This is a genomic window from Pseudoleptotrichia sp., assembly GCF_057270515.1.
On record NZ_DBHIXS010000001.1, the window covers coordinates 285,706 to 343,376 of the forward strand.

Annotated in this window: 60 protein-coding genes (2 of these 60 only partly in view); 8 read left to right on the top strand and 52 right to left on the bottom strand. The window is 30.5% G+C overall.

Annotated features, from left to right (window positions below; all coding sequences use genetic code 11):
* The 25 genes from ACO5J6_RS01460 to ACO5J6_RS01580 all read right to left on the bottom strand — a co-directional run.
* On the bottom strand, positions 1–270 hold the 5' portion of the coding sequence (locus tag ACO5J6_RS01460; protein ID WP_485641581.1) for a ribosomal-processing cysteine protease Prp. The gene continues 66 nt to the left of window position 1, outside the view; only the first 270 of its 336 coding nucleotides appear in the window; it begins with the start codon at positions 268–270; its stop codon lies beyond the left edge, outside the window.
* Positions 271–295: 25 nt separating this feature from the next.
* A complete protein-coding gene (gene rplU / locus ACO5J6_RS01465) occupies positions 296–604 on the bottom strand; it encodes a 50S ribosomal protein L21 (protein ID WP_485641582.1) in 309 nt (102 codons plus the stop codon).
* 198 nt (positions 605–802) lie between these two features.
* Positions 803–1,522: a tRNA (guanosine(46)-N7)-methyltransferase TrmB gene (trmB, locus tag ACO5J6_RS01470; protein ID WP_485641656.1), complete on the bottom strand. Its 720-nt coding sequence runs from the start codon at positions 1,520–1,522 to the stop codon at positions 803–805.
* A gap of 109 nt (positions 1,523–1,631) precedes the next feature.
* Entirely contained in the window at positions 1,632–2,897 is a 1,266-nt protein-coding gene (locus ACO5J6_RS01475; RefSeq protein WP_485641583.1) for a 3-deoxy-D-manno-octulosonic acid transferase, read from the bottom strand.
* Positions 2,898–3,018: 121 nt separating this feature from the next.
* The gene (locus ACO5J6_RS01480; RefSeq protein ID WP_485641584.1) at positions 3,019–3,294 is read right to left on the bottom strand and encodes an HU family DNA-binding protein; all 276 of its coding nucleotides are present in this window, start codon (positions 3,292–3,294) and stop codon (positions 3,019–3,021) included.
* Positions 3,295–3,447: 153 nt separating this feature from the next.
* Positions 3,448–4,110, bottom strand: a complete 663-nt coding sequence (gene cmk / locus ACO5J6_RS01485) for a (d)CMP kinase (protein WP_485641585.1) — start codon at positions 4,108–4,110, stop codon at positions 3,448–3,450.
* A 2-nt stretch (positions 4,111–4,112) separates the two neighbouring features.
* Positions 4,113–5,039 (bottom strand): 50S ribosomal protein L11 methyltransferase, encoded by a 927-nt coding sequence (gene prmA / locus ACO5J6_RS01490; protein ID WP_485641586.1) that lies wholly within the window; start codon positions 5,037–5,039, stop codon positions 4,113–4,115.
* A gap of 2 nt (positions 5,040–5,041) precedes the next feature.
* A complete protein-coding gene (locus ACO5J6_RS01495; RefSeq protein WP_485641587.1) occupies positions 5,042–5,821 on the bottom strand; it encodes a TIGR00282 family metallophosphoesterase in 780 nt (259 codons plus the stop codon).
* Positions 5,818–6,942 (bottom strand): YARHG domain-containing protein, encoded by a 1,125-nt coding sequence (locus ACO5J6_RS01500; RefSeq protein ID WP_485641588.1) that lies wholly within the window; start codon positions 6,940–6,942, stop codon positions 5,818–5,820. Before ACO5J6_RS01500 ends, ACO5J6_RS01495 begins: the two co-directional genes overlap by 4 nt.
* A 296-nt stretch (positions 6,943–7,238) precedes the next feature.
* Positions 7,239–8,813 (bottom strand): ribonuclease Y, encoded by a 1,575-nt coding sequence (gene rny / locus ACO5J6_RS01505; protein ID WP_485641589.1) that lies wholly within the window; start codon positions 8,811–8,813, stop codon positions 7,239–7,241.
* A gap of 12 nt (positions 8,814–8,825) precedes the next feature.
* Positions 8,826–9,215, bottom strand: coding sequence for a hypothetical protein (locus tag ACO5J6_RS01510; RefSeq protein ID WP_485641590.1), 390 nt, complete (start codon positions 9,213–9,215; stop codon positions 8,826–8,828).
* A 97-nt stretch (positions 9,216–9,312) separates the two neighbouring features.
* A complete protein-coding gene (locus tag ACO5J6_RS01515; protein WP_485641591.1) occupies positions 9,313–10,167 on the bottom strand; it encodes a lysophospholipid acyltransferase family protein in 855 nt (284 codons plus the stop codon).
* 172 nt (positions 10,168–10,339) lie between these two features.
* Positions 10,340–10,603 (bottom strand): 30S ribosomal protein S15, encoded by a 264-nt coding sequence (gene rpsO / locus ACO5J6_RS01520; RefSeq protein ID WP_485641592.1) that lies wholly within the window; start codon positions 10,601–10,603, stop codon positions 10,340–10,342.
* 139 nt (positions 10,604–10,742) lie between these two features.
* Positions 10,743–11,231 carry a TlpA family protein disulfide reductase gene (locus tag ACO5J6_RS01525; RefSeq protein WP_485641593.1) on the bottom strand — a complete coding sequence of 163 codons (489 nt, stop codon included), beginning with the start codon at positions 11,229–11,231 and terminating at the stop codon, positions 10,743–10,745.
* A gap of 70 nt (positions 11,232–11,301) precedes the next feature.
* Positions 11,302–12,693, bottom strand: coding sequence for a tetratricopeptide repeat protein (locus ACO5J6_RS01530; RefSeq protein WP_485641594.1), 1,392 nt, complete (start codon positions 12,691–12,693; stop codon positions 11,302–11,304).
* Positions 12,694–12,731: 38 nt separating this feature from the next.
* Entirely contained in the window at positions 12,732–14,633 is a 1,902-nt protein-coding gene (gene metG, locus ACO5J6_RS01535; protein ID WP_485641595.1) for a methionine--tRNA ligase, read from the bottom strand.
* Positions 14,634–14,658: 25 nt separating this feature from the next.
* Complete coding sequence (locus ACO5J6_RS01540) at positions 14,659–15,321, bottom strand: lysophospholipid acyltransferase family protein (protein WP_485641596.1); 663 nt, start codon at positions 15,319–15,321, stop codon at positions 14,659–14,661.
* A gap of 109 nt (positions 15,322–15,430) precedes the next feature.
* Positions 15,431–16,003 (bottom strand): TetR/AcrR family transcriptional regulator, encoded by a 573-nt coding sequence (locus ACO5J6_RS01545; RefSeq protein ID WP_485641597.1) that lies wholly within the window; start codon positions 16,001–16,003, stop codon positions 15,431–15,433.
* A 41-nt stretch (positions 16,004–16,044) separates the two neighbouring features.
* The gene (locus tag ACO5J6_RS01550) at positions 16,045–16,524 is read right to left on the bottom strand and encodes a dihydrofolate reductase (protein WP_485641598.1); all 480 of its coding nucleotides are present in this window, start codon (positions 16,522–16,524) and stop codon (positions 16,045–16,047) included.
* Between the two features lie 39 nt (positions 16,525–16,563).
* Positions 16,564–17,433 (bottom strand): thymidylate synthase, encoded by an 870-nt coding sequence (gene thyA, locus ACO5J6_RS01555; protein WP_485641599.1) that lies wholly within the window; start codon positions 17,431–17,433, stop codon positions 16,564–16,566.
* Between the two features lie 130 nt (positions 17,434–17,563).
* Entirely contained in the window at positions 17,564–18,025 is a 462-nt protein-coding gene (locus ACO5J6_RS01560; RefSeq protein WP_485641600.1) for a tRNA (cytidine(34)-2'-O)-methyltransferase, read from the bottom strand.
* Positions 18,026–18,063: 38 nt separating this feature from the next.
* Positions 18,064–18,633 carry a crossover junction endodeoxyribonuclease RuvC gene (ruvC, locus tag ACO5J6_RS01565; RefSeq protein ID WP_485641601.1) on the bottom strand — a complete coding sequence of 190 codons (570 nt, stop codon included), beginning with the start codon at positions 18,631–18,633 and terminating at the stop codon, positions 18,064–18,066.
* 177 nt (positions 18,634–18,810) lie between these two features.
* The gene (gene truB / locus ACO5J6_RS01570; protein ID WP_485641602.1) at positions 18,811–19,800 is read right to left on the bottom strand and encodes a tRNA pseudouridine(55) synthase TruB; all 990 of its coding nucleotides are present in this window, start codon (positions 19,798–19,800) and stop codon (positions 18,811–18,813) included.
* An 87-nt stretch (positions 19,801–19,887) separates the two neighbouring features.
* Positions 19,888–21,411, bottom strand: a complete 1,524-nt coding sequence (gene cls / locus ACO5J6_RS01575) for a cardiolipin synthase (RefSeq protein ID WP_485641603.1) — start codon at positions 21,409–21,411, stop codon at positions 19,888–19,890.
* Positions 21,412–21,814: 403 nt separating this feature from the next.
* Positions 21,815–22,177, bottom strand: a complete 363-nt coding sequence (locus tag ACO5J6_RS01580; protein ID WP_485641604.1) for a RidA family protein — start codon at positions 22,175–22,177, stop codon at positions 21,815–21,817.
* 274 nt (positions 22,178–22,451) lie between these two features.
* On the opposite strand from ACO5J6_RS01580, the gene hpf reads away from it, so the two are divergent.
* Complete coding sequence (gene hpf / locus ACO5J6_RS01585) at positions 22,452–22,775, top strand: ribosome hibernation-promoting factor, HPF/YfiA family (protein ID WP_485641605.1); 324 nt, start codon at positions 22,452–22,454, stop codon at positions 22,773–22,775.
* A gap of 197 nt (positions 22,776–22,972) precedes the next feature.
* Here hpf and ACO5J6_RS01590 read toward each other — a convergent pair whose 3' ends face one another.
* The gene (locus ACO5J6_RS01590; protein ID WP_485641606.1) at positions 22,973–23,773 is read right to left on the bottom strand and encodes a class I SAM-dependent methyltransferase; all 801 of its coding nucleotides are present in this window, start codon (positions 23,771–23,773) and stop codon (positions 22,973–22,975) included.
* 234 nt (positions 23,774–24,007) lie between these two features.
* Here ACO5J6_RS01590 and ACO5J6_RS01595 point away from each other — a divergent pair, with 234 nt between their 5' ends.
* The 5 genes from ACO5J6_RS01595 to ACO5J6_RS01615 all read left to right on the top strand — a co-directional run bounded on the left by ACO5J6_RS01595 (position 24,008) and on the right by ACO5J6_RS01615 (position 28,758).
* Complete coding sequence (locus ACO5J6_RS01595; protein WP_485641607.1) at positions 24,008–25,138, top strand: ABC transporter substrate-binding protein; 1,131 nt, start codon at positions 24,008–24,010, stop codon at positions 25,136–25,138.
* 105 nt (positions 25,139–25,243) lie between these two features.
* Positions 25,244–26,140, top strand: a complete 897-nt coding sequence (locus tag ACO5J6_RS01600) for a branched-chain amino acid ABC transporter permease (protein ID WP_485641608.1) — start codon at positions 25,244–25,246, stop codon at positions 26,138–26,140.
* Between the two features lie 14 nt (positions 26,141–26,154).
* Positions 26,155–27,204 (top strand): branched-chain amino acid ABC transporter permease, encoded by a 1,050-nt coding sequence (locus ACO5J6_RS01605; RefSeq protein WP_485641609.1) that lies wholly within the window; start codon positions 26,155–26,157, stop codon positions 27,202–27,204.
* Between the two features lie 33 nt (positions 27,205–27,237).
* Positions 27,238–27,996, top strand: coding sequence for an ABC transporter ATP-binding protein (locus tag ACO5J6_RS01610; RefSeq protein ID WP_485641610.1), 759 nt, complete (start codon positions 27,238–27,240; stop codon positions 27,994–27,996).
* Positions 27,997–28,044: 48 nt separating this feature from the next.
* Positions 28,045–28,758: an ABC transporter ATP-binding protein gene (locus tag ACO5J6_RS01615; RefSeq protein WP_485641611.1), complete on the top strand. Its 714-nt coding sequence runs from the start codon at positions 28,045–28,047 to the stop codon at positions 28,756–28,758.
* A 115-nt stretch (positions 28,759–28,873) separates the two neighbouring features.
* Here the strand turns inward: ACO5J6_RS01615 and pgeF are convergent, their stop codons facing one another.
* The 9 genes from pgeF to prfA all read right to left on the bottom strand — a co-directional run bounded on the left by pgeF (position 28,874) and on the right by prfA (position 36,592).
* Positions 28,874–29,641 carry a peptidoglycan editing factor PgeF gene (pgeF, locus tag ACO5J6_RS01620; protein ID WP_485641657.1) on the bottom strand — a complete coding sequence of 256 codons (768 nt, stop codon included), beginning with the start codon at positions 29,639–29,641 and terminating at the stop codon, positions 28,874–28,876.
* A 1-nt stretch (position 29,642) separates the two neighbouring features.
* On the bottom strand, positions 29,643–30,578 hold the full coding sequence (locus ACO5J6_RS01625; RefSeq protein ID WP_485641612.1) for a polyprenyl synthetase family protein: 936 nt from the start codon (positions 30,576–30,578) through the stop codon (positions 29,643–29,645).
* A complete protein-coding gene (xseB, locus tag ACO5J6_RS01630) occupies positions 30,579–30,800 on the bottom strand; it encodes an exodeoxyribonuclease VII small subunit (protein ID WP_485641613.1) in 222 nt (73 codons plus the stop codon).
* A gap of 29 nt (positions 30,801–30,829) precedes the next feature.
* Positions 30,830–31,387, bottom strand: a complete 558-nt coding sequence (gene rsmD / locus ACO5J6_RS01635; RefSeq protein WP_485641614.1) for a 16S rRNA (guanine(966)-N(2))-methyltransferase RsmD — start codon at positions 31,385–31,387, stop codon at positions 30,830–30,832.
* A gap of 15 nt (positions 31,388–31,402) precedes the next feature.
* Positions 31,403–32,128, bottom strand: a complete 726-nt coding sequence (locus ACO5J6_RS01640) for a hypothetical protein (protein WP_485641615.1) — start codon at positions 32,126–32,128, stop codon at positions 31,403–31,405.
* 82 nt (positions 32,129–32,210) lie between these two features.
* Entirely contained in the window at positions 32,211–33,233 is a 1,023-nt protein-coding gene (gene queA / locus ACO5J6_RS01645; RefSeq protein ID WP_485641616.1) for a tRNA preQ1(34) S-adenosylmethionine ribosyltransferase-isomerase QueA, read from the bottom strand.
* Positions 33,234–33,385: 152 nt separating this feature from the next.
* Entirely contained in the window at positions 33,386–34,360 is a 975-nt protein-coding gene (locus ACO5J6_RS01650) for a hypothetical protein (RefSeq protein WP_485641617.1), read from the bottom strand.
* Positions 34,357–35,520 (bottom strand): peptide chain release factor N(5)-glutamine methyltransferase, encoded by a 1,164-nt coding sequence (prmC, locus tag ACO5J6_RS01655; protein ID WP_485641618.1) that lies wholly within the window; start codon positions 35,518–35,520, stop codon positions 34,357–34,359. The genes ACO5J6_RS01650 and prmC overlap by 4 nt, the downstream gene beginning before the upstream one ends.
* Complete coding sequence (prfA, locus tag ACO5J6_RS01660) at positions 35,513–36,592, bottom strand: peptide chain release factor 1 (protein WP_485641619.1); 1,080 nt, start codon at positions 36,590–36,592, stop codon at positions 35,513–35,515. Before prfA ends, prmC begins: the two co-directional genes overlap by 8 nt.
* 264 nt (positions 36,593–36,856) lie before the next feature.
* Between prfA and ACO5J6_RS01665 the strand changes: the two genes are divergently transcribed.
* Positions 36,857–38,158 carry a bifunctional folylpolyglutamate synthase/dihydrofolate synthase gene (locus ACO5J6_RS01665; RefSeq protein ID WP_485641620.1) on the top strand — a complete coding sequence of 434 codons (1,302 nt, stop codon included), beginning with the start codon at positions 36,857–36,859 and terminating at the stop codon, positions 38,156–38,158.
* Positions 38,159–38,173: 15 nt separating this feature from the next.
* On the opposite strand, the gene ACO5J6_RS01670 is transcribed toward ACO5J6_RS01665, so the two are convergent.
* The 3 genes from ACO5J6_RS01670 to era form a co-directional block, all read right to left on the bottom strand.
* Complete coding sequence (locus ACO5J6_RS01670) at positions 38,174–38,803, bottom strand: hypothetical protein (protein ID WP_485641621.1); 630 nt, start codon at positions 38,801–38,803, stop codon at positions 38,174–38,176.
* A 215-nt stretch (positions 38,804–39,018) separates the two neighbouring features.
* On the bottom strand, positions 39,019–39,615 hold the full coding sequence (locus ACO5J6_RS01675; RefSeq protein ID WP_485641622.1) for a DUF4240 domain-containing protein: 597 nt from the start codon (positions 39,613–39,615) through the stop codon (positions 39,019–39,021).
* A 217-nt stretch (positions 39,616–39,832) separates the two neighbouring features.
* Positions 39,833–40,723, bottom strand: a complete 891-nt coding sequence (era, locus tag ACO5J6_RS01680) for a GTPase Era (RefSeq protein WP_485641623.1) — start codon at positions 40,721–40,723, stop codon at positions 39,833–39,835.
* A 185-nt stretch (positions 40,724–40,908) separates the two neighbouring features.
* Between era and gltS the strand changes: the two genes are divergently transcribed.
* Positions 40,909–42,129 (top strand): sodium/glutamate symporter, encoded by a 1,221-nt coding sequence (gltS, locus tag ACO5J6_RS01685; RefSeq protein WP_485641658.1) that lies wholly within the window; start codon positions 40,909–40,911, stop codon positions 42,127–42,129.
* A gap of 309 nt (positions 42,130–42,438) precedes the next feature.
* On the opposite strand, the gene lplA is transcribed toward gltS, so the two are convergent.
* The 14 genes from lplA to ACO5J6_RS01755 all read right to left on the bottom strand — a co-directional run.
* Positions 42,439–43,434 (bottom strand): lipoate--protein ligase, encoded by a 996-nt coding sequence (gene lplA, locus ACO5J6_RS01690; protein ID WP_485641624.1) that lies wholly within the window; start codon positions 43,432–43,434, stop codon positions 42,439–42,441.
* Between the two features lie 36 nt (positions 43,435–43,470).
* Complete coding sequence (gene lpdA, locus ACO5J6_RS01695; protein WP_485641625.1) at positions 43,471–45,228, bottom strand: dihydrolipoyl dehydrogenase; 1,758 nt, start codon at positions 45,226–45,228, stop codon at positions 43,471–43,473.
* 20 nt (positions 45,229–45,248) lie between these two features.
* A complete protein-coding gene (locus tag ACO5J6_RS01700) occupies positions 45,249–46,280 on the bottom strand; it encodes a dihydrolipoamide acetyltransferase (RefSeq protein ID WP_485641626.1) in 1,032 nt (343 codons plus the stop codon).
* Between the two features lie 14 nt (positions 46,281–46,294).
* Positions 46,295–47,293 (bottom strand): alpha-ketoacid dehydrogenase subunit beta, encoded by a 999-nt coding sequence (locus ACO5J6_RS01705; protein WP_485641627.1) that lies wholly within the window; start codon positions 47,291–47,293, stop codon positions 46,295–46,297.
* A 283-nt stretch (positions 47,294–47,576) separates the two neighbouring features.
* Entirely contained in the window at positions 47,577–48,542 is a 966-nt protein-coding gene (locus ACO5J6_RS01710) for a thiamine pyrophosphate-dependent dehydrogenase E1 component subunit alpha (protein ID WP_485641628.1), read from the bottom strand.
* Positions 48,543–48,795: 253 nt separating this feature from the next.
* A complete protein-coding gene (gene rpsP / locus ACO5J6_RS01715) occupies positions 48,796–49,065 on the bottom strand; it encodes a 30S ribosomal protein S16 (RefSeq protein WP_485641629.1) in 270 nt (89 codons plus the stop codon).
* Positions 49,066–49,262: 197 nt separating this feature from the next.
* Positions 49,263–50,099 (bottom strand): hypothetical protein, encoded by an 837-nt coding sequence (locus ACO5J6_RS01720; RefSeq protein ID WP_485641630.1) that lies wholly within the window; start codon positions 50,097–50,099, stop codon positions 49,263–49,265.
* Positions 50,100–50,131: 32 nt separating this feature from the next.
* Positions 50,132–52,714, bottom strand: a complete 2,583-nt coding sequence (locus ACO5J6_RS01725) for a DUF2339 domain-containing protein (RefSeq protein ID WP_485641631.1) — start codon at positions 52,712–52,714, stop codon at positions 50,132–50,134.
* Between the two features lie 35 nt (positions 52,715–52,749).
* Positions 52,750–53,298: a hypothetical protein gene (locus ACO5J6_RS01730; protein ID WP_485641632.1), complete on the bottom strand. Its 549-nt coding sequence runs from the start codon at positions 53,296–53,298 to the stop codon at positions 52,750–52,752.
* 325 nt (positions 53,299–53,623) lie between these two features.
* Positions 53,624–54,130 (bottom strand): flavodoxin family protein, encoded by a 507-nt coding sequence (locus ACO5J6_RS01735; protein ID WP_485641633.1) that lies wholly within the window; start codon positions 54,128–54,130, stop codon positions 53,624–53,626.
* A gap of 4 nt (positions 54,131–54,134) precedes the next feature.
* On the bottom strand, positions 54,135–55,379 hold the full coding sequence (locus ACO5J6_RS01740) for a radical SAM protein (protein ID WP_485641634.1): 1,245 nt from the start codon (positions 55,377–55,379) through the stop codon (positions 54,135–54,137).
* Positions 55,380–55,389: 10 nt separating this feature from the next.
* Complete coding sequence (locus tag ACO5J6_RS01745) at positions 55,390–56,172, bottom strand: HugZ family heme oxygenase (protein ID WP_485641635.1); 783 nt, start codon at positions 56,170–56,172, stop codon at positions 55,390–55,392.
* A gap of 46 nt (positions 56,173–56,218) precedes the next feature.
* A complete protein-coding gene (locus ACO5J6_RS01750) occupies positions 56,219–57,034 on the bottom strand; it encodes an energy transducer TonB (RefSeq protein WP_485641637.1) in 816 nt (271 codons plus the stop codon).
* A gap of 51 nt (positions 57,035–57,085) precedes the next feature.
* Positions 57,086–57,671 carry the 3' portion of an ABC transporter substrate-binding protein gene (locus ACO5J6_RS01755; RefSeq protein WP_485641638.1) on the bottom strand. It continues 299 nt past the right edge of the window, so 586 of the gene's 885 nt are visible here — the last part of the coding sequence; its start codon lies beyond the right edge, outside the window; the stop codon is at positions 57,086–57,088.

Here is a 57,671-nt window from a genome sequence, read left to right on the forward strand (position 1 = left end):
AAACATTGCTTCAGTCAGAATATCGGCTTTATCATATTCTTCATTACTTAATTCGGACTTTTCCAAATCACAGAAAATGTATCCTTCTTTTTCAGTATATTTAAGATTTTTCAGCTTCAATACTTCAAGCAATCCGTTCAACGTCATTTGAGCTACTGCCGATACTGCCGAACAGATTATATCCTGCCCATATTCTTTAAAATCCGCATGACCTTTAATTTCAAAATATACAATTCTTTTACTTTTTTTTCTGATTTCTATTCTTATCATTGAAATTCAGCTTTCCGACTTAATATTAAGCATTGATTGATTTGATTTCAATAGTTGTATATTGTTGTCTGTGTCCTTTTTTTCTGTAATAAGTTTTTTTATTGTATTTGAAATTAATCTTCTTTTTACCTTTTCCGTGTTCTTTAACTGTAGCAACAACAGAAGCGGAATTTACTAATGGAGTTCCGACAGTTACGTTATCTCCTTCTCCGATTAATAAAACTTCTTTAATTTCTACATCTGAATCTACTTCAGCGGCTAATTTTTCAACTTTTAATACAGTTCCAACTTCAACTTTATACTGTTTTCCACCTGTTTTTATTACTGCAAACATTATGTTCACCTCCAAAATTTCAAAATCGCTAAATTATAGGTATTAGCCACCCAATTTATGCGTATACTGTAATAATATAGCATATTTTATTATTTTTGTCAATTTTGAATTTTTTAAAATTCTATATATTTTTAGATATTTTTTTCAAATTTTTATAAAAATTTTTTCTTACCCTGTAGTTAATATAATAATTACTTTTTATTTTTTCTTTTCTATCTCCACATATTTTATATTCATCTTATGCTTACTTAGAAACATCTGCTCAAACTCAGTTTTTATATTTTCTTTAGCTTTTTCAGTATTATGTAAATCATCAGTATGATAGACAATATTATATCCGCTAATGTTATTTACCAGCTCAAGCACATCTTCATAATACTTCTTATGGTCTGTTTTGAAATACAGTTTCCCGCCTGTTTTTAAGATTGTATCCAGTTTTTCAAACAATTCTCTGCTTATAATTCTTTTATGTTCTTCTCCTTCCCAAGGGTCAGGAAAATTAATGTATATTCCTGATATTTCATTTTCATCTATAAAATCAAGTATTGTTTCTCCTCTTTTTCTTATAAATAATATATTTTTCAAGTTTCTTTTCTTTGATTTTCTTGCTCCCATTACAAGTCTTTTAAATCTCAACTCGAGAGCTATATAATTTCTGTCCTGAAATTTTTCTGCATTCCCCACTGTAAAATTTCCACTTCCGCAACCTATTTCAAGATATATATCATTCTCATTTTTAAAATATTTTTGCCATTTCCCTCTATGACTGTTCACTTCTTCATTATCATATATAAGATATTCAGGATATTCAGTCATTTCATACATATATTTATTATAGTTTTTTTTAGGTTTTTCAAAAAAATATTGCCATATTTCCTTCCTGTTTTCTTCCGATTTTTCATTTACTTTTTCATCCATTTTTTCGCCAATTTCTTTTATTTCCAATTTTTATTTCCTTTCATTATTTTATATAAAATTCAGAATCTATACAAAATTTATTATTTTATACAGTATTCATATAATTTTTCTATTTATACAGTTCTTTTAAAATTTTATCTATTTCATTATTTTTTCTAAAAAATTCCGAAGTATCTATGATTTCCGATTTCTTTAAATATTCTATTATCTCATCCTTATTTTTTACTATTTTTATAAAATTCATTTTTTCCGCTTCTTTCACAATTTCCTCTATATTCTGATAATACTGACCTATTATGGGCATTTTTCCATAATAAAGAGGCTCCAGAACAGAATGACCTCCTATATTTACAAGAGTTCCTCCTACAAACACAAAATCCGCAAGCTGATAAAAATCTCTCAATATTCCTATTTTATCAACTATGATAATATCACTTTTTTCTTTTTCCGAAAATAATGAATAGCTTTTCTTATTATTGTCAGAAATTTGACTTATTCCAAATTGTCCTGTATCTGACTGTTTTATATCGGTTTCTTTTATGTCGTTAATAATTTCATGTATTCTTTCCAAATGTCTCGGTACAAATATTAACTGGTATTCATTATCCCTGTTTATTTCCCTGAATACTTCAAGCCAGATTTTTTCTTCTCCCGGACGTGTACTTCCGCACACTATTATTTTTCTGTTGTCAATTATATAGTTTTCCTTATAATTTTTCCTCTTATCTTCGGAAAGTATTTCATATTTTATGGAATATTTTAAATTTTTAAATACATATATTTTTTCTTTTTCCACTCCTAAATTTAAATATCTTGTTTTATCTTCTTCACTTTGTACCATTATTTTTTTTGCCTTATTCAGTATCTTTTTTATTAAAAATTTTATTTTGAGGTATGTTTTTAAATTCTTTTCCGTGAGTCTGCCGTTTAATATATAAAGTTCCGAATATTTTTTGGAAACTGAATATAGATTCGGCCAGATTTCAGTTTCAATTATGATTGTCTTTTTTATTTGGAATGTCATATATAATTTTTTCAATAAAAAATAATCATCTAACGGAAAATATATTATCTTTATATTTTCATTATTTTCATAAGTCTTTTTTATTGCTTCTTTTCCTGTATCAGTCATAACGGATATTATTATTTTCTCATTTTTTTTCAGCAGCTGCTCTATCAGTTCTTTTGACAGGTTAAATTCCCCTACGGAAGACATATGTATAAATACTGCTTTTTCATCTTCTTTCAGAAAATCCTGATTTTTCAGATTTTGAGATAATCTTTTGCAAAAAAATTTTCTTATTTTCCTGTTAAATATGGAAACTATAAAAATTATCATATATAAAAAATATCTCAGTATATTGTATATTATCATTTTTTCTCCGATTTATAACAATGTTTTTACATAATTATATCATATTTCAATCTTTAAAAAAAGAAAAGACTGCCTTAACAGGTTTAATCCTGTTAAAACAGCCCGATAATTTTTAAATTTACTATTTAGCTACTTTATCAGCTAATTTTTTACCAACTTTAAATTTAACTACTTTTTTAGCAGCTATTTTGATTTCTTTTCCTGTTTGAGGATTTCTTCCTGTTCTTGCAGCTCTTTTTTGTACTCCGAATGTTCCCCATCCGACAAATTGAACAGTTTCTCCTTTAACTAAAGCTTTTTCAACAGTTCCTAAGAATTCGTTTACTAATTCTTCAGCTCTTTTTTTAGTTTCTCCAGTTGATTTTGCGTAAGCCTCTACAAATTCTTTTTTTGACATATTATTGACCTCCATATATTTCTTTTTATTTTATTTTCATAGATATTATACACTATTTTTTTTATTTGTCCAGCTTTTTTTTGACTTAGATAGTTATTTGAAGGTTCAAATGCAGTATTTATAACGTATTTTTTAAATATAATTTTTAATTTTTCATATTTTTTTATTAACTTGTTGAATTTTATATATATTTAAAATTTCTTTTTTTACTTCCTCTATACTTTTAGCGGTAGTATCGACTTCAACTGCATCGGCTGCCTTTTTTAAAGGAGTAATCTCCCTTGTGGAATCCAGTTTATCCCTATCCGCTATGTTTTTATAGATTTCTTCAAAAGAAACTTTTTGACCTTTTTCGAGCATTTCTCTGTATCTTCTTTCGGCTCTTTCTTTGAGGTCTGCCACTAAATATATTTTTATATCCGCATTTGGAAAAACAACAGTTCCTATGTCCCTTCCGTCAAGTATGACATCTTTCGATTGGGAAAATTTTCTTTGCAAATCCACCATTTTTTCTCTTACTTCTTTAATAGCTGCGACTTTCGAGACATTTTTCGACACATCCGATTTTCTTATTTCTTCGCTGACATCTTTTCCGTCAAGGAAGAAACTTTCCTTATCTATATTAATATTTAGATTTTGAAGTAATTTTTCTATTTTTTTCTTGTCTTCAAAAGAAACTTTTTCATTCAGCAGTTTCAATGTAAACATACGATACATTGCTCCCGTATCAAGATATATCAGGTTTAAATCTTTGGCAACCAATTTTGAAATAGTGCTTTTTCCACTTCCTGCAGGGCCGTCAATGGCAATTATCATTTTTATTCTCCTTCATATTTAAAAACTAAAGATACCCAGTTGTTTTTTTCATTTCTGTCAATATTTTTTAATTTGTATAATTCTGTTTTTTCAACAAATTCTTCTTCTTTTTCTTTTAAAATTCCCGAAAATATTACAATAGCATTCTTTTCCAGTACTTTTTCAATATTTTCAAGCAATTCAATCAATACATCTACTAATATATTTGATACAACTATATCATATTTGTCGTTTATATTGTCGACAAGATTTCCTATAACAATTTCAAAATTTTCAAAAATATCATTTTTTCTAAAATTTTCTTTTACTACTTCCTCGACTTTGTTATCAATGTCTATTCCTGTTACATTGTCTATTCCGATTTTTTTTCCGATTAGCATTAGAATTCCTGAACCGCAGCCAATATCAAGTAACTTTTTTCTTCCGTTCGAATATTTTTCGAGAAATTCCACACATAGACTTGTAGTTTCGTGAGTTCCCGTTCCGAAAGCCATTCCCGGGTCTATTTCGATGATTTTTTCATTTCCTGTCGCTTCATAGCTGTCCCAGCTTGGTTTTATAATTATATTATCAGTTATTTTTACAGTATGAAAATATTTTTTCCATTCATCTTTCCAGTCGTCGTCAGAACATCGGGAAGTATATATTTCATATCCAAAATCTTCATTTTCATCAGCATATTTTTCAAGATTTTCATTTATTATTTTGAGTTTTGAGCCTGAAAATCTGTTGTCGATTATATATCCTGCAATACTCCATATTTTATTTTCATTTTTAAAATTTCTGTTATAATCCAGTGAATTATCTGAAAAATAATCTATAGCTTCAGTTTCTTTTATTCCTATTTCTTCAAAAATATTTATAATTTTCCCTTTAGAAATCGCTGAATTATCTGAAAAATAATCTACTTTGACTTTTATCCATTTCATTATCAGACCTCATTATAATGCATATTAATTCTTTTTATAGATTCGGCTTTTCCTGTATTTTCATTGATTTCGACTTCTATACCGTTTATCTTTACATTTTCATCACAGACCGAATATCTCGAGGGCATACCGTCTTTAAATTTCTGTAGGCTTTCCTTTTTATTCATCCCAAGTACTCCGTCATGACCTCCTGTCATTCCTATGTCGGTTATATAAGCTGTTCCTCCTGGCAATATTCTTTCATCAGCGGTTTGGACGTGGGTATGTGTTCCGTATACTAATGAAGCTTTTCCGTTTAAATTCCAGCCCATTGCCTGTTTTTCCGATGTTGCTTCTCCATGAAAATCAAGGATGACAATGTTGGTCTCTTTTAATATTTCGGGAATTATTTCATCCAGTGCCAGAAAAGGACAGGCAATAGGAGGCATAAACACTTTTGCTTGGGCATTTATGACGGCTATCTTTTTACCTTTTTTTTCAACTATTGTATAACCTTTTCCGGGAGCTTCCTTTGCAAAGTTTATAGGTCTTATCATTCTTTTCTCTTCGTTTATGTACGTGTATATTTCCTTTTTATCCCAACTATGATTTCCTAAAGTAATTACATCGGCTCCACGGGCAAACATCTGGTCTGCTATCTTTCCTGTTATCCCGAATCCACCGGCAGAATTTTCCCCGTTTACTATAATAAAATCATAATCCTGCTTTCTTTTCTCTAAATATTTGAAAAGGATATTTCTTCCCGGTTCTCCGACTATGTCTCCTATTACTAAAAATTTCATTTTTTCCCTCTTTCTTTTAACACTTTATCGGCGTTTTCCCTCATTTTCATAAAATCATCAATTTTTACTTCCTTACTTATCGGATAATACCATATAAACTGGGAAAAATAATCTTTTATTTCCTTTTTTGAAAAATCATATCCTGCCTCGGCATAAGGATAATTTCTTACGATTTCCAGTTCTTTATCTGTGAGTTTCTTCAAATCTTCTTCAGAATTCATAAAAGAATATTTATCAGCTATTTTATATCCTTTTGATGTTTTATCCGCTTCTCCGTAATATTGAACTCTGAAATTTTTTATTTCCTTCATTCTAAATTCCTCATCAGGAGAAAAATTTAATGTCTTATATCTGATATATCCATTTTTCAGTCTTGCATATACAATTTCAGGAATTTTTTCTTTCGATTTAGTATAATTAGCCTTTATATAGTCCATTTTTCCTTCTCCTACAAGCTCCCAATTTATTTTTTTATTATTTTTCCAGAAACTATAAGGTAAAGTGATAAATCTGTTTCCCGGCTCGATAATTAATTCAAAGTCATCCACTTTTTTATTTTTCCATTTGGAAATAGTTGTCCATACATATTCATAATCGACTCTTCCCACTCCTCCGGAACCTGAATAGTGATAACTGTGTTCTACAATATTTTCACCTTTTTTTAAATTTGCTTCAAAAAAATAGATGTAACTGTCTTTATATTTTTTTACATTATATTTTTTAATTTCTTCTTTACTTAAAGGATTTTTCTTATAAAATGCACTCATCTTTTCGACATTGGATTTTATAGTTTTTCCATTTACTACAGTTGCAAAATCTTTAAAGTGCATTTTTCCGTCCCAGTTATAATTATCATACTCTTCATCAAATCCTCCCTCGGGAGTGATAAATCCTATAATTTTCTTTTTAGCTTCGGGACTGTTAAAAACAAAACTCACGTTGACAATCATTCCATCATCAGTTATTTTCATTCTGATTACTTCTTTTTTTATAGAAACCTCTGAAATTTCAATAGGTATAATATGCTCTCCCCGAGATTGAAATTCCCAGTCATTTGCGAAAGCTGTAAACGCTAATAATAAAAATAGAAAGCATGACAATACTTTAATTCCTTTTTCCATATTTCTACATCTCCTTTAAATTTTAACTGTAATATTTATTATATTTATTTCATTATATCATCTTTTTTTATGTTTTTTATTCATATATCACAAATAATATATCATATAAACATTAAAGAAAAATGAGAAATTTCATTTTAATATTTTTATAAAATTGATTTTCAACCTTTGGAACGGTTTTATGTAAATAAAACAGGGATTATCTTAAATTAGAATTATCTTCAGAATTAGAGATATTTGTAATTTTTAAGTAATCCCTTTGATTTATTATTTCATTTTATTATTTTCCATATTAATTATTTTGCGTATTCTACCGCTCTTGTTTCTCTTATAACTGTTACTTTTATTTGTCCCGGATACTGCATTTTTTCTTCTATCTCTTTTGCGACTTCCCTTGACAGAATAACTGCCTTATCATCATTTATCTGGTCAGGATGGACAATCAGTCTTAATTCTCTTCCTGCCTGAATTGCATAAGAACTTTCAATTCCTTCATGACTATTCGCTATTTCTTCGAGCTGCTCCAGTCTTTTCAGATAATTTGATAATGTTTCCCTTCTTGCTCCCGGCCTTGAAGCGGAAATAGAATCCGCTGCCTGAACGAGTACAGCTTCCACACTTAACTGTTCTACTTCATCATGGTGAGCTTCAACTGCGTTTATTACTATTTCATTTTCCTTGGAGAATTTTCTCAAAAATTCTCCTCCATTTATTGCGTGTGAACCCTCCTGTTCATGGGAAAAAGCTTTTCCTATGTCATGGAGCAGTCCTGCCCTTTTTGCTACATCTACATTGGCTCCCACTTCTGCCGCCAATGCCGCTGCAATATGTGCTACTTCTATAGAATGCTGCAATATATTTTGTCCAAATGATGTTCTGAATTTCAGTCTTCCGAATACTTTCAATACCTCCCTTGGGAGTGTCGGTATTCCTACTTCGAGTATTGCCTGCTCGGCTGCTTCCAGCACACTTTCCTCAACTTCATCCTGAGCTTTCTGAACTACTTCCTCTATTTTTGTAGGGTGTATTCTTCCGTCAGAAATCAATTTTTCAAGGGCTATCCTTGCCACTTCCCTTCTGACACCGTCAAAGGATGAGAGAACTACCGCTTCTGGAGTATCGTCTATTATCAAATCTACACCTGTTGCTGCTTCTATTGCTCTTATATTTCTTCCTTCCCGTCCAATTATTCTTCCTTTCATTTCTTCACTTGGAAGCTGTATAACGGAGATTGTCGAATCTACTACATAATCGGCAGAAGCCTTTCCTATTGCAGTTGAGATAATTCTTTTGGATATTCTGTCTTTTTCCCTGTCAAGATTATACTCAAAATCCCTTATGAGAAGAGCTTTATCATGGTCAAGTTCATTCTCAAGTCTTGTTAATATTATTTTTGAAGCGTCTTCTTTTGTTAATCCTGAAATTCTTTCAAGTTCTCTCGATTCTTTCTGAATAAGTTCATTTAATTCAATTTCTTTTCTTGAGATTTTTTCCCGCTGTCTCTCAACTTTTGTTTCTTTTTCTTCAAGTTTTTCCATTTTAGTTTCAAGAGTTTCTTCTTTTTTAGCAAGTCTTTCTTCTTTTGAAACTATTTCAGATTTCATTTTCTTTATTTCTTCATCTGCTATTTTTTTTTCATTCAGCAGTGTTTCTTTTACTTTTAGTGTTTCTTCTTTTTTAAATGATTCTATTTCTCTTTCAACTTCTTTTTTAGATGATTCCAATCTTCTTTTTGCATCAACTATTCTTAATTCTAACTCACTGAGTTCCCCATATTTTTTTTTGAAAACGGAGCTTCCAAAAAAATAGGCTATAGAAAAAGCTAAAAAAGAAAAAATGACAATCAATAATATTACTATTGATAACGGCATACTTCTCCTTTCTTATTTTTTTTCCGCTACATCTGAAATTTTCCATTGTCCATCTTCATTTGTCATTTTCCATTTTACTATATAATAATTGCTTTCCGAGCCGTAATTTATAACCATTACGCTGGTAGCCCTGTTTTTTGAAATAGCTTTTACCTCTGAAAATATAAATGTCAATTTTGAAAGGTCATATTTCTTAATATTATTTAAAATAATATTATTTTTAAATGTAGGTAAAAAAAATTCTTCTAATTTATCATATTTATTAAAATTTGCAGCTTCTTTTAATTCTACAACAGTATCTGTAATCTCTGTATTGATTTTATCAGTCTCAATACGAGTTAAATTAACAGTAGTGCAATTTATAAAAATCAACAAAATTGGTAGAAATAAATATTTTTTCATATTTTCCTCCAAAAATTTCGCTATTCTAATTTTATCATACTTTTTTTTGTTATTCAAGACTATAAAATAATTAAATTGTTTTTTTTGAGTTTGTTTTTCAATTTCTCCATCTATTATGTTGCCACATATACTGCCCTGGATACTCCCTTATTATTTCCTCAAATTTATAAAATATTTTCTGCATATTAAAATTTACCGTTTCTTTCAAATTTTCTTTTTTTTCTATTTCTATAATTTCCTTATTTATAATTTTTATTTTATTTCCTTCAAATACTGAATAAGCAAGCACAATAGGAACTTTATATTTCAATCCCAACAGGACAGGTCCTGACACTGCCGTAGTTTTTCTTCCGAAATATTCTACCTGAATATCGGAAGCAAAATGGTCTGAAGCCAGAGCAATTATAGTCTTATTTCTAAGTGCATTATTCAAGTTTTCCGTATCTCTTAGAGCTATTGGATTTAGCCCGCCTTCTTCACGCCATTTATTCATTAAATCGTTTAATTTTCTGTTTTTTTGCTTTCTGAATACCGCATAGAACTTTCTTATATTTCTCATTACACTTCCCGCTTCAAATCCTCCTAAATGCAATGAAACTATTATCACAGCTTTATCATTATTTTTAGTCGCTTCGAGCATAAGCTCCCCATTTTCCACATAAGTATTTCCATTTGAAGTAATTTCTTTCAAATAAATGGAAGTCATTATCATCTTTCCCATTGTACGATAAGATTCTTTTGCTATATTTATTATTTCTTTTTCTTCTTTCTCGGGAAAAGCCTGTTTTATATTATTTATTGTGAGTTCTCTTCTCCTTTTTATCAAATAATATCCTAACATTCCCATATTTTCAAAAAATTTATATCTAAATTTCAACGGAAAAATGGACATAATATTCTTAAAAAGAATAACTATCCCACCTGTAATATTCTCTCTTAAGTTATACTTCATAAATTTATCTCCTTCAATTTATATTAAAAATATATATGGTAAAAAATATATTTTATTATTTTATTAAATATTATTTATCAAAATTTTATATTTCTGGGACAGTTTCTTTAGATAAAAGAGAGCATATTACCTACGCTCTCTTTTCTTTTGAAAATATATCAATATTTATTAACTATTTTCTTATTCCTAATTTTTCAATTAACTCTCTGTAGTTGTCCACGTTTTTATTTTTAACATAGTTTAACAGTCTTCTTCTTTTACCTACCATTTTTAGCAAACCTACCCTTGAGTGGACATCTTTAGGATGTATTCTCAAATGTTCCGTCAGATGATTAATTCTCTCAGTAAGCAGAGCTATCTGAACGTCTGATGAACCTGTATCCTGTGCATTTTTACCGAATTGGTTGATGATTTCCTGTTTTGATTTCATTGCCATTTATATTTCCTCCTATTTTTTATTATTTAATCCAAGAACATAGTGGCAAACTTATGTTCATAGAAAAAATTCAAGTTATGATACCATATTTAGCATTATTTGTAAAGCTATTTATTATCTTATAATTAGTTTATTATAATTATTTTGTAAATTCTTCTACGAGTAAATCATAGCTTACTTCACCCTTGTATACTTTTCCTATTTTATCTCCGTCTATTTTCAAATTAAAAGGAAATGCTTGCACCTTAAAACCTGAAAGTATTTCATTCTGACTGTCATAAAACGCAGGAAATGTATATTCATTATTCTTTATATATTCCTTTACTGCTTCAAGACTTGAATTTACTTTTGAATACACCACTACTACATTTACTTTGTCTTTATATTCATCATAAAATTTCTGAACTTCCGGTGCTTCGGACCTACAATGAGGACACCACTCCGCTGCTACTATAAATAACGTTTTTTTACCGTCTTTTAAAAATTCAGAACTTTCATGTTTTTTACCATTTAAATCTTCCAGCTGAAAATTAGGCACCTTTTCATTAGGTTCAACTTTTGCTGAAAATTCTTTGCTACATCCTACTGCAAAAATCATTATCATTATTAAAAATAATATTTTTTTCATTGTACACCTCTTATTTTAATTTTTTATAATTTTACTTTATTTTTCTTTTATTTCTTTTTGAATTTTACTTTTATATACTTATAAATGCTTCGTATTCAGGTTCCAGCTGGTAACCATACTCTTTTGCCATTTTAAAATACAGTTTTGCCTTGTTTTTATCTTTTTTATTATAATAATATACACCTAAATTATGAAAAGCTGTTTCATTCAGTCTGACTGCCGCTTTCAAGTTCCATATTCTGACATTTTTATCATTTTCGGGATAATATAGGCTCAAATCTACCATTGAATAATCATTTCCATTTTCTGCCAGTCTTTCCAAAATCTTTTTTGCATTTTTATTATTCTTAGGAGCTTTGTTTTTCTTATTTTTTTCAGTTTTCTCCTTTTCGGTTCTTTCAATCAGATTTGCAAGACTGTATCCTGATGAAATGGAGCCTAATGAATAAGCCTTTGCGTATATTTCTTTAGCTTTTTTAGTCTTTTTCTCTTCTTCGTAAAGTCTTCCTAAATAGAGCATTACGTCAATATCATTTTTATGTACGGCTTTCAGGTAGTTTTCTTCGGCTTTGTCAAACTTTTTAAGATTTTCATAGATAAAACCTTTATATCCTGTAATTAAACTGTCATCAGAGTTAGTATCTTCGAGGACTCTGATAGCAAGGTCATAATTTTTATTGTTATTTACAAGTTTATATGCCAGCTCAAATGATGCCAAATAATATCTGTTTTTGGCAAAAAGCTGATTATATATCTGGATAGCCTCTTCGTCTTTATTTTCCATTTCAAGCTTTTTTGCTTTGGAATATAATGCCGGAGGATATTTTTCAGCCACAAATTCTTTTAATATGTTATAGGACATATCATAATTGGAAAACTTTTCCAGAACCAAAGTTCCCAATTCTTTTTTCTCATCCGGATTTATTGTCCCATTTTTCAGCTTTTTATTCAGTTCTTCTATTTTCTTATATATTCCTGTCAAATTTTTATTATAATCATAGGAATACAATGAATACATCTCTCCCTGTTCTTTTCCCTTTTTCAGATACTCCTGTGCCTTTGTAAACTCAAGTTTATCCTGAAACATATTTCCCAATATATAATAAGCTCTATAATTCCCCTGTTTTGCAGCACTTTCAAGCATACTGATAATTTCCTTTTCATCGCCGCTTTTTTCCTGCATTATGAGAGCCTTATAATATTCGGCATTCCCTTTACTGTTATTTAAAAATTTATCGAAAAACTGTTCTCCCGAATTTTGCCAGTAAATATAAGCAAGTCCGAAAGCATCTGCATTACCCTCTTTTGCAGATTTTTCGAGATGTTTCGATATATATTCTTCATCTTTTTTTTCAAGAATTCCCAATAATCCTTTTTCCAGTGCATCATATCCTTTTTCAGACTTTGTACACGCTATAAATATTAGAGGAAATAAAATTATGCTCACTATAAATTTTTTCATAGTTATATTTTCATCATCCTTCACATTTTAAAATATTTTTACTTAATAGAAGTCCCTATTTTTACCTCATCAGGAATTTCAATCAGACGTATTTTTTTCTTTTCTGCTGCTGTCAGAAGCATTCCCTGAGAAATTTCTCCTTTCAAAGTTACAGGCTCCAAATTCAAAACAGCCATTACTTTTTTACCCACAAGTTCCTTCTCATCGGGATACCATTTGGCGATCCCTGATATTATCTGTCTTTTTTCAGTTCCCGTATTCACTATAAATTTCAATAATTTATCGGCATTTTTCACTTTATCCGCTTTCAGTATCTCTACAACTTTGATATCAACTTTTCCAAAATCATTAATCGTTATAGGATTTTCTATATGCAGATTTTCATTATATTCTTTTTTTTCTTCAGTTTCAATCTCTATTCTCGGAAACAGAGGTACTGCTTCATTCAGCTTATTTCCTACAGGATAGCTGCCCCATTTTTCGATATCTTTTAATTTTAATGTGCCAAAATCCACTTTTAATCCCAACTGTTCGACCATTTTTTCAGCAGTATCGGGCATAAATGGAGAAATCAGCAATGAAATTTTATATAACGAATCTACAAGATTATACATTACTGTTGACAATCTGTCCACATTTTTTTCATCTTTTGCCAAATTCCAAGGTTCACATTCATCGATATATTTGTTCATCTTTCCTATAAATTTCCATATATCTTTCAGAACTTCCGAAAACTGGAACTCATTCATATGAATATCCACATCAGTTAGTGTTTTTTTCCACAGTTCTTTTACTTCAATATCGTATTTATCTTCCACTTCGTTTAAAATTACTTCCGAATTAAAATATTTCTTTTGCATTCCTATTGTTCTGTTTAAAAGATTTCCCAAATCATTGGCTAAATCGGAGTTAATTCTCTGTATCATAGCTTTTTTGGAATAATCTGCATCCTGTCCGAAAGTAGCTTCCCTCATCAGGTAGTACCTGAATGCGTCCAATCCGTATTTTTCGATTTCTTCTTCAGGATTTACAACATTTCCCAAAGATTTGGACATTTTTTCTCCTTCCACAGTCCACCAGCCATGTGCTGCTACAGTGTCAGGTAATTTTATCCCTGCCGACATAAGCATTGCGGGCCATATTATAGCGTGAAATCTCAATATATCCTTTCCTATAACATGAGTTACCTTGCCATTTGACCATATTTCCTCAAATTTATTTTCATCTTTCTGAAATTCTGCACCTGTCAGATAAACAGTCAGTGCATCAAACCATACATATATTATATGTCCTTCTTCAATTTCAAGGGGTATACCCCAGTCAAAAGTAGTCCTCGATATTGATAAATCCTGTAATCCCTGTTTTATAAATGAAACGACTTCATTTTTTTTGCTTTCAGGCTTTATAAAATCAGGATTTTCTTCTATATATTTTAAAAGAGCATCCTGATATTTTGATAATCTGAAAAAATAAGAAACTTCCTTTACGTCTATTACTTCTTTCCCCATATATTTTCCGTCTACAAGTTGACTTTCAGGAACGAATGTTTCTTCGGAAACACTGTATTTTCCTATATATTCTCCTCTATATATATCACCTTTTTCATTTACTCTTTTTACTATTTCTTTTACACTGTTTATATGTCTTTCCTGAGTTGTTCTCAGGTAATCAGTATTGGATATATTCAGTTTTTTCCACAATGTAGTAAAATTTAGCGACATCCTGTCTACCCATTGCTGAGGCGTATATCCGTTTTTTTCAGCTGCTTCCTGTATTTTTTGACCATGCTCGTCTACTCCTGTCATAAACGAAACATCATATCCCTTTATTCTCTTATATCTTGCAATTACATCACATATAATTGTCGTATATGCCGTACCTACATGAGGAGCTGCATTGGGATAATATATCGGTGTCGTTATATAAAATGAATTGGACATTTTTTCTTCCTCCTGAGTTATTATTCTAAGTTATATTTTCATGTTTATTTTTTGTTATATACTTATTTCTGTATATTTCGTAAGCTCTTCTTCCTGCTTTATGAATATTGTTTTTAACAATTTCCGTTGCTTCTTTCATATTCATTTCTTTTGATATATAAAAAGGCTCTCCTATATAATGAATGTTTTTTGAAAAAGGCTTGGGAATTTCAAGTCTATCCCATATATTTCTAAATATCCATTTTTTATTACAGTAAGAACTTACCGGAAGCAAAGGCAATCCCGTTTTTTGAGCAATATATATCGCTCCCGCCTTAGGTTCAAATATTGGACCTTTAGGTCCGTCTATAGCTATTCCCAATGTATAACAGTCTTTTGCATATCTTACTGCTTCTTTCAGGCTTTTTATATTATCTTTATTGGAAGAACCTCTAATAAGTTCATTTCCCTCTCTCCTGAGCAGTTCTGCCAAAATCTCTCCGTCTTTTGAAGAACTTACTATAGAAGCTTTCTTTTTTATTATTCTTGTTGCGTTACATACTGTAAATATTTTTCTGTGCCAGAATACTACTATATTTTGTTTATCAATATCTACATTTTCTCCATAATAGTATTCTTTTTTAGTCATAAAACTTAGCATTCTGTAAATTCCATGAAAAATTATTCCCATAAGTTTATATTTATTCATAATTTCTCCGAATTTCATATTTTTTCAAATTTAATTATTTCGCAATCCGCTGTCTTTTTTCTATTTCTTAAATTAAATCTATTTTTTTCAAATCAGCTAACCATTTGAATTAGTCCAGTCCATGAAGCTGCCTAAAGTGTTTGGCTATATCAAGTATTCTGTTTTCAATAACTTCATTTGTCTGATCCATAATAGCATTTGTACATACTAAAGTTGCATATCCGTAAAGAAAATACCATAATCTGAGAACTGACAGTTTTGCTTCTTCTTCAGGTAATTGAGGAAAACTTTTCAGCAATTCTTCTTTTGTCAAAAGCTTTGTAATAGTTTCCTCAAATAAAGCTTTGAATCCTTTGGAACCGTCGAGAAAAATAGCTCTGTAAAGTTCTTTTTCCTCTCTTGCAAATACTACAAATCCTATAGCATTATTAAGTATTTTTCTTTCAACTTCCGTTTTATCAGTATAAATCGCATTTAGATATTCATTCAATTTTTCTTCAGCCAATCTTATAATCTCATCTTTCAGTTCTTCTATTGTAGAAAAATTTGCGTAGATTGGAGCTGTTGACCCCTTGAACTTACTGGCGATTTTCCTTGCACTTATATTTTTTATTCCTTCCTGTTTCATTATTTCATAAGTAGCTTTGATTATGTCCTTTTTGGTAAATTTTATTTTCGGCATAATTTCTCTCCCATTTATTTAAATATTTTATTTCTAATATTTTATTTCCTTCTGTACATACAAAATTTCCAATTTTCAAACTTTTTCTCTTCCATTTTTTCCCATTCATTATAATTTATTTCAGGAAAATAAGCATCTGCTTCACTATCTGAATATTCCATATAACTTATATACAATCTGTCCGCATAATTCAAAGCTGATTTATATATTTCTTCTCCTCCTATTATAAACACTTCTTCTTTCAAATTTTGAAAATCTTTTATTATTTTTCCAAAATCATCATATACTTCAATTTCTAATTTTTTCTCCCCCGCTTTTTTCTTCAAAGTTCTTGATACAACTATGTTTCTTCTGTCAGGCAGAGGTTTTCCTATGCTTTCAAAAGTTTTTCTTCCCATTATGACTGTTTTACCTGTAGTTATCTTTTTAAAATTTTTCAAATCTTCGGGAATATGCCATAACAGTTTATTCTTTTTACCTATTTCCCCATTTTTACCTATAGCTACTATTATACTAAACATATTACCCTTTCCTGTATTATTATAAAAAATTCAAATGTATCAGACTGCGACTTCAAACTTTATTAGAGGATGACTTTCATACTCTTCCAATGTTATATCTTCAAAAGTCAGTTCATTAAAAGGCTTATCAGCTATCTTAATTTTTGAAAGTTTCATAGGCTTTCTTTTCAGCTGCTCTTTCAGTCCTTCAATATGATTTTCATAAATATGAGCGTCTATTATCGTATGGGAAAACTCCCCAAGTTCATATCCGCATTCCTTGGCTATCATCATCGTAAGCAAAGAATAACAGGCAAGATTAAAAGGTATTCCCAAAGCTATATCCCCACTTCTCTGGGTCAAATGACAATTCAGTTTATTTCCCAATACATTAAATGCAAATGTATAATGGCACGGAGGTAATTTACTTATTACGGCATTTCCTGGATTCCATGCAAGAACTATCAGTCTTCTGCCATTTTTATGGTTAGGATTGGTTTTCATTTCTTTCAATGTATCTATAATGTACTGTATCTGGTCAAATACAAGTTGCCCGTTTTTTTCCCTCGTTGTCCATTTATTATTTTCATCCGCAAATACTTCACCGTCCAAAGAGATTTCAGGAACAGGATATCTTCTCCAAAATCTGCCGTACGCAGTTTCAAGTCTACCCTCTTCATCTGCCCATGCGTCCCATATCTTTGTCTTTGTTCTCAAATTTTTTATATGTTCCTCACCTGTCAGATACCAAAAAAGTTCATGGAGCATAGAGTTAAAATACATTTTTTTTGTCGTAAGCAACGGAAATCCCTCGCTTAAATCAACTTTATAAGTATACGCAAAAGTAGAAATTGTATCCACTCCGGTTCTGTTTTCCTTTTTGACTCCATTATCCAACACATATTTTACAAGGTCTAAATATTGTTTCATTCTACTTTAATATTGAATTTTTATAATATCTGTATTATTTAAATATCTATACCAATAATTAAATATTCTATGTTATTTAAAAACTATATTATTTAATTATTTAAAAAAATTCAACTTCCTCCTTAATATATTAATATTCAAAATTATTCTGTCTTAATGCTTCGTATAGTATAATTGCCGCTGAATTTGAAAGATTTATGGAACGTCCTAACGGCAGCATAGGTATTGTAATATTATTTTCACTGTATTTATTCAGTATATCTTCAGGAATTCCCCTTGATTCCGGTCCGAACATAATATAATCATTCTTGCTGTATCGCACATCGGAATATTTTCTTTCCGTCTTTGTAGTTGCGAAGTATAAATTTACATTTTTATTTTCAATATTTTCTTTCATAAAATGCTCAAAATCTTCCCAGATATAAAGCTGTACATCTTTCCAATAATCAAGTCCTGACCTTTTTACAGCCTTTTCATCTAAGGAAAAGCCCAGAGGTTTTATCAGATGAAGCTTTGTATTTGTCAAAACACATGTTCTTCCTATATTTCCTGTATTGTAGGGAATCTCAGGATTGAACAGAACAATATTCATTTAATCTCATTACCTTTCAAATTTTTCTCTTCATTTTTCTACCCCATCAGTTTTTTATAATCTGACAGTTTTATTTTTCCTGTATTTAATTTCTCAAGTTTTTTAGTAATATTATCTCCTCTGGAAAATCCTCCAAACCCGTTTTTTGAATTAATATGAGTTATTGCAATTGCCAGAGCATCCGCAGCATCATCGGGCTTAGGTATCTCATCCAATTTCAGTATAATTTTCACCATTTCCTGTATCTGTTTTTTTTCTGCCCGACCATAACTTGCTATTCCCATTTTTACCTGTAATGGTGTATAGCTATAAATATTCATTCCATTTTTCTGCCCGACCAGAGTTATCACTCCCCTTGCCTGGCCTACTTTTACTATTGTTTTCTGATTTTTAAAAAAATACAGTTCTTCTATTGCCATATCGGAAGGATTCCATAATTTTATTATATTATCCAGTCCGTCATAGATTTTTTCGAGTCTGACAGGCATATCTTCATCTTTATCAGTATAAATACAGCCGTAATCAAGAACTTTGTATTTCCCTTTTTCAAAGTCGATAACCGAATAACCTACTATGGCAGTCCCCGGGTCGATACCTAATATTCTCATACTTCACCTGTTTCCAATATTTTTTAACGTTTTTAATTATAACATACAATTGTTATCTTTTCAATGTACAAATAGTTTGAAAACTTTATGTAATGTAATAATTTATTAATGATAGAATATATTATTTTTATGTATTTAAAAAAAGGCTTTTTTTAAATAAAAAATGTTATTTTAGTTTTAGAGAAAATATTTTTCTCTTTTTATATAAATCATATCCGTTCCTATTTTCATGACTTTTGCTATCCCTTTAAATTCAGATTTTTCATCCGTTTTATTTTTTAGATATATTTTATATCTTTTATTTTCAGTTATTTTTTCTATTTTTTTAAATTTATTTTTTTTAAACAGAACGGTCATTCCATTTTTCAATTTTTTATATTTTTCTTCATTTACAGCCATTCTGTCGTAGTTAAAAATATGCTCAATATTCTTAAAATTAATTATTTTCTTTGTTTTTTCAACGTCGGAACTTTCGGCATTTTTTTTAACTTCACTTATTGTAACGGCATCTTTTATATCAAATTTATCTATTTTAGTCCTTACAAGTTTTGTCATAGTCGCATAAAATCCCAATTTGTTTCCTATATCCCTCACAAGAGTTCTTATGTAAGTTCCACTGCTTACATTTGTGAAAAAAGATATTTTTTTAGGATTTTTTTCATCAATTTTTATTTCGGAAATCGTATTTATTCTTATCTTTCTTGATTTCCTGTCTGTTTCTATTCCTTTTCTCGCAAGCTCGTATAATTTTTCGCCATTTACTTTTATTGCCGAATACATAGGAGGTATCTGTTCTATTTCACCTATAAAACTGTTAATTACTTCAACAGCCTTTTCTTCGGAAATTTTGATTTCTCCGTTATATTTACTGACTGTTATTCCTTCGGCGTCATAAGTATCAGTTTCATAGCCCAATTCCAATTCTACATAATATTCCTTATCCTTTTTCATCAAGTCATCTGAAAATTTTGTAGCTCCGTTAATCATTACGATTAAAAGTCCTTCAGCCATGGGGTCAAGAGTTCCCGCATGACCCGTTTTTATAGCATTTATTTCTTTTTTCAGCTTATTGATTGCCGCAAAAGAGCTTATGCCCCTATCTTTATTCAGTAAAACTATTCCATCTTCAACAAATTTATTTTCTTCTTTCATATTTTTTTCTTTCATAGTATTTTCCTTTTTATAATATTTATCTAAATATTTAATTATGACAGATATCTAAAGTATAATATTAGCCCGTATTTTTATTATGTTTTACATTATAGGTGATATTACTTTAAACAATGAATTTCTTATTTTTCTCCAGAATACAGTTTTCTTGAGATTTTTCTCTTTTATTTGCTCGCATTTTTTCAAATCTTCATAAAACTGATCCCTTATATTCCTGCTTATCTCTTCATTATAAAAAACCGAGTTTATTTCATAATTTATTTCAAAACTTCTCATATCAAAATTACATGTCCCCATTGTGGAGATTTTCCCGTCCGTTACAATATTTTTGCAGTGCATAAATCCTGCTTTATATCTGTATATCTTTACTCCTGCTTTCAATAATTCCTCAAAGTATGTTTCAGCAATCCAGTAAGGAATTTTTTTATCAGGAACGCCTGTTATCATGAGTTTTATTTTGACTCCTGAAAGAGATGCAATCTGTAATTGGGACATAAGAGAAGTGTCAGGTATAAAATACGGGCTCTGGATAAGTACTTCTTTTTCCGCAATGCTTATCATTTTTGAGTACATATACTTCAATGAAGTCCAAACCGTATCAGGACCGCTTGATGAAACCTGCATCAAATACGGCTCTGTATTTTCCATTTTGTTTTCCTTAATTATATTTTCCATTTCCTCTTTTTCAAAATCCTGTTTTCCTCCGCTATTCAACCAGTCCGTAAAAAATATCACAAGATAATCTATTATTTGCTCTCCTGTAATTCTTATATTTGTATCTCTCCATGTCTCAAATCTTTTTCCGCCTGTTATATACTCTTCTCCAAGGTTCATTCCGCCTGTATGTAATATTTTATTATCAATGATTGTCATTTTTCTGTGATTTCTATAATTGGATTTCAGTATTGTATACTTTATATCCAGAAAATATCTGAATTCTACTCCCACTTCTGCAAGTTCTTTTCTGTATTTTCCGGAAATAGTTCCCATAGAGCCTAATCCGTCAAACAAAAGCTTTATTTCCAAGCCTTCTTTTGCTTTTTTTACTAACAGATTTTTTATTCTTTCCCCAAGTTCATCGGAACGCCATATGAAATATTCCATATAAATAGTTTTCTTGGCTTCTTCCAAATCTTTAATAATCGAATCAAAAGCTTCTTTCCCTTCATAAAATAATTTATACGAATTGTTTTTTGTCAGAAATGTCCTTTCCGACTCATAGAGAAGTTTTACTATTTCTTTTTCCTGATTACCGATATTTATTTCTTTCATTTTTGTATCAAGATTTTTTATCCTCAACTCTTTTGAATTAAAGATCTCTGTCGGATCATACTTCATAAACAGTCCTGAAAAACCGCCCAGTATACTGTCTCTCTTTTTTTTATTTTTAAGATTGGATATTTTCCTTTTTCTCCAATTTATTCCAAAAATAATATATAGAAAAAAACCGAAAATAGGGAATACGGTAATTGTAAATATCCACGCCACCATGCTTTCAGGCGTTTTCTCGGAAACCAGTATCGCGATAAGAAATCCTATATATATTGCCATATGAATATGTTCTATGGAAATAATCCATATCAGCAAATTTCCTATATGCTCAAACATAAAAACCTCCCTATTTCTTATTTTAATTTTTTTAAAATTTCAGCTATTTAATATTTTTAACTATTTACTATCTTGTATTCTATCCTGATATTCCATTATTTTATTATTTTGTTGTTTTGTCGTTTTGTCGTTTTGTCGTTTTGTCGTTTTTAGTATCTATTATATTTAATATATTACCATTTTTGAAAAAAGTTATCAATGACAAATGATTGATTATATTATATAAAATAAATAAAAATCACTTAAAACACACTTCTGCTCTAAATGATTTTCATTTTTTCAATTTTATTTTTCTAATTCTTTCTTATTTCATTTTTTATTCCACTTTTTTCATTTTATTTCTTACTTTTTTCTTGATTTATTTTTTACTTTTTCAATTTTTATTTTATTTCTTATTTCAAATTTACTTTAGATAAGCGATGGCCTCTATTTCAACAAGAGCTTCTTTAGGCAATTTACCTACTTCAAAAGCTGACCTTGTCGGATAAGGCTCTTCAAAATATTCGGCATAGATTTTATTTACTGAAACAAAATCAGATATTTTATCAAGAAAAACTGTCGTTTTTACTACATTTTTCATTGAATAGCCGTTATTTTCCAATATGGCTTTCATATTTTCCAACGCCTGTTTTGCCTGTCCTTCAACTGTACTTTCTTCTATATTCTGTGTTTCGGGATTTATTCCCAGCTGTCCGGAGATATACAGAAAATCTCCTACAATTCTGAATGCCGAATACGGCCCTACTGCTTCAGGTATTTTTTTCATTTTGTTACCTCCTTGAAATATAAATTTAGATATAATTTTCTCTAATTATATTTTAGCACATTTTTACAATATGACAATATTTTTTTCTGAAATATTTTTATAAAATCATATTTATATAAAATTATATTTAAAAAAATGATATAAAAACATCTCTGAAAAATACGGATGATTTTTATAAAAAGAAAAAACTAAGTATTAAATAACGAAGATATATTGACTTTTTCTTAATATGAGATATAATATTAATGACAATTAAGAGAGGATGTGATTTTATATGAAAATCATTATTAGCGGAAAACAATTGAAAATTACTGATGCAATTAAAAATTATACTGAAGAGAAAATCAACAAAATTTCCAAGTATACTGATGCTATAACTGAAGTCGATATTGTCTTAACAGTTGAGAAAAAGAAAACTGAGGGGGATGTCCATAAAGCTGACGGACTGGTTTATGCAAGCGGAACCAAAATAAAAGTCGAATCAAGAAATAATGACCTGTATGCTGCTATTGACGAATTATCTGAAAGATTGGAAAGACAGGTCAGAAAATACAAAGAAAAACAGAAAGATTATAACAAAAAAGGAAGTCATCAATAAAAAACGGAAAAATATTATAAAAATGCTATAATACTATTAAATAAAATATTATAAAAAATATAAAAAATTTTATTGGATTTTCAAAAATAAAAGAGGCTACGCCTCTTTTTAAATTTATCAAATATTTTAGTTAGTCAACATACACTTTAAAAAACATAAATTTACTAAAAAAATAAATTTACTTTTCTTATATATTCTTACTTTTCTTTCTTATAACTGTACATTCCCAGTCTGTTATTATACAAATACATAAAAGGGATTATCCATTTTTTTGTAAAAGGGAGAATTTTTTTCATTTCAACAGTAAAATTAATAAGTCCTGTCTGCTTCATTACAGGATTTAATTTTACGACTTCGCTTCCGTCTTTTACTCCCCATTTGAATGTAGCATTCATTTTTTTCAGCACATCGTGTTCTTTCTGCATTTTCAAAGCTCCTACAGAAATTAAGTCAAACTGTGCTTCAAATTCATCAAAATTATCTGTCAGTATTTTCAGGAAACTCTTTATTTCTTCTTCACTAAAGTACATAAGCACGCCTTCAGAAATAATAAGAAGTTTTTTTTCGCCAATTTTTATATCTTTTGTCCATTCAGGATTTAATGCGGACTTTGAAATATTTTTTACTCTTTCATTTTCAGAAAAAAATAATTTCCTTTTTTCAATCACTTCAGGAAAATCGACATTATACCATTCGACTTTGCCATTATCCACTCTTTCAAACCTTGTATCCAGACCACAACCTATCGAAACTACAATACTCTCAGGATTTTCAGAAATAAATTTTTTTACTTGCTCATCCATTATTTTAGCCCTTGAAAGAATACCGTAATAAGAAAGCCAACCTTTAGAAAATTTTGAAAAATCATAATCTATCTGAGACAATATTTCAGCAGATTTTTTATCTTTCAATACAGATTTTTCTTTTTTATAATCTTCTGCTCTCGCATATAAAGTTATAAGTGATGTTTCCATTACTCCGTCAAATTTTACTTTCATATAGATCACTCCATTTCTTTAAATTCATTTAACCACAAATTACTTTGATTGTCAAACTTTTTTCGGCTTTATTTATTATTTTGAATTCAGATTTTTATCGTATAGATTTATTAGACTAATCTTATCATAAATAATACATATTTTATTTATATAATTTATTATGCTATACTTCCTATACAAATAAATTATTTTCAATATATTTTAATAAATTTTAATATAGAAGGAGACAAAAAGATGAAAAAAATGTTGTTAATGATGTCATTACTGATGTTATTTGTTCTCAGCTGCGGTACAAAAAATGAAGCAAAAGGAGCAAATGCAAATGGAGATGTAATTAAAATAGGGGTTATAGGACCGCTTACAGGGGAAGTAGCCCAATATGGAATAGCCACTATTGACGGATTTAAACTCAAAATTGATGAAATCAATGCTGCCGGAGGAATAAACGGCAAAAAAATAGAACTTATCATTCAGGACAGTAAAGGAGATGCACAGGAAGCAGTAAATATATTCAAAAAAATGGTTTCCCAAGATAAAGTAAATCTTGTAGTCGGAGAAATTATCTCATCTGCTTCACTTGCAGTTTCGGACTTGGCACAAAGTGCTAAAGTACCTATGATTACACCTACAGGTACTAACTTTGATATTACTAAAGGCAAAGATTATGTATTCAGAACTACATTTACTGACCCTTATCAGGGAGTTGTCATTGCCAAATATGCAAAAACAAAAGGAATAAAATCCGTTGCAATGCTTTCCAATACTTCAAGTGACTATGCTGTAGGATTGGCAGCAGCATTCAAAGAACAGGCTGCAAAAGAAGGTATAACAGTTATCGAAGAAAAATATACTAAAGATGATAAAGATTTCAAATCTATCCTCACAAAAATAAAAGCTCAAAACCCTGAAGCTATATTTATTCCTGATTATTATAATGTAATCGGTTTAATTCTTACTCAGGCTAATGAACTTGGATTGAAAACTCAATACTTGGGAGGAGACGGCTGGGACGGAATTCAGGAAAATTTTGCCGCTGCTGCTGAAGGTGCTGTTTTTGCAAGTCAGTATGCTCCTGATGATTCTTCCGATCTCGTACGTAATTTTATATCTGCATTTAAAACTAAATACAATAGAGAGCCTATCGTCTTTTCAGCTTTAGGATATGATACAGGTACAATACTTGAAGAAGCATTAAAAACTTCAAAAGACTTATCTCCTGCTTCAATAAGAGATGCTATTGCTGCAACGAATGCTTCCAACCTTATAACAGGAGCATTAAAATTTGATGCTGAAAGAAATCCTGAAAAAAAGGTTACATTCATAGAGGTTAAAGGCGGAAAATTAGTATTAAAAGAAAAACTTTAGTATCACACTATAATATCAGTCAGTATTTAAAAACACAGCTTGTAAAGAAGATAGTAATACTATCTTCTTTGCATTTTACTATTATTTATATAACAAGGAGTTCAAATGTTTAAAAATTTTATAGAACAGACAATTAACGGACTGCAAACCGGAAGTATTTATGCTCTGATAGCTTTAGGATATACAATGGTTTATGGTATCGTTAAGCTTATTAACTTTGCCCATGGAGATATATTAATGGTTGGAGCTTATGCAGTATTGGTGGCTATCTCAAACGGTATGCCTTTTTCAATTGCTCTCATACTATCAATTATTTTCTGTTCGATTTTAGGTGTTGTGATAGATTACTTTGCATACAGACCTATAAGAAATGCTCCCAGAATATCAGCTTTGATAACTGCCATAGGAGTCAGCTTTCTTCTTGAGAGTCTTGCACTTATAATATTTGGAGCTACTCCCAAAATTATTGATACTAATTTAATTCCTGTATTTTTATCACCTAAAATAAAAATAAATTTGGGCTTTGTAAATGTAAGTATGCTTACCATATTTGTAATCGTCATTACTATGATTTGTATGTTTATACTTAATTTATTCATCAGAAAGACTAAATTAGGAAAAGCTACAAGAGCGGTTTCCCAAGACACAGGTGCTGCAAAACTTATGGGAATAAATGTAAACCTTACTATTGCGATTACTTTTGCTATCGGTTCAGGATTGGGAGCTTTGGGAGGAGTGCTTTATGCTATTATGTATCCTACTATTGAACCATATATGGGAATGTTGCCGGGTTTAAAGGCTTTCATCGCTGCAGTATTTGGAGGAATTGGAAGTATTCCAGGAGCAATGGTCGGAGGTTATGTATTGGGCATTATCGAATCCTATACAAAAGGATATATTTCCTCTACATGGGCTAATCCTATCGTTTTCGGTGTATTAATTCTGATATTGATATTCAAGCCGAACGGATTATTCGGTAAAAATATGAAAGAGAAAGTTTAATTTAGGAGGAAAAAATGCAAGATACTAAACAAATCACTGAAAATGAAAACAGATGGAAAGATTTAAATTATTTCAATAAACTCAATGTTAGAAATTATTCCCTGACATTTATATTTTTGATAGCCTTGTATTTCGTACTGTATTTCAGTTTTGACAGTAGCGACCCTTTCAATTATACAGGCGGAATATATATAAGCGTACTTATTTCAATTATTTTTTCTGTCAGTCTTAATATCGCAGTCGGTCTTATGGGACAGTTAAGTCTGGGACATGCAGGATTTATTGCGATAGGAGGATATACAGGAGCTATTGTTTCCAAAGCATTAAGCACGTACAGTCTTCCTTCTGTTCTACAGCTGCTCATTGCCACAGCTGCCGGGGGTATTTTAGCAGGAATATTTGGATTTTTAGTAGGCGGAAGCACACTAAGGCTAAGAGGGGATTATTTAGCAATTATTACTTTAGCTTTCGGAGAAATTATTAAATATGTTATTCAGAACATGGACTTTTTAGGAGGAGCAACAGGACTTAAAAGCATTCCTTCCATTAATACTTTTTCCAATGTTTATTTTATAACGGTTATTTCAGTAGTAATTATGACAATGATTATGACTTCGAGAAAAGGACGACAAGTCCTTTCAATCAGGGAAAATGAAATAGCTGCTGAAAATATAGGTATCAATATAAACAAGGTTAAGCTTTACGGATTTACACTGTCTGCATTTTTTGCAGGCGTAGGAGGTTCATTATTTGCACATAATATAGGTACACTCACTCCTGACAAGTTTGGATTTATATTTTCAATAGAAATATTGGTTATGGTCGTGTTTGGAGGCTTGGGAAGTATTACAGGCGCAGTCCTGTCGGCAATCCTGCTTACTCTTCTAAATGAACAGCTAAGACAGGTTTCTCAATACAGATATTTAGTTTACGCGATAATACTTATAGTACTTATGATTTTCAGACCTGACGGCGTATTTGGAAAAAAAGAGCTTACTATACCGAGATTTATAAATAAATATAAGAAAATTAAAAATAATTTAAGCAAAAAAAATAATATTTAAAATAATAATAATAATAAAAATAGGAGTAATAAAATGTCATTATTAAAAACGGCTAATTTAGGTATATCTTTTGGAGGTCTTAGGGCTGTAGATGATGTAAATATTGATATAAACGACGGTGAGCTGATAGGACTGATAGGCCCTAACGGTGCCGGTAAAACTACTATATTCAATTTACTGACAGGTGTCTATAAACCTACCGACGGAGATATATCCATTAATGGAACAAGTATAAATAAAAAATCTACTCCTCAGATAGTTTCTTTAGGAGTGGCAAGAACATTTCAGAACATCCGATTGTTTAAAAATCTGTCTGTTCTGGATAATGTAAAACTTGCTTTGAACAACAGTATGACTTATTCGACTTTAGACGCTATTTTCAGACTTCCTAAATATTGGAAAGAGGAAAAAAAAGTTACTGATAAGGCTCTTGATTTACTTGATATATTTGAAATGACGGAAATGGAAAATATAACTGCGGGAAATCTGTCTTACGGACAGCAGCGTAAATTAGAAATTGCGAGAGCATTGGCTACGTCTCCTAAACTTCTTCTGCTTGATGAACCTGCCGCAGGTATGAATCCTAATGAAACTAAAGATTTGATGAATACCATAGGTTTTATAAGGGAAAAATTTAAAATTTCCATACTTTTGATAGAACATGATATGGATTTAGTTATGGGAATTTGTGAAAGATTGTATGTCCTTAATTTCGGAAAAATTATTGCTAAAGGATTGCCCGAAGAAATTCAGAATAACAAAGAAGTTATCACAGCTTATTTGGGAGAATAACAGGATAATACAATAAATAATGAATTAGAGTAAATTAGGAGGACATTTGTGAATATTTTAAATGTAAATGATTTGAATATATATTATGGAGGAATTCACGCAATAAAAGGTATTTCTTTCAATATAAAAAAAGGAGAAATAGTCTCTCTTATCGGTGCAAACGGTGCGGGAAAAACTTCAACATTACATGCGGTTTCAGGATTAATACCTATAAAATCAGGGGAAATTTCTCTGAATGGTATAAATGTAACAAATATTGAGGCCCATAAACTTGTAAAACAGGGAATGGCCCATGTTCCTGAAGGAAGAAGAATATTTACGGAACTGACTGTTACTGAAAATCTTGAAATGGGTGCATATACAAGAAATGACAAAGACAGCGTAAAAAAAGATATGGAAAATCAGTTCAAACTTTTTCCGAGACTTGCCGAAAGGAAAAAACAGCTCGCAGGTACTATGAGCGGAGGGGAACAACAGATGCTCGCAATGGCGAGGGCTTTGATGTCAAGGCCCGCACTTCTTTTACTTGATGAGCCTTCAATGGGTCTGGCTCCCTTGCTTGTACAGGAAATTTTTAAAATTATAGAAAAAATTAATAAAGAACACGGAGTTACAATACTTCTTGTAGAACAGAATGCAAATATGGCTCTTTCTATTGCCAATAGAGGTTATGTCCTTGAAACAGGGCAGATTATCCTTGAGGGAACAGGAAAAGAGCTTATAACTAATCCTGAAATCAAAAAAGCTTATTTGGGCGGATAAAATTTTATAGTACAAAAAAAATATATTTATTTATTTAGTAAAATTTTGAATAAATTCATAAATATATTTTTTTGTGTTTTTATTTAAATATTTATTTTTTCTGATTATCTTTTTATTATATAAAACTTATCATTGCCGTTGCTCTTCCTGCCTGCTTTCCCTCTCTCCTATGGGAATAAAATTTTTCATCCCACGTATTTTCTTTGGAAATAATTATATTTTCTTCTTTTATTCCGAGAGATAAAGCCATAACCCTATTAAACTCTATATTATCAAAATGATATTTTTCAGTTTCCTTATTAAGTTTAAAAGACTTTATAATCAATTCATTATCTTTTCCGAATTTTTCTATGAACTTATCATAAAAATCCATTCCTACTTCGTAATTTTTCTGCTGAATGCCTATTCCCAATCCCACGATTACATTTTCAGTTTTCGTATTATAAGCCTTTTTCATTGCTTCCAAACCTGACTTCATTATTTCTTTATATGTTCCCGGCCAGCCTGAGTGCCATACTCCGATAACTTTATTTTCAATATCATACACAAATATAGGTAGACAATCAGCATAAAAAGTAAAAAGTGCTACATCTTTTCTATCTGTTATAAATCCGTCAATATCCTTAAAAGTATAGCTTTCAGTATTTTTATCTATTATTTGGACATTGTTCGTGTGTGTCTGATAAGACATTACGATTTTTCTATTTTCAATATTCAGCTCTTTTAAAAGCCTTTTCCTGTTTTTTTCCTGCGTTCCCTCTTTCTGTCCTTCCATATTACAATAATCGGACATATTTCCTGCGTTTTTTTTAGAATAAACGGCTTTTATTCCATATTTTTCAAATTCTTCTATAAAAAAATAATTTTCTTTTTCCTTAAACATTTTAAACACCACGATTTCCTATATAATCTGTCAATTCTAATAATAATAAATTATTTTTAAAATTATCTTTCAGTATTTTTTTTGCCTCCAAGATATGTTCATTTAACAGTTCTTTGGACTTTTCAAGCCCAAATAAACTCGGATAGGTACTTTTTTCAGATTTTTCATCACTGGACTGCTTACCTATTTCCTCGAAAGAACCTTCAATATCAAGAATATCATCTTTTATCTGAAAAGCTGTCCCTATTATTTTTGAATATTCTATCAGTTTTTCTTTTTCATCTTTTCCTATATTTAACGCGATTAGAGGTAACTCAACGGCAGCAGTGATTAATTTACCAGTCTTATTGGAATGGATATATTTCAATGTGTCATAAGAAATTTTTTTATGTTCCGATTCCGTATCTACAAACTGCCCTCCTACCATTCCATAAAAACCTGCATATTCTGAAAGTTTTCTTATCACTTCCACTTTGATTTTATCGCTTATATATTCAGATTCTGCTATAACGTTGAAAGCTTCTGTCAGAAGAACATCACCTGTGAGTATTCCTGTTGCTTCTCCATATTTTATATGGGTCGTCAGCTTTCCTCTCCTATACATATCATCATCCATAGCGGGTAAATCATCATGTACTAAAGAATAGCAATGTATAAATTCCAAGGCTGTAGCTATATCTTTTATATTATTGTACTTTCCTTTATCAGAGCCTTTTTTGGATACCGATATATTTTTATTCATTTCGTTATATCTGTTATTTTCCGAAAACAAATCACAAATCATATACATAATTATTGGTCTTATTCTCTTTCCTCCGTTCATAACGGCATAAGTCATAGCTTCGGAAAGAGTTTCAGGATATTTATATTTTTCCAATTTTTTTATCAGTTCTTTTTCGACTGTCTCTTTTTTTTCTGACAGATACTCTTTTAACATTTATTCTACCTCTTCTGTTTCAAGTTTGCCGTTTTTTTCAAGAACCTTTAATACTTTCCCTTCTCCAATTTCAAGCAGTTTTTCCGACTCTTTTATTAGTTTTATTGCCTTTTCATATTCTTCAATGGACTCATCAAGGGAAAGCTCCTGATTTTCCAATTTTTCTAATATTCTGTCAATTTCTTCGATATTTTCCTCATAAGTCTGCTTTTTCGCTGCCATTTTTATGACCTCCATTTTCATTTTTAATATCATTTGTCTTCATATCTATAGAAAGATATAATTTTTTTATTATAATCCCTCTCATCATATTTTACAAATTTCCCTATTTTATTTCCGAGTTTTTCATAAATACTATGCTCTGAAATAATTATTCCGTCTTTATTTAAAATATTGCTTTCCGATATTTTAATTATTGTTTCTTCGGTTATATTCTCTTTATAAGGAGGGTCCATAAAAATTATATCAAATTTCTCATTTTTTCTGTCCAATATTTCTATAGCTCGTAAGACGTCATTTTTGTAAGCCCTACATTGATTGTCTAATTTTAAATTATTTATATTTTCTATAATTATTCTGAGTGCCTCTTTATCCTGTTCAATCATAATGGCTCTTTCAGCCCCACGGCTCAAAGCTTCTATTGCCATATTACCTGTTCCCGAATATAAGTCAAGAAACTTCGTTTTTATAATTTTATCCCCGATTATACTAAAAATTGCTTCCTTTATCCTTTCAAGAGTCGGTCTTGTCTCTCTGCCCTCCCTTGATTTTATTTTTCTGTTTTTCAGTGTTCCGGCAGTAATTCTCATCTCATACCTCTTAAATTATTTAAAATTTATAGTCATTATTCCGTCTAAGCTGACATTCCCCGCCAACAGCTCATAATGTTCTTTTTCAGAATTTTTTGATACATTTTTGAATATATAATTTTTATAAGTTATTTTATCTATTTTTATATCTGATTTATTATAAATATTTACATAAAATATTTCAGCTCTATTTTTCTGATGAAAGTTATCCACAAGAGCAAAACTGAAATTTATCTTTTTATTTTTTTCAAATCCCGTATTCATAAGATTATATTTAACAACAAGTTTTCCCTCTTTTTCAGGTTCTACTGTTTTTGATATGGCAAACCATTCCCTCTGAATATTATCCGAGAACTGTTTATCATATATATTTTCAGAGAAATTTATAACTGCTCTTAAATTCTGAGATTTTTTAAAATCCGAAAAAAATCTAATATTTTCAATATATTTTTTTGCTTCTTTATTTACAGTATTCTGGTCAAGCCAAAACATAAATGTCGACTTTATATTAAATTCTCCTATATTTTCAAATGTGTAAAAACTTTCAACTTTTATCTTTCTATTTTTTTCGATTGTAATATTCAAATCTTCCCTTTTTATTATTAATGGTTCGGGTCTTACAATTTTTATATTCCCTATTGCCAAAAATTCAGGTTTTACAGTATTTTCAGAAAATAAAAATGTATTGAATATTAAAAATAGAATTACCGAAATCATTAATTTAAAGTTCTTTTTTGACATATAAACTCCTGACTATAACTATGATTATTAATAACTACTTATTTAACAGTAACTTTTTCCAATAGCAAATTTTTAATTTATATCAGTATATAAACATAGAATCTCCAAAGCTGTAAAATCTGTATTTCTCTTTTACGGCTTCTTTATAGGCTCCAAATACAAAGTCTTTTCCTCCGAAAGCTGATATAAGCATTATAAGAGTAGACTTTGGCAAATGAAAGTTTGTAATAATCGCATCGACTATTTTAAACTTGTAGTTTCCATATATAAATATACTCGTTTCGGATGTGTTTTTTATAAGTTCGTCTTTTTCATTTACTGATGATTCGAGCGTCCTTACGGATGTAGTTCCTACAGCAATTACACGATTGCCATTTCTTTTGGCATTGTTCACAATTTCCGCCGTCTCTTTTGGAACCCAATATTTTTCACTGTGCATTATATGGTCATTTACATTTTCTGTCTGTACAGGTCTGAATGTGCCAAGACCCACATCAAGAAATACTTCGGCTATTATTACCCCTTTTTCTCTTATTCTTTCAATAAGTTCCTCAGTAAAATGAAGTCCCGCAGTAGGTGCAGCAACAGACTCACCTTCTTTTGCATAGACTGTCTGATATCTGTTTCTATCTTCAAGTTTTTCTGTAATATAAGGAGGTAAGGGCATTTCTCCAAGCTTATCAAGTATTTCTTCAAAATTTCCTTTATAGTTAAATTTCAGGACTCTATTTCCATCTTCTTTTATTTCAATAAGCTCCGCTTCCAGAAGATTTTCGGAAAATACAACTTTCTGACCTATTTTCAAACGCTTTGCGGGCTTTAACAGTACTTCCCATGTATACAAGTCATATCTTTTTAAGAGAAAGCACTCAAGCACAGTTCCGGTATCTTTTCTGCCATAAAGCCTTGCAGGTATTACTTTTGTCCTGTTTATTACGAGTACATCGTCTTTTTTGAGATAATCTATTATATTATAAAATCTTTTATGTTCTATTTCTTTTTTTTCTTTATTTAGTACAAGTAACTTTGAGTGGTCTCTCGGATTAACAGCATGTTGGGCTATCAATTCTTCGGGCAAATCAAAGTCAAATTCTGAAATATTCATTTTATTTTCCTTTTTTATATAGCTTATTTACAATATTACTTAATAGTGCAATGAATGTCGATTTAATAAATCAAACATAATTTTCCTATTTAGTTATTTTTCAATCAGTTTATTCTGCTTATTGAGTGTTTAGTCATTAAATTATTCATAAATTATCTAATCTGAAAAGTTTTATATGTTTCCACTCTCTTAAACCAGCCGGGCAGCCATCTTCTCTCATTTTTTCTGGAATTATTCACTCTTCTTTCGAGGACATATTTGGCAGATTCACTAAATTCTATTAAGGCACTTCTTCCCATTTCAGTTCCTCTCATATTCTCCAGCACCTGTCTCAATCCCCAACCATTACTATACGAACCTCCTGAAATTCCCTCACCTTTAAAATTTACATAATCGATTAAGGCATAAAGTCCGTTAGGCGAATTTGCAACCCTGTAAAACTGTCTACGAAGATTTTCCCTGTCTCCCGTAACATTCAGCATTTTATCAAAAGAATTTTGAAGCCTGTCATATATGAACAGAACCTGAGTTTCCCTCGTTCTGTCAAAAAAATCTATAAGCTCCATGACATCTCTATCGCCGTTCTGTTTTTTTGACAACAATTCTGACCTGCTTCTCCATGGAGAGCCTATATTTTCTTCAAGTATTTTGGGTAGTTTTATTCCCTGAGACCTGTAAAAAGAAACCATTTGCGGTAAACTTTCTCCTCCGTTACTCGATTTGTACCATATAAAATGTCCTATCCCGAGTGAAGGAAAATTTTCTCCTGCATTCCAGTCTACAAGATTATCAATATGTCCTCCCGTTTCATTTTTAAATATCTGATTTGCAATTATCATAAGTTCTCTTTTGCTTATATTTAATCCCAATTTTCCTTTCAGATCTGTATTTGAATGTACATTTGACTTTGTATTTACGGGTCTGTTTTTATTTCTTGTATCTCTTTTTATCATTAAATCATGTTCTATATTGTTATAATAATCGTTTATAATATTTTCCAGTTCCTTTGATGAATTTGATGAATTTTTGGACGAACTGAATGCAAAATTGGATAAAGTTAAAATCGCAGCAAACAAACATATTTTTTTCAGTTTGTCTTTTCCGATATTAATTTTATTTATTTTCACCGGTTATCCTCCTGTACTTCTTTCTCTATTTTCTGACCAATCACAACTCTTTCTATATTTTGAATGTCTTTTATTATATTTATATTTTTATAGCCTGTTATTTTCATTATTTTTTTTACGGTTTCAGCTTGTCTGTAACCTGTTTCAAACAGTAAAAATCCTTCATTTTGGAGATATTCCATACCTTTTCCGCTTATTTCATTATAAAAATACAATCCCTCATCTTCTGCAAATAAAGCCTCATCAGGTTCATGTAGCAGAGTATCTTCCGACATAACTGCTGTTTCATCATTTGAAATATACGGCGGATTGGAAATAATCATATCAAATTTTTTATATTCTATATTTTCAAACAAATCAGATTTGAAAAACCTGATATTTTCCGCGTTTAAAATTTCCCTGTTTTTTTCCGATATTTCCAATGCTTTATCTGAAATATCCGTCCCCATGATTTTTGAATCAGGTATTTCCAATGCGAGAGTTATCCCTATTACTCCACTTCCTGTACCTATATCCAATATTTTCGGACTTTCTTTTTTTTCTTTTCTCAGTATTTTTAAAGCTTCTTCTACTAAAACTTCCGTATCCTGTCTTGGTATCAATACTCCTTTATTCACGTAAAATTTTCTTCCGTAAAACTCCTGTTCATTCAGCAAATATTGGACAGGAAATTTTTCTTTACCAATTTTTCGGATATAATCCCTTATTTTATTGACTTTTTCTTCATCGGGTATTTCCCTATATTTAGTAAACAGAAGCATTCTGTCTATATTCAGAATATGCGAAAATACAATTTCTGTTATAAGTTTTGCTTCATTTATATTATTTTTTTCTAAATATGACACACTTTTGTCAATTAATGTTTTCAGATTTTCTATTTTATTATTATTTTCAGTTTTATTATTTTTCCCGAAAATATTATCATCAAACATTTGACTTTGAGCGATTTCTTTATTATTTCCTGTAATTTCGTTAAGTTTTTCTTTTATTTTTTCAATATTGTCATCAGACAATATTTTTTCAAAATTAGCATAGAGCATTATCCTGTCCATTTCAAGTATCTGAGAAAAAACAGTTTCTGCCATTATTCTTGAATTTTTTATATTTCTTTTTTCCAGATAATTAATAGATTTATTTAATATATCCAGCAGATTATTCATTATCACCAACAGCTTTCAGTAATTCAGCCTGTTCATAAGCAGTCAGAGCGTCTATCATTTCATCAAGGTCTCCGTCAAGGACAGCATCCAGTCTGTGCAGCGTAAGTTTTATTCTATGGTCTGTTACTCTTCCCTGCGGAAAATTGTATGTTCTTATTTTTTCCGAACGGTCTCCGCTTCCCACTTGGGATCTTCTTTCATTTTCTACTTCTTTTCTCTGTTTTTCATATTCTATCTCATATAACTTTGAGGCAAGAACTTTCATTGCTGCTTCTTTATTTTTTATTTGAGACCTTCCGTCCTGTGAAGTTACTACAAGTCCTGTAGGCAAGTGTGTTATTCTTACCGCAGAATCCGTCGTATTTACGTGCTGTCCTCCTGCACCGCTTGACCTGTAAGTATCTATTTTCAAATCACTCGGATTTATTTCCACTTCGTTTACGTCTTCTATTTCAGGCAGAACCGCTACAGTTATAGTGGAAGTATGTATTCTCCCTGATGCTTCAGTAGCAGGAACTCTCTGCACTCTGTGAACACCGCTTTCAAATTTTAGTCTTGAATAAGCTCCGTTCCCCTTTATGAGGAAAGTAACTTCTTTCAGTCCGCCCACTCCTATTTCACTCTTATCTATTATTTCAGTTTTCCATCTGTTTCTTTCTGCATATCTTGTAAACATTCTGAAAATATCCGACGCAAAGAGGGCTGCTTCATCTCCTCCCGCTCCTGCTCTTATTTCCATTATAACGTTTTTATCATCATTAGGGTCTTTAGGAAGAAGCAGTATTTTCAGTTCCTCTTCCAGTGCGGGAATTTCTTCTTCTATTGTACGGATTTCTTCCAGCATCATCTCTTTCATTTCGTGGTCTTTTTCAGATTTCAGATCCTCTTTCAAACTTTCCATTTCTTCTTTTCTTGATTTATAGTACGTATATTTTTTTACAACTTCATCAATACTGTTTAATGCTTTATTATATTCCATTATTTTTTTAGGGTCTGAAATAACTTCAGGGTTCATAAGTAATTTTGTCAGCTCTTCATGCTTTAAAACAACATCATCCAATTTTTGAAACATATATAATTTCCACTCCTATTTTTATTGAATTTTTCTAATTATTGTATCATATTTCCGTCTATTTTTCAAATATCTGAAACAGCCATATTATCTTTTAATTTTAAATCACTTCATATTTTAGAATATAATGAGAGAATAATTTCAGATAGAATTATAACTATAATAATTCATAAACCCATTTTATATAAATTCGATATTGTTAAAATACATCATTTAATGATATAATCTGACTGAAAATCGGTATACAAAGAAAGCGGGAAACAAATGAAAATTGATGATATCCTAAAAGAAATTTTTAATCTCAGAACAAACAGAAGACGTGAGAATATTGATGATTTAAAATTAATTTATGAACTGTTGGGAAGTCCCTGCAAAAATTGTAAAATTATACATATCGCAGGAACAAACGGAAAAGGTTCCACAGCTTCCATTACTGAAAATATACTTCTTTCAGCCGGCTATAATGTCTGTAAATTTACATCGCCTCACATTTTAAAATATAATGAAAGAATAGTTTCAGATAAAACTATGATTTCTGACGAAGAAATCATAAAAAATTATAATATAATCAAAAAAACTGTAAATGATTATAAGAATGGTAATTGTAAAGATATAATCAGCAATCGTATAGAAATTCAGCTTAATTTTTTTGAAATAACTACATTTATTGCCCTTTTATTCTTTGAAAGTCAAAAGCCTGACTTTGTTATTATGGAAACAGGTTTAGGGGGCAGACTGGATGCTACGAATATCTTAAATTCCGATATTTCAGTAATTACAAATATTACTTTTGACCATATGAACATTTTAGGAAATACTTTGCAGCAGATTGCCTATGAAAAAGCAGGAATTATAAAAAAAGACGAACTTTGTATTTTTTCGGATAATCTGCCTGATTTGAAAAAAGAAATAGATAAAAGAACTAAAAATTCAGTTAATGTCATTGAGAAATATAAAAATATGAATATAAAATTGGATAAAAAAAATTATAGAACTGTTATAACCATTGAAGATACAAAGTTTACACTACCTCTATTCGGAAAATTTCAGGCATATAATTTTCTGCTTGCTTATGAAATAGCAAAAATTTATGCTATTGATAATAATATCATTCAAAAAGGGCTTAATAATATTTACTGGCCTGCAAGATTTGAATTTTTCTCAATGAATCCCGCTGTTATATTGGATGCAGCACATAATGAAGACTCTATAAAAAAACTTACTGAAAATCTTCAGGAACTTTATAAAAAAAATGAAGTAATTTTGATTACTTCATTATTAGATACAAAAGATTTTTCATCAGTTTTTTTTCAGCTTGAAAATATTACTGATAAAATATTTATCACTTCCCTAAAAAATATAGTCTATGGACTTTCAGCAGAAGAAATAAAGGAAAAAATGCAGTCCCTGAATATTCCCACTGAGAATATTATTTTTGAAGATAATATTTCCATTGCCTATAAAAAAGCATTGTGTTTTCTAAATGACAAAACTTCAGGATATAAAGTGATTGTTATATGCGGCTCTTTTTATGAGATTTCCGAATTCAGAAAAATGATAAAATAATAGGATTAGACGGGATTAATCATATATTTTCTCCATAAATTCAAAAACATCTTCCAGCACAATCCATTTATTTTGCTTTTTTTCAACAGAAATTTTAATTTCCGTATCTAAAGTACGACGAGCTTTCGATACTTCTTCCTCAAAAGTCTGTAATATAATTTTAACACTTTCCATTACATATTTCATTTTTTCTTTTTCTGACTCTATCATCTGAACCTGTTCAATAGTTAGACCTGTCTTTTTTTTAAAGTTTTCCTCTGCTTTTTTAAAAATTCTGTTTTCATCCTTATCAATATCGGGATATTTTACTTTCAATTTTACATTTGCTTCAGTTTCTGAAATATATTCTATTTCCTTAATTTCAAATTCACTATTTCTCATAGCCACATTCATTATGCCTCTGAGCATAGCCAATATTACTGTATCTTCTTCTGTACCATTGAAATTTATGTCAAAAATTTCATTTAAAATCTCCTTTCGGGATAAATATTTTATTTTTTCTTTCACAGCTTTTTCTATTTGGACACTGTTCTCCTTTGTATACTTTTGAGAAACCTTCGCTTTTGGTTTTACAGTAACTTTATAAGGTTCTCCGATTATTACCATTGATGATAAAATAAACAATATTACTAATAATTTTCTCATTACGATCTCCCTTTTCATAACCCATTTTTAATTAATTATATCACATAAAAGAACAATTTTTAATTTTATTTTTTATTCTTTAAAACATATTGATTTTAGCTAATCATATTATATAAAACTGAAAATAGCCTGAAAATTTCAGATAAAAATAAAAAGAAGCAGAAAATCATTTTTTATTCTACTTCTTTTAAATTCATTTTACAAAATTTTACTTTTTAATTTTCTCCAATGTAAAGTCTTTCAAACAGTTTAGGACACACTTTTTTCATTGATTTAGGTACTTTTTCGCACCATGTAAATTTTAATTTAGGATAATCGGTATCCTTGTATCCTATTTTTTCCTTATAACTGTCAAACTCATCCAAGTATTTTTCAAATACTTCTTCAAATTCTCTAATATTATTCTTTTTGCCGAAAGCATCAACTGCAACAAAGAAAAAATCTTCATTTTCATAAAAGTCCTGTATATACTCTTCATCATCGAAGTTTTCTATATAATTTATCAAATTGTCAGGTTTTTTAACTACATCGTTATAAGTTTTTTCTCCTTGAGAAATAAGCCATAATCTGAAAAAGTCAAAACTATCTTCCCCCGTATCCCCATTTACGAGATATGAAGCACACCAAAGTTTTTCATTATAGGATTCTAACATTATTTCATCTACTGTTATGCCGAAACTGAATATTTCCTCATTTGTTTTGTCAGTCAGAATATCAGTCAGATAACTCATTGCTTCAAAATTATCCTCATATTTTTTTCTGGCATCATTGACGTATTCCCAAAAATTATTTCTTGTCATTTTTAACTCCATATCATGTTTTCTCCTCCTTTCCCTCAATTTATATGTATGCGGATTTTTGTTTTTTGTTATATGAAATAAGTCTGATGCGTATAAAAAATTGTTATATAAGTGTAATATCACGGTAAATTGTATATTTGACAAGTAAAAGTTTTTTATATTGTTATCTTATAATTGAATATTTTTTTATCTAATATATTATATCACATAAATTTAAAAAAACAATGCCTTATTTTTTCTTTATTTTATAGCCCATTTCATTGAGAAACTGTTGATTTTTTCTCCATTTTTTTTTCACTTTTACCCATAATTTTAAATTTACTTTCAAATCAATCAATGCTTCTATTTCTTTTCTCGCTTCTATTCCTATTTTTTTTAACAATGCCCCTTCTTTTCCTATTACTATTCCTTTTTGACTTTCCCTTTCCACGTATATATTAATATCATATTTTCTTATATCCTTTTTTGTTTCTACATTAATTATCTCGACTGCAACACTATGAGGTATCTCGTCTTTTGTATTATGCAGTATTTTTTCCCTCACTGTTTCCACGACTATTTTATTCACAGGTAAATCTGTATAATAATCTTCAGGATAAAACCATACATCATTAGAAAGGTATTTTTCAGCCGCTTCAAAAATCTTATGTATACCTATGGCATATTCAGCAGTCAATGTTATAATTTCCGCAAATTGACCCAATTTTTCTTTTATTTCAGATTTCTTTTCTTCTATTTCTTCATCATTCATTTTATCAATTTTATTTATAACAGCTATTACAGGAGTTTTCGTTTCTTTTATATGTTCGTTTACAAACATATCCCCTGTGGATATTTCTTTTGTTCCGTCAAGCATAAACATTATAAGGTCTACATTATTTAAAGTTTCGAGTGCAACTTCGGTCATATGTTCTCCGAGTAAATGTTTCGGTTTATGTATTCCCGGAGTATCTACAAAAATATACTGATTTTCTCCTATATTTACAATCCCTTTTATCTGATCCCTCGTAGTTCCTGCCTTATCGGATACAATCGCCACTTTTTCCTTTACAAGTTTATTCATTAATGTTGATTTTCCAACATTGGGTCTTCCCACAATAGCTATAAATCCTGATTTCATTTATATAATTCCTTTCTTTATTTACTTTGTTAAAAATAATATTTATGAATTTATTTAAAATTTTAAAATAAAAAGAAGATGTTGTCAAGTATAAATAATATTTGAACTTTTCTATCATATATAGTATAATTTTATAATACATTTTAAAAAAGGATGTGATTATAATATTTACTATTAAACTTGATATGATACAAGCTATGGGATTAGCTGTTATTCTTCTTATAATCGGAAGAAATTTAAGAAACAAAATATATTTTTTTGAAAAATACTGTATTCCCTCACCGGTAATCGGCGGAATGATTTTTTCAATATTTTCATTTATAACGAGACAGTTAAATGTTATGACTGTAGAATTTGATACTACTTTACAGACATTTTTTATGATAATGTTTTTTACAAGTGTAGGATTTAACGCCAGTATCAAAGTCCTAAGAAAAGGCGGGAAAAAGGTATTTATATTTCTTATTGTAGCCGCTGTTTTATGTGTATTTCAAAATGCCGTTGCGGTATTACTTTCGAGATTTGTAGGAATCCATCCATTGTTAGCAATGATGACGGGTTCCACTCCAATGACAGGAGGTCATGGAACTTCAGCTGCTATTGCACCGTCTGTTGAAAATCTCGGGATTAAAGGTGCAGGTGCTGTTGCTATTGCCTCTGCTACATATGGACTTCTTGTCGGGTCGATGCTTGGAGGTCCTATTGCAAACAGACTTATATTAAAACACAAATTACTTCCTGATTTGAAACTTTCCGACAAATCTTTGGAAAATGAAACTCCTAAAAACTATGAAGAAAATATTGATGAAAATCTCAAGAAAAAATTGCAGCCTGTTCTTGACGGCGACAGATTTTCCCGAGCTTTTTTTCAAATACTTATAGCAATGGGGATTGGATCATATTTATCATTACTTATAAATCGGCTTCTCCCTCATATGCATTTTCCCGTATATATTGGACCAATGATAGCTGCCGCTGTTATGAGAAATATTTCCGACAATACAGAATTGATTAATTCTCCTACTAAGGAAATAAGCATTTTGGAAGATGTAGCATTAAATCTGTTTCTTGCAATGGCTCTGATGTCATTGAAACTATGGGAATTAATAGATCTTGCAGGTCCGATGATTATTTTGCTTTTGGCTCAAACGGTGTTAATTTACTTTTATCTTAACTGGATCACTTTCAAGGCAATGGGGTCTGATTATGATGCGGCAGTAATAGTTTCAGGTCATTGCGGTTTTGGTCTTGGAGCCACTCCAAACGGTATTTCCAATATGAAATCTGTCTGCGAAAAATATCAATACTCAAAAATAGCATTTTTTGTAGTACCTATAGTAGGAGCATTGTTTATAGATTTTGTGAATGTAAGTATTATCACCACTTTTATAAGTTTTTTTAAATAAGAGATACAAGAATTTAGTAAAAAAATCAAAAAATACTATATTTACTTTATTTGATAGAGCTTTATTTATTAAAACAGTCATTAATTAGTGAGACCTTGCTTATAAAAAGCAATAATCTATCAAATTATTGAATTTACCAAGCTTTAATAATCAAGTCAGTTAAGATTGGAAACTTTCCTGAAATCCTATATAGATGACTTTTTCTAAAGCTTATTTCCTGTTTTATATTTAAAACTGTTCAAGAATTTGTAAATATAGTATTTTATATTTTTACTTAATTTATTCTTACTTTTAGTATTTTTTGAGTAATTATTCCACTATCGCTTCAACTATCTCATCCAATGTAAATCCTGCAAAATATTCTTTAATATCCACATCTTTCAGTCTTTCTCTTATATCTTCAGATGTATATTTTGCTCCGATAAGTTTTTCTTCAAAATCTGATAAATCTTCTTTCGTTCCGAAAAAATCTCCATAAATTTTAATATTTTTTATTTTGGAATTTACTACATCGGCAAAAATCTGAACTTTACCATGTGGAAATCTCTTTCCTCTTGTTATGTTATATTTAGGCGACTGACCATATACCCAGTCCCAGCTTCTATGTTTCTCTTCCGCATTTTTAGCAATTATTGCGAGTTCTTCTTCACTGAATTTATATTCTTTCATATCAGGGTAATGTTTTTTCATATATTCCATTATTTTGTCAGCAAACTCTTCCACTGTAATAGGATTTTTAAGATGAGGAAGTATATTTGTAACTCTGCTTCTGACAGATTTTACACCTTTGGATTCTATCTTATCCTTAGAAACTTTCAGGGCATCTCCCAAAGCACTGAAATCGACATTGAAAAGTATACATCCGTGATGCATTACTCTTCCTTTTATATATGCCTGTGCATTTCCACAGAACTTCTGTCCATCTATTTCCAAATCATTCCGTCCTGTAAAATCAGCTTTTACTCCCAGTTCTGCCAATGTTTCAATAATTGGAAGTGAAAACTCCTTAAAATTAAATCCGTTTCCTTTGTCCTTATTTGAAATAATCGTGTAATTCAGATTATTCAGGTCATGATAGACAGCTCCTCCCCCTGAAATCCTTCTCACAACATTAATTCCCTTTTTCTTTGTATATTCAGAATTTATTTCCTCAATGGTGTTCTGATATTTTCCTACGACTATTGTCGGTTCATTTATCCAAAGAAAAAATATTTCATCAAACTGTTTCAGATTTTTGAAGCAATATTCTTCTAAAGCTATATTGTAGGCAGGATTATTTGAACCCGTACTTTTAATATAAATCATTTTTTGTATGAAGCTCCTTCCTTTTTTTATTATCTCCTATTTCTTTTTAGGTAAGTGTATTGCTTCTCCTAACACATCTGCACAAGCTTCATAGAATGCTTCCGAGAATGTAGGGTGTCCGTGTATCGTTTTCAACACTTCATCTACAGTAATTTCCATTTCCATTAACGACGCAGCTTCGTTTATAATCTCAGCAGCAGACTGTCCTACAATATGTACTCCAAGTATTTCTCCATATTTTTTGTCAGCTATGACTTTGATAAATCCTGTAGTATCTCCTGAAGCCAATGCTCTTCCGTTACCTACAAATGCAAATTTACCAACATTTATATCATATTTTTCTTTTGCCTGTTCTTCTGTCAGTCCTACCATAGCCACTTCAGGTATTGTATAAATTGCCGCCGGTGTTGTTGCAAGTTTAGTTTCCTTATGATTTCCCAATACTGCGTTTTCAGCGGCAACTTCTCCCATTCTGTAAGCAGCATGAGCCAACATTTTTATTCCATTTATATCTCCCGGTGCATATATTCCTTTTACACTTGTTTCCATAAATTTGTCGACTTTTACTTTTCCTCTTTCCATTTCAAGGTCGATTTCTCCCAATGCTTCCAAGTCAGGAACTCTTCCTATTGACAATAAAGCTTTTTCAGCAATTATATCTTCTTTTCCTTCAACTTTGATTATGAGCTTATCGCCATTATCGACAATTTCATTAATTTTTGCAGATGTCAATATTTTCATTCCTTTTTTCTCTAACGCTTTTCTCAATGTTTCGGAAGCTTCCCTGTCAACTCCCGGAATTATTCTGTCCATCATTTCGACTACAGTAACTTCAGTTCCGAAAGATAAATAAGCCTGTCCTAATTCGACTCCTACTACTCCACCGCCGATTACTACAAGAGATTTAGGTAGCTCCTGCAAGTCAAGTATATCATCACTTGTAAGCACTTTTTTGCTTTCTATGCCCGGTATATTTACAGTTCCTACTTTAGACCCTCCTGCTAATATTATTTTGTCTGTTTTCAGAACTTTTTCTCCATTTACTACGACATTTTTATCTTTATCTATTTTTCCTACACCTTTAAAAATCTTCACGCTATTACTTTTCAGTAATCCCTGTACTCCGTTAGTCAATGTTTTGACTATTTCATTTTTAAGGCTGACTACTTTAGGCATATTTACTGTAAATTTTTCACTTTCCAGAACAATTCCTCTTTTTGCCGACATTTCTATACCTTCGATTATTTCAGTATTTTTAAGGAATGTTTTCGTAGGGATACAGCCTCTGTTCAGACATGTTCCTCCAAGTTCGCTTTTTTCAATAACAGCTACTTTTCCTCCTACTTGAGCGGCTCTTATCGCAGCAACATAACCGGCAGGCCCTCCTCCGATTACTACCACATCAAATTCATCTTCGCCTTTTTCAGTCTTAGCCGCAGGTTTTACTTCTTCCGATTTAGTTTCTTTAGGTGTTTCCGCTTTAACTTCAACTTTCTGAGGTGCATTTTCAGATACAGGAGCTGAACCTGATGAAGCACCTGTAGGAGCTGCTTCTCCCTCCGCACCTATATATCCGATGACTTCGGTAACGGGTACCGTTTCTCCGTCTCCTTTTACTATTTTTATCAAGTATCCTGATTCTTCCGCTTCCAGCTCCATACTTGTCTTGTCTGTCATAATTTCAAGCAGAATTTCTCCCGCTTCTACTTTATCGCCTTCTTTTTTATTCCATTTTATTATTTGCCCTTCAGTCATATCTATCCCGGCTTTAGGCATTATAATTTCAGTTGCCATTCAATTCACTTCCTTTTCGTCTATACTAACATTGATATAGGATTTTCCAATAATTTTTTCAAGTCCTGCATGAATTTTGCTCCCGCAAGTCCGTCCACGATTCTGTGGTCTATCGTCAGACAAAGAGTCATAATAGGTCTTATAGCGATTTCTCCGTTTACAACTACAGGTTTATCTACTGTTCCTGATACTCCCAATATGGCAGAGTTAGGCTGATTTATAATCGGATTAAAGCTTTGAACTCCGTACATTCCTAAATTACTTATAGTAAATGTACTTCCTGACTGCTCCGCAGGAGAAAGTTTCATTGCAAGTGCTTTAGATACTATTTCCTTAGAGTTTACAACCAATTCGGATAATGTCATTTTATCCGCATTCTGTATTACGGGAACAAGAAGTCCGTCATCCATTCCTACGGCTATCGCTAAACTCACATAGTTATGGAAGATAATCTGACTTCCGTCTTCCGATAAGCTCGAATTTATATATTTGTGTTTCATTAATGTTTTTATTACTGCAAATGATATTATATCGGTAATAGTAACTTTTTTACCCGTATTTTCAAGTATTGTATCTAAAATTTTTGCTCTCAGGGCTTTTATTTCAGTCATATCTATTTCATAGTTTAATGTAAATGTAGGAGCTGTAAAATAGCTTTCCGACATTCTTTTTGCGATTACTTTTCTCATAGGAGACATAGGTATTGTTTCCGTATCTCCTACAGCCTGTTCCTGTTTTACCGCTTTTGCTTCTTCTTTTTTTACAGGCTCTTGAGTTTCCTGAGATTTTCCGATTAATTTCATTATATCATCTCTCATTATTTTACCGTTATGACCGCTTCCGGTTACATTTTCCAAGTCAATACCGTAATCTGCAGCTATCTTGGCTGCGAGAGGTGATATGTGAATTCTTTTTTCATAACTGAAAACTTCCACGTCTTCTTTATGAACTCTGCCTTTAGCACCGCTGCCCTGGATTTTGAAAAGGTCTATTCCCAGTCTTTTCGCCAAACTTCTTGCAGCAGGTGTGGCTCTCAATTTTTCATTTTCCATATTTTCACCTTCTACTATTGTTTATTCATTACTTTGTGAATTGCGTCTACTATTTTTTCAACACTTGGTACTATTGCCGTTTCAAGTGTGTGATTATAAGGAACAGGAACATCTTCCGAAGCCAGCCTTACAATAGGACTGTCAAGAAAATCAAAAGCATCGCTTTCTGAAATCATTGCCGATATTTCCCCGATAAATCCGTTTGTCTTATGAGCATCATTGACAAGGATAACTCTGCCTGTTTTCTTTACGGAATTTAATATTAATTCCTTATCCAGAGGAATTAGAGTTCTCGGGTCGACAACTTCCACATTTATCCCTTCTTTTGCGACTTCTTCTGCGGCTTTCATCACTCTTTCAAGCATTCTTCCGTAAGTTACTATTGTAATATCAGTTCCTTCTCTTTTAATTTCTCCTTTTCCCAAAGGTATTAGAAAATCAGGGTCAAGAGGTACTTCCCCTTTCATATTGTATTGAGCCTTGTACTCAAGGAATATTACTGGATTATTATCTCTTATTGCTGATTTTAAAAGTCCTTTTACATCTGCCGGTGTTCCCGGTGCCACTACTTTCAGTCCGGGTATATGACAGAACCATGATTCCAATGACTGCGAGTGCTGAGCCGCCGAACCTACTCCTGAACCTGCGGCACATCTGAATGTTACAGGTATCTGTCCCTTTCCTCCAAACATATATCTTGTTTTTGCAGCCTGATTTACTATATTATCCATCATATACACTATAAAATCCATAAATGTTACGTCAACAATAGGTCTTAACCCTGTCATTGCTGCACCTATTGCTGTTCCCGATATGGCTGATTCTGAAATAGGAGTATCTTTTATCCTTTCGGGTCCAAACTCTTCGAGCATCCCTACTGATGTTCCAAAATCTCCCCCGAATATTCCGACATCTTCTCCCATTAAAAATACATTTTCATCTCTTCTCATTTCTTCAGACATTGCCGTTATGATTGCTTCTTTCACAGTCATTAACTTTGTGTTATCACTCATTTTTCTTTTCCTCCTACGTGATTTCTAAACTGTTTTTCATCTTTCTATATGATACTGAAATTATTCAGTAAGTTAGTATCCCGATAAATTTTCTGTTATAATCCAAATTTTGTATTTTTCATTTGACTTTTCAAACGAAACGTTGCCAAATAAAATTCTTTTTTATCAACTTTTCAGCTTTTATTTTCAAATAAAAATTTTACAGTCGATAATAAAAGTATTATAAAGCAATAATCTCTAATTCATTTATTGTATTATGTTTCATTATGATCCGTATACATAATTAGTCTGCGTAAATATCTTCAAAAGCTGATTCTATTGTAGGCTCAGGGCTATTTTTAGCAAATTCCACTGAAGCTTCGATTTTCTGTTTTGAAACTTCTTCAAGTTTATCCAGTTCTTCGTCAGTAGCTAATTTATTTTCAACCAGATATTTTCTAAATTTCAAAATAGGGTCTTTTTTCTTCCATTCATCAACTTCTTCTTTAGTTCTGTATTTTCCCGGATCCGAGCTCGAATGTCCGAACCATCTGTAAGTAATACTTTCGATTAATACAGGACCATTTCCTTTTCTCACATAGTCCACAGCTTTTTTAAATGTTTCATAAACAGCAAGGACATCATTTCCGTCTTCTATAAAGTATCCCGGTATTCCGTATGCAACTGCTCTTTCATATATATGTTCTATGTTCGTAACTTTTTTTATCGATGTACTTATTCCGTATCCGTTGTTTATGGAATAAAAAATAACTGGTACTTTCCAGACAGAAGCTAAATTCAATGCTTCATGAAAGCTTCCTTCGTTTGTAGCTCCGTCTCCGAAAAAGCATACTACGATTTTGCCTGTATTTTTTACTTTCTGAGTATATGCCGCTCCGACTGCTATTCCGTGTCCTCCGCCAACAATTCCGTTAGCTCCCAAATTACCGTTCTCCAAATCTGCAATATGCATTGAACCGCCTTTTCCTTTGCATGTTCCTGTAGCTTTTCCCATTATTTCAGCCATCATAGCATTCAGGTCTATTCCTTTTCCGATTACCTGACCGTGTCCTCTGTGATTGGATGTAATAAGGTCATCAGGATTTAAAGCTGACAATGCTCCTATATTTGCAGCTTCCTCACCGACAGACAAGTGCGTCATTCCCGGCACCATTCCTCTTTTTACAAGCTGGTTTACTTTTAAGTCAAAGTCTCTTATATCCAGCATTAATTCGTACATGTTCAACAATTTGCTTTTAGAAAGTTTCATAATCTTCCTCCAATATATTTTAACTAATTTTAAAACATTTTATTTATTATTTAATTTTTTAAATATAATAATTTTTTATATTATAAACTTAAATAACAAAATATTTTACTATACAATAATTCTACCACATATTTTTTATTAAAACAATAGTTTTTGCTTGTGAAAATAAGAATTTACCCATAAATTAAAAAAAGGCAGATTTATCAATACTGCCATTTTTCATTATAAATTTTTATTAATATGAAAATTTATTTTATTTCTTTTTATTTTCTTGAAATTTTGCCCATATTCCTGCTTTAGTTAAAATACTTTTTACAGTTTCTGTAGGCTGTGCACCATTAGAAAGAAATCTCAATATTTCCTCTTCTTTCAATACTACCTGCTTGTCATTTTCTGCCAAAGGGTTATATGTTCCCAAGTATGCTATTGCTTTACCGTCTCTTTTTGATAATGCTTCCATAGCTGCTATTCTGTAGAAAGGAACTTTTTTTCTTCCTAATCTTGTCAGTCTTAATTTTACCATTTTAAATTTACCTCCGAAATTGTTTTATATTTTTTCTTTTCTATTTATAGATTTATATCTTATAAATTATTATGAAATTATTATATAAAATCTCTATAATTTTGTCAAGTATTTTTTCCTTACAAAGTTGGAAAAATTACTTTTTCACAGGAAATTCCATTTCAAAATTCATCTCAATCTTTATATTTCTCAATTTTCTATTTTTTAATTATTTTTTTGGCTGTAAATCCAATCAGTATCATCACTACAACTCCTATAAATACGTTGTAATAAAAGGTATAATCCTGTATCTTAGGTTTTTCAGTCTTTTCAACTTTCTTCACTCTGTTTATTTCTCCAATTGTAACAAGGTTTCTTTCTTTTATCATCTCACTGAACTGTGCTATGTCATATTCGGGCTTATCAAGGCTGTCATCGCCGAATGTTATTTTATAACTTTCTCCATTTTCATCTTTGAATACTATCCTGTCAGGAACATAAATTCCTTTTATACTTTTTATTTTTAAAGGTGTGTTGTCTCTATTCCGTATTTCAATGATTGCTATATCTTTTTCCTGAATATTATCAAAATTTACAGTAAGATTTTTCTTATTTCCAACTTTCATCAAAGTTCCTTCACTGAGATAATTTTCATCTTTATCTTTTACAAAATAATCTCTTTTAAATTCGCCGTCTATATCAAAGACAATCTTTTTCAACGGAAGAAACTTACTGTTTATTTTTAAAACAGTTGTTTTATCTTTCTGCTCCGTACTGTAAGTTATATTTATTTCTACTGTATTAAATTTTCCTATTTTGCTGCTTTTTTCATTTTCAATGACATAAGGTATCTCTTTTCCATTTTTATCAATTATTCTTATATCATCAAGATTTTTTCTGCTGTTAGCATAAATATCCTCTGTTATATAAAACTCCTTATAAGCAGACTTTCCTGTTACTTTTATTTCTTTAAAATACTCATAAGAAAAAAGCTGAAAAACTGATATTATAAACAGACCTATTGTCAATTTATCAAATATATTTATTCTTTTCATTGCTTCTCCATTTTACAAATTTATTAAGATTTTTATTCTTCTTTTTTATCTTTTTTATTTTCTTTATCTTCTCCTTTTTCTGTAAAAGTTTTATTATCAATATTTTTAGATTCCTGTTCCAGCTTTTTTAATGCGGTTTGATAAATATATGAAGTTCCTATAAGAATAGCTCCCATACTAAAATAAGCTATCAATCTGTATGAAGTAGCAAATTCGACAAAATCTACGAAGAAACTTTTCATTACAAAAAATATCCCTATTCCTAATCCTATTCTTCTTATATTTCTGTTCGGCACTTTAAACCCTTTCCATACAAGATATCCGCACATCAGAAGCCCTATTGTATTTATACCAAGTCCTGCCCATTCAAATCTGAGGCTGTATTTTAAAATAATATATGAAACAACGAGTATATAAATACTTTCTCCAAATATCCATTTGACATTTTTTTCATTTCTTTTGAAAATCCAGAAATGAATATCATTTCTTGCTGTCATAAACAGAAAAATATTTATGAAAATCAATAGTATTTCTGCTTTTGAATGTTTTATTTCCGTGAGAAAATAAGTTTCGGATGTGAAAAAATCCCAAAAAACATTCAGTAAATTTATATTTATCAGATATACTATTTCTATAATCGCGAGAAAAGCCAAACTTGCTTTATCCTGTAACTTCTTGACTTTATAAGTAACTTCTCTTACTATCAGTACTGTAACAAATGCAGAAATCAGCATAAGTTTATAATACTCACCGTTTTTCAGCTCCGTCATAATTTTATAAATTATTCTGTTTATAAAGCCTATAGAATAAAGAAATACACAGTATTTGACTAAAGGAGCATAAATTTTTACAGACTTTTTGTAACTTTTTTTCATAAGGAAATAAACTGTAAAAGAGAAAAATATTATCATTAAATCCTGAATATATACAAGAAAAAATTTTTCTTCTCTTACTGCAAAGTTACTGAATAAAGTAATTATGTAAATCACTATTGTTCCATATTTAAGCTCCGTACTATTATATTTTTTGTATATCAGATAAAGGAACACTGTTTCGAGACCCCATGCCAGCACCAGATATTCCGTTGAAACTATAAGCGGTATAATCAGTATAAAGCAGCCAAGAGCTACAATATAAAAGATTTTTGCAACTTTGTTTTCTTTAAGTCTATCTCCGATAAATCCGTATATTATTCCTACTCCTCCGACTAAGACTGTCTTCATCCATGATGGAGTTGTTTCATCAAACAGACTGTATATGAGCGAAAATTTCATTACCAGATTTAAACTCAAAAACATATAGTCCGTAAAATCACTGTCTCTATTTTCCTTTTTATGCGAATTTAGAAAAATATAACTGTATGCTGTTGTCAATATGACAATATAAAAAAATGCAGTCAGCTTGTCATGCATTTTATCATTTAAATAATAAACAAGACCCGCCATATTAAATATTCCTATCATAAATCCGAGTATTTTATTGTATACCCAGTCTTTTTTCCATGAAATGCCTAAGACTATTCCCTGTAAAATAATGGAATATGCAAGAATATAATATATCTGGATATTTGTCCTGTTGATCCAGATATATGTACCGTAAGGGAGATAACCTCCTATCATCGCCAATATCCCTATTATCTGGCTATTATATCTGAATGCAAGAACTATTACCAGACCTGTAAGTATTACTGATATAATCAGTCCCACTGTCATCGGGAAAAGTTCCAGATATAGCGTAGACAGGAGTGTCGTCAAATAGAGAATTCCTATTCCTCCGCCTATCAGTCCTACAGCAAAATGTCTTTTTTTCTTCTGATAAAACTTTTCACCTGCAAAAAGAAAAATCATTCCCAGTAAATATGAAGAGCCGCTTTTTACATAATTATTGGCTAAAATTTTGATAAAATGCGTTCTGAATACAAGAAAAACTCCCAGAAATATTGATATTATTCCTAAAAAATTAAATCCTTTCAGCCCTACGAGTTTTTCAAATATAAATCTTGTTTTCTCTTTTTCAAAAAGAAAATCTCCTTCTTTGGCTTCCATTTCTTCTACTATCTTATTGTGAAAAATAGATGTCTGTTCCTGAAGATATTCTTTTTTTTCAGTTACTTTTTCAGCACTTTTTTCCATAAAATCCTTGATATTTTTTGTCAGCTCTTTCAGTTCATTATTCAAATGTGCAGCATCTTTGTAAAAATCTCCCATCAAGTCTTTTTCCAAACCTTTTATTTTTTCTGTCAGCCAATTATTATAGTCTACAAGCCTTTTTGTCATCTTTTCTTCCAGTTCTACATTTACTTTTTCAGCTGCAAACAGTTGAAATTTTTTTACTTCGCCCATTCTTCGTACTTTTTTTGTTTCTCTTAATTCTTCCATTAAGACAGTATTACTATTTTTAAGATCTTTCAGCTCTTTTTCCTGTAATTCCAGTTTTTTTCCGAGAGATTTTAAAATATTTTCGAGTTTAGCTTTTTCCTCAAGAAGTTCATTTTCCCTATTTATTTCGACGTCATTTTTCATTTCAGTTATTATGGAACTTATTTCCAAATTCAGTTTTTTAATTTCTTTGTACTTATTTTCAAGATTTTCCAGTTCCTTTTTCTTATCAATCATATAATCCCGCTCCTTTTTTATCATAGCCGTTTTTACTATTCTTCCGTTGCTTTCTCCAATATCTCAATTATGTTAAAATTTTTATCAGAACTATTATTTTTATCAAGAATAACAATCTTTTTTAATTTACTGTCAAATCCAAAATATAATTTATCATATCTTTCGCCTTTAAGGTCGGTATAGTTTTTTATATAAAATATATTTTTTTGTTTATCAGGATAAATTATATATCTTTTCAGTTTACCTTCTTTTTCTCCTTTTGCAATTTGCTCTTTGGAATAAGGTTGATTTATATATTTTATTCTTTTACGTGAATGACAGTAACATTCAAAAACAAAATCCGGTTTCCACTGTATCAGATATTTTTGATTATTTTCCTGTATAATCTGAAAATTGTGTTTTCCGCTTTCTTCGTCAAATACCTTGTCCGAATTTGCACTGAACCACGAAACTTTTTTCGGATTTCCCGATAAATTTTTTTCCATTTCATCATTTGGGATAAACCCACTTTCAAATGAAATATTCTTTTGTCCAAATATTGTTATTCCTGTTAGAAATACAAGCAATAAAATCAATTTTTTCATATTTTTTCCTTTCTTCATATTTATAACTTTATTTTTTATTCTATTTATTATAAATTTTACCTTAAATTTTATAAATTTTCAACTCTAATTTACAAACAACGAAAAATTATTAACTTTTTATAATTTTATGATTTTTTTGATAATCCTGTATATATGATTCTCTATTTTTATTTCTGATAAAAATAAAAAAGGAATACTGCAATATTCCTTTTTTATTATATGTTCCCTATATGTCTTTGTTATTTACTAAATTATTTTAACATATCTCCAAAAAAAAATCAAACAAAAAATCTATAAATATAATTAATTTAATATTTATTTTTAATCAAAATCCTTCAAAAACCTTTTTTGCATTTTTAAAATCTTCTTCATTTGGATGTTTTGCGGCTTCAGCCCATTTCTTTTCATTTTCGGGAGTAGGAGCATGATGTCCCGGCATATTCATCTTTCGGAATTTGTCAAGAAGTTTAGGATCTATGGCTCCTCTGCATATAAATTCTCTCTCTACCTTATTATTATTTTCTTCTAAAAATGTTTTTACTTTTGCCATACATTTTTTTGCATGTTCAGAATCGGGCTTTGCTCCCAGTGTTCCAAAAGCTCCCACAGTTTTATCCCTTACTTCGGACATAAATTTTTTCATTCTTTCATCTGCATCGCCTTTGTCTACCCAATAACCGAATATTATTTTATCAAATTTTTTATAATATTCGGAATTTTCTATTTCTGCAACATTTTTTATTTCTTTTTCTTCTTCGATTACTTCAAATATGGCTTTTGCCACTTTTTCAGTGTTTCCTGTCATTGTGGAATATACTACTAATGTACTCATATTTCTAACCTCCCAGACATAATTTTATAAACTCGCTGTCCATATTATTTCCCCAAAATACTCCGTCAACAGTTATTTCATAACGGTCATTATATAACTTTATATATTTTTTACTTTCAAACAGTTTAAACAGTTCATACAATTTATGAAATATTTCTTCCGATATATATTTTTTTACTTCTGAAAAATAGACTACGGGATATTGAAAAATTCCGCTCAAAATTTTTAATTTTCTCTCTTCTTCACTTGACATCATAAGAAACTGTCTTTCTTGATTCATTCTAAACATATCAATATTCCCGAGCTTTCCTCCGGCTCCCACTCCTATGGGCAATGTATCCGTTCCTGCATTGAGAAGCTTGATATATTTATATTTATCCCTATTTTTTCTTACTATTTTTGTATGTTCCAGTATTTCATAATCATTTGTGGAAAGGAGCCTTTTCAGAAAAGCATCGTGTAATTTTTTATCCGTTTCCAGTTTGTAATTAAGCTCCAATCTATTTTCCCTTATATCTTCAGACATTTTTGAGCCTTCATATATCATAAGAGAATAAAAGCTTGCACTATCCAATTCAAGATCTATAATGATATCAGCATCTTCCGTTACCTCTTCCACTGTTTCATCAGGATAATTATAAATTATGTCTATACAGACCAGTCCGTTAAAAGTTTCTTTCACTCTTTTCAGTCTTTTTATCGTTTCTTCTTTAGTGTATGTCCTGTTCAGTGTATCTCTTCCTTTCGGAGAAAATGACTGAATACCGATACTCAGTCTGTTTACTCCGTTTTCCTGTAAAATCTGTATCTTCCTGTCATTGAGATTATGCAATGTCGTTTCAAAAGTAAATTCATAATCATCAGTAAATTTGTAATTTGCCTTTATACTTTGAAGAATTTTTTCTAACTGATGTTCACGTAATATTGTAGGTGTTCCTCCCCCAAAAAATATGGCGTCCAGCTTTTTACTTTTCATATAGCTTGTTTTTCCATATCTTTCAAATTCATTAATCAGAAAAGCCGTATAATCTTCAAGGTCATTATCCAGCTGTTTTCTGTTGAGATTACAGAAAGAGCATATTTTATCACAGTAAGGAATATGCACATACATTACACCTTTTTCCTCTTCAGCTTCTGCCAAAAGAAGTTTTTCCATTTCCACAGGCGGAACAGGTCTTTTCATATGACCGAAATGTTTAGCTATTATACCGCCTACATCATGATGTGATTTAAAACGCTCACTAAACATATATCTCTCCTTATTCTCCGTCATTTTCGTAAATATGTCCGTCTTGAGTTACATGATTCATTTCTCCATTTTCAGTTATATCATAGGCTTTCCCAATTCCTTTAATATATCTTCCGCTTTTAAAAGTCAGTTTCACAAGATAAAAATCTTTCATAGTACGTGTCATTTTTATTATGCTGTCTTTTTTTTCAAATTCATCCAAAATCTCTTCAAACTGGGAATCTCTTTCCAAAAATTCAGCAACTGCTTTAAATCTCGCTCTTACCCTTGCCGAAATCATTTTCGCCTTTGCTTCGTCTTCTACAAACAGCACTTCAAGTTTCCCGTTATTTTTCAGATTGTCAAAATGATCCCCTGTTGTGCTTATAAAAATATAATTATCTCCTCTAAATCTCAAATAAGGTGCATAAGTAACATTAGGTTCTCCTTTTTCAGTTACTGTTCCGAGTATTACCGACTTAAATTCCCTTATAAAATCATTCAGCTCTATTTTCAATTCTTCTTCTTTTAAATGATTTTTATCCTTATATCTTTCAGGAGCCGGAATTCCCAGTTCTTTTCTTGCTATTTTTGCCATTTTCACCATTTCCAGATGCATTCCCTGAAAATCGGTTCTTTTTATAAAATTCACTTTCACAATTTCATTTCCGTTTATACGGATTGTCATTCCTTCTTCGTCTACATCTATCAGTCTTGCTTCTTTTACATCATCTCTTTTATTAAAATGACGCACGTATAAAGCAAGCACCTCATTATGGTCTTCATTCATATGATTTAAAATTCTGTCTTTCATCTTTTCACCTTATCCTTTATTATTATGTATTTTATTTTTCCCCAACTTATCGCGGATTAAATCTGAAAGGTTTTGTTATGGTGCATTTCAGTGTTTCAGGATTTTTTATCTTTACTCTTATTCCGCTTGCAGCTCTTCTGGCTTCATCCCGAAATATATTGTTTCCTCCGGATACTCCTATAATGGAAACACTTCCGTTACTGTTAAAATTCAGCTTTACGTTTATCACAACGGTATTTCTCAATCCCAGTCTTTCAGCAGCAACAGGATACTGTAAATTAGGATTATAAGTTACGGTAAAGTCTATCCCTTCACGACACACATTAGTAACTTTTTCTTTTCCCCCGTCATTATTATTTCCGGCATCTTTACTGCTGTTATTGTGCTGCCTGTTACTATTTCCGTTGGTACTGGCTCCGTTATCCGTTACTTTCCCCGCATCTCCCGAGCTTGTATTTTTGTCAGAAACCGAATTTCCCGATGACAGCTGCCCGTCATTATTAGATTGATGATTATTGTTATTATTGACTGCTGTCTGTCTGTTTTCAGCAGGACTGACTATATTTCTATTTTCAGTTTTTTGAGTTTTTTTTACCGTTTCAATATTTTTTTTAATATCACTGTTTTCAGTTATTCTGTTAATATCCTGTATTATTTTGGATTTACTGCTGTTTATTTCCTTATTTTTCTGTTCCGGATCTTCCTGCCCCGTATTTATTGCATTATCATTATTTTCAAAAGACATATTTTGCAGATTTACGGTTATTACTTCCTGCTTTTCTTCCGTATCTTTCAGTAGAGTAAAGATTGGTATAAACAAAATACCGATATTTAAAATTATTGAAATAATATAAAATTTCATTGCTGTTCCCCTGTTCCGAAATAAATCCCCTCTTTTATTTTTTTAGAATTACTAATTTTTTTGAGTTTTTTCATATACTTCCGCAATATGGTCTATTATTCTTGGAGAACCTCTCAAAACCTGATTGGAATCAAGAACAATAAATTTTTTATTTTTTATTGCGTCTACGTCTTTTATCTGAGGATTTGCCTTGACAATTTCATCAGGATTTTTTACTAATGTCAGAATAACGTCAGGGTTTTCCTTTATCAGATATTCAGGTGTCAAAATAGGACTGTTTCCCGGCATATTGTCCGCAATATTTTTTATATTGAGCAATTTCATAATATCATCAGGCAAAGTATCCTTGCCAAATATTCTCATAGGAGCAGCCGACAGTATAAACACTCCTTTTTTCTCCTTTGTTTCCAACTTTTTGATTTTTTCAAGCTTTTCCCTTTTTTCTGCAATTATTTTTTCAGCTTCTTTTTCTTTGCCGAGCATTTTTCCTATCTCTCTAAAATTAGCAAAAATTTCTTCTATTGTATTTGCCCCAACATTTTTAAGTTCAATATTATTAGATTTCATAAGATTTTCAAAGCCTTCGGGAGCGTAAAAAGTGGAAGCTATTACCAAATCAGGCTTTAGAGAAAGTACT

Coding starts and splice junctions, on each gene's coding strand:
- rplU (WP_485641582.1), bottom strand. CDS start 604: ATGTTTGCAGTAATAAAAACAGGTGGAAAACAGTATAAAGTTGAAGTT.
- trmB (WP_485641656.1), bottom strand. CDS start 1,522: ATGGATGAAAAAGTAAATGAAAAATCGGAAGAAAACAGGAAGGAAATA.
- ACO5J6_RS01475 (WP_485641583.1), bottom strand. CDS start 2,897: ATGATAATATACAATATACTGAGATATTTTTTATATATGATAATTTTT.
- ACO5J6_RS01480 (WP_485641584.1), bottom strand. CDS start 3,294: ATGTCAAAAAAAGAATTTGTAGAGGCTTACGCAAAATCAACTGGAGAA.
- cmk (WP_485641585.1), bottom strand. CDS start 4,110: ATGATAATTGCCATTGACGGCCCTGCAGGAAGTGGAAAAAGCACTATT.
- prmA (WP_485641586.1), bottom strand. CDS start 5,039: ATGAAATGGATAAAAGTCAAAGTAGATTATTTTTCAGATAATTCAGCG.
- ACO5J6_RS01495 (WP_485641587.1), bottom strand. CDS start 5,821: ATGAAATTTTTAGTAATAGGAGACATAGTCGGAGAACCGGGAAGAAAT.
- ACO5J6_RS01500 (WP_485641588.1), bottom strand. CDS start 6,942: ATGGAAAAAGGAATTAAAGTATTGTCATGCTTTCTATTTTTATTATTA.
- rny (WP_485641589.1), bottom strand. CDS start 8,813: ATGCCGTTATCAATAGTAATATTATTGATTGTCATTTTTTCTTTTTTA.
- ACO5J6_RS01510 (WP_485641590.1), bottom strand. CDS start 9,215: ATGAAAAAATATTTATTTCTACCAATTTTGTTGATTTTTATAAATTGC.
- ACO5J6_RS01515 (WP_485641591.1), bottom strand. CDS start 10,167: ATGAAGTATAACTTAAGAGAGAATATTACAGGTGGGATAGTTATTCTT.
- rpsO (WP_485641592.1), bottom strand. CDS start 10,603: ATGGCAATGAAATCAAAACAGGAAATCATCAACCAATTCGGTAAAAAT.
- ACO5J6_RS01525 (WP_485641593.1), bottom strand. CDS start 11,231: ATGAAAAAAATATTATTTTTAATAATGATAATGATTTTTGCAGTAGGA.
- ACO5J6_RS01530 (WP_485641594.1), bottom strand. CDS start 12,693: ATGAAAAAATTTATAGTGAGCATAATTTTATTTCCTCTAATATTTATA.
- metG (WP_485641595.1), bottom strand. CDS start 14,633: ATGTCCAATTCATTTTATATAACGACACCGATATATTATCCCAATGCA.
- ACO5J6_RS01540 (WP_485641596.1), bottom strand. CDS start 15,321: ATGAATAAATATAAACTTATGGGAATAATTTTTCATGGAATTTACAGA.
- ACO5J6_RS01545 (WP_485641597.1), bottom strand. CDS start 16,003: ATGCCGAAAATAAAATTTACCAAAAAGGACATAATCAAAGCTACTTAT.
- ACO5J6_RS01550 (WP_485641598.1), bottom strand. CDS start 16,524: ATGTTTAGTATAATAGTAGCTATAGGTAAAAATGGGGAAATAGGTAAA.
- thyA (WP_485641599.1), bottom strand. CDS start 17,433: ATGAAACAATATTTAGACCTTGTAAAATATGTGTTGGATAATGGAGTC.
- ACO5J6_RS01560 (WP_485641600.1), bottom strand. CDS start 18,025: ATGAATATTGTTCTGTTCAATCCTGAGATTCCCTACAATACAGGAAAT.
- ruvC (WP_485641601.1), bottom strand. CDS start 18,633: ATGAGAATATTAGGTATCGACCCGGGGACTGCCATAGTAGGTTATTCG.
- truB (WP_485641602.1), bottom strand. CDS start 19,800: ATGAAAGAAAAAAATATGAAAGAAGAAAATAAATTTGTTGAAGATGGA.
- cls (WP_485641603.1), bottom strand. CDS start 21,411: ATGTTTGAGCATATAGGAAATTTGCTGATATGGATTATTTCCATAGAA.
- ACO5J6_RS01580 (WP_485641604.1), bottom strand. CDS start 22,177: ATGAAAAAAATACCTGAAGCAGTAGGGCCGTATTCGGCATTCAGAATT.
- hpf (WP_485641605.1), top strand. CDS start 22,452: ATGAAAATCATTATTAGCGGAAAACAATTGAAAATTACTGATGCAATT.
- ACO5J6_RS01590 (WP_485641606.1), bottom strand. CDS start 23,773: ATGAAAGTAAAATTTGACGGAGTAATGGAAACATCACTTATAACTTTA.
- ACO5J6_RS01595 (WP_485641607.1), top strand. CDS start 24,008: ATGAAAAAAATGTTGTTAATGATGTCATTACTGATGTTATTTGTTCTC.
- ACO5J6_RS01600 (WP_485641608.1), top strand. CDS start 25,244: ATGTTTAAAAATTTTATAGAACAGACAATTAACGGACTGCAAACCGGA.
- ACO5J6_RS01605 (WP_485641609.1), top strand. CDS start 26,155: ATGCAAGATACTAAACAAATCACTGAAAATGAAAACAGATGGAAAGAT.
- ACO5J6_RS01610 (WP_485641610.1), top strand. CDS start 27,238: ATGTCATTATTAAAAACGGCTAATTTAGGTATATCTTTTGGAGGTCTT.
- pgeF (WP_485641657.1), bottom strand. CDS start 29,641: ATGTTTAAGGAAAAAGAAAATTATTTTTTTATAGAAGAATTTGAAAAA.
- ACO5J6_RS01625 (WP_485641612.1), bottom strand. CDS start 30,578: ATGTTAAAAGAGTATCTGTCAGAAAAAAAAGAGACAGTCGAAAAAGAA.
- xseB (WP_485641613.1), bottom strand. CDS start 30,800: ATGGCAGCGAAAAAGCAGACTTATGAGGAAAATATCGAAGAAATTGAC.
- rsmD (WP_485641614.1), bottom strand. CDS start 31,387: ATGAGAATTACTGCCGGAACACTGAAAAACAGAAAAATAAAATCAAGG.
- ACO5J6_RS01640 (WP_485641615.1), bottom strand. CDS start 32,128: ATGTCAAAAAAGAACTTTAAATTAATGATTTCGGTAATTCTATTTTTA.
- queA (WP_485641616.1), bottom strand. CDS start 33,233: ATGAATATTTCAGAATTTGACTTTGATTTGCCCGAAGAATTGATAGCC.
- prmC (WP_485641618.1), bottom strand. CDS start 35,520: ATGAATAATCTGCTGGATATATTAAATAAATCTATTAATTATCTGGAA.
- prfA (WP_485641619.1), bottom strand. CDS start 36,592: ATGTTTCAAAAATTGGATGATGTTGTTTTAAAGCATGAAGAGCTGACA.
- ACO5J6_RS01665 (WP_485641620.1), top strand. CDS start 36,857: ATGAAAATTGATGATATCCTAAAAGAAATTTTTAATCTCAGAACAAAC.
- ACO5J6_RS01670 (WP_485641621.1), bottom strand. CDS start 38,803: ATGAGAAAATTATTAGTAATATTGTTTATTTTATCATCAATGGTAATA.
- ACO5J6_RS01675 (WP_485641622.1), bottom strand. CDS start 39,615: ATGGAGTTAAAAATGACAAGAAATAATTTTTGGGAATACGTCAATGAT.
- era (WP_485641623.1), bottom strand. CDS start 40,723: ATGAAATCAGGATTTATAGCTATTGTGGGAAGACCCAATGTTGGAAAA.
- gltS (WP_485641658.1), top strand. CDS start 40,909: ATGATACAAGCTATGGGATTAGCTGTTATTCTTCTTATAATCGGAAGA.
- lplA (WP_485641624.1), bottom strand. CDS start 43,434: ATGATTTATATTAAAAGTACGGGTTCAAATAATCCTGCCTACAATATA.
- lpdA (WP_485641625.1), bottom strand. CDS start 45,228: ATGGCAACTGAAATTATAATGCCTAAAGCCGGGATAGATATGACTGAA.
- ACO5J6_RS01700 (WP_485641626.1), bottom strand. CDS start 46,280: ATGGAAAATGAAAAATTGAGAGCCACACCTGCTGCAAGAAGTTTGGCG.
- ACO5J6_RS01705 (WP_485641627.1), bottom strand. CDS start 47,293: ATGAGTGATAACACAAAGTTAATGACTGTGAAAGAAGCAATCATAACG.
- ACO5J6_RS01710 (WP_485641628.1), bottom strand. CDS start 48,542: ATGAAACTTTCTAAAAGCAAATTGTTGAACATGTACGAATTAATGCTG.
- rpsP (WP_485641629.1), bottom strand. CDS start 49,065: ATGGTAAAATTAAGACTGACAAGATTAGGAAGAAAAAAAGTTCCTTTC.
- ACO5J6_RS01720 (WP_485641630.1), bottom strand. CDS start 50,099: ATGAAAAGAATAAATATATTTGATAAATTGACAATAGGTCTGTTTATA.
- ACO5J6_RS01725 (WP_485641631.1), bottom strand. CDS start 52,714: ATGATTGATAAGAAAAAGGAACTGGAAAATCTTGAAAATAAGTACAAA.
- ACO5J6_RS01730 (WP_485641632.1), bottom strand. CDS start 53,298: ATGAAAAAATTGATTTTATTGCTTGTATTTCTAACAGGAATAACAATA.
- ACO5J6_RS01735 (WP_485641633.1), bottom strand. CDS start 54,130: ATGAGTACATTAGTAGTATATTCCACAATGACAGGAAACACTGAAAAA.
- ACO5J6_RS01740 (WP_485641634.1), bottom strand. CDS start 55,379: ATGTTTAGTGAGCGTTTTAAATCACATCATGATGTAGGCGGTATAATA.
- ACO5J6_RS01745 (WP_485641635.1), bottom strand. CDS start 56,172: ATGAAAGACAGAATTTTAAATCATATGAATGAAGACCATAATGAGGTG.
- ACO5J6_RS01750 (WP_485641637.1), bottom strand. CDS start 57,034: ATGAAATTTTATATTATTTCAATAATTTTAAATATCGGTATTTTGTTT.